Below are 57,671 nucleotides of genomic sequence, written 5' to 3'. Positions count from 1 at the left end.
AAACGTCGTGCTCGGTCTGGATATCAAAAATCCACATGCCCGAGCCCTCGAGGCGCTGAATGAGGTGGGGCTGGCCCATCGGATCAATGCTTATCCGGCGACCCTATCAGGTGGTGAAGCTCAGCGGGTTGCACTGGCCCGGGGGCTGGTGCGCGAGCCCAGGTTGCTGTTGCTCGATGAACCGTTCGCCGCGCTGGATGCGCTGACCCGGATCCGCATGCATCAACTGATCATTGAGCTATGGCGCAAACACACCCCGGCGGTGTTATTGGTGACCCACGATGTGGACGAAGCCATCCTGCTGGCGGACCGGGTTATCGTGCTGGAGCAGGGCAAGATCGCTGATGAAGTGCGTATTGATCTGCCACGCCAGCGCAGCACCGGGCAGACGGGGTTTCAGGCGATTCGCACGCGATTGCTGGGCTTGCTGGGCGTCGATAGCGCGGCGGTTCATGACGCGGTAGAAGCGCCCGCGGTGCAGGATAATCTGCGCCGGTTTGCGAATGTCCGGTGAGCCTTTCAATGCTGGATTTGTGAATGAAAACCCTTTGTATGTGGGCTATTTTTGACTGCAAACACAAATCCTGTGGGAGCGAATTCATTCGCGAAGGGGCCGGTAAATCCACAGCCTTTGTATCGTCTGAAATACCGCCTTCCCGAATGAATTCGGTCCCACAGGTTTTGCACAGGCTTGCAACAGGGTGGTGTTAGCTCAATCTCAAATCACATGCGCCTGCTGCAACTCTGTCAGCGATAGCGCTTTGAGGTTCGCCAACACGGCATCCCGCCGATCCCTCGGGTGAGCCAGTTCAACGGCCAGCTCCTGACGAATATTGCCCGGCCGGTTGCCCATCACCAGAACCCGATCACTCAGGTACAGCGCTTCATCCACGTCATGGGTCACCAGCAACAGGGCGATGGCGTGCCGTTGGGCGAGCTGCAGCAGCAAATCCTGCAGCTTCATCCGGGTAAAAGCGTCCACCGCGCTGAACGGCTCGTCCAGCAGCAGGACTTTGGGATGCGAGTACAGCCCGCGTGCAATGGCCACGCGTTGCGCCATGCCACCGGACAGCGCCTTGGGCAGTGCATCGGCAAACCCGGTCAATCCGACTTCTTCGATCAGCCGGGTGACCCAGGCCTTGTCGTAATGCTTGTCGTCGCTGAAACCGATGTTCTGCTCCACCGTCAGCCACGGCATCAGGCGCGGTTCCTGAAACACAAACGCCACTTCGTCGGCGGTGCGGTTCAACTCGCCCTGATAGTCTTTTTCCAGCCCGGCGACGATCCGTAAAAGTGTGCTCTTGCCGCAGCCACTGGGTCCCAGCAAGCTGATGACTTCACGGTCGTGTAGTTTTACATGCACGTTGTGCAGCACGGTGGTGCTGCCGAACGACTTGCGGTGCACGTTGATATCCAACAGGACTTCGCTCATCTCTATTCTCCTGTGCCCTGGCCACTGAACGTGTCGCGCCAGGCCAGAAAGCGCTTTTCCAGACCGGCCAAAATGCCGTCACTGATTTTGCCGAGCACCGCCAATACGATAATGGCTGCCAGCACGATGTCAGGCCGCGAGGTTTCCCGTCCGTCACTGAGCAGATAGCCCAGGCCTTTAGTGGCCGCGATCAGCTCTGCGGCGACGAGAAACATCCATGCCAGGCTCATGCCGCTGCGCAAGCCGGTGAACAGACCGGGCAGGGCGGCGGGTAACAGAATGCGGCGGGTCAGACGGCCACGGCTGAAGCCATACATCTGGCCGACTTCCACCAGTTTGCGGTCGATATTACGAATCGCCGCCACGCCGTTGAGGTACACCGGAAAGAACGCGCCGATTGCGATCAGGACAATTTTCGAGGTCTCGTCGATGCCCAGCCATAACAGCAGCAGCGGCACCCAGGCCAGGCTGGGGATCGAGCGCAGACCCGCGAACGTCGGTTCCAGATAGGCTTCGGCTTCACGGCTCAGGCCGACCCAGGCAGCGAAAATCAATGCCAGGCTGGTGCCGATTGCGAAGCCGATCAACACCCGCAACAGGCTGGCGCTGATGTGTTTCCACAATGGTCCGTCAGCGAGGTCGCCAAGGGTCAAAGCGATCTCGCTGGGCGCCGGCATCTGATAAGAGGGCAGCCAGCCGATGCGCACGATGATCTCCAGAAATACGATGATCAGTAGCGGCAGCACCAGGCCCTTGCTACGCCGCTTCCATGCAGCGCCGGATGACGGAGTGGGTAGCGCGAGCGGCGCTGGCAGGTCTTTGCTTTTGCTGTTCATGGGGGTTCTCTAGCTAAACATAACCATCTGAACTGGAATGCATTCCCCCTGTGGGAGCCGGGCTTGCCCGCGATAAGGCTGGACGCGATTCACTTTAGATCGCGTCCAGCCTTATCGCGGGCAAGCCCGGCTCCCACAAGGGGAATGAAGCAGCTCTGGGTTTTACTTACTCGCCGTCAAGGTCTTGCTGAAAGCAGGATCGATCAGTTGATCAATAACCTGGTCAACATTGACGCCACGGCGAACCAGTTCCTCTGATACCAGAATCGGCGCTGCGCCCTTGGACGAAGCGACGTCCTTGCCACTCAATTGCGGAGTGCTCAGGTCGGTGCGGGTCAATTGCAGCTTGGCAACGTCCAGCGGCAGGCCGGACTCCTTGGCCAGTAACTCAGCCAGTTCATCCGGGTGCTTGACCGACCATTCGCGGGCTTTTTCGTAGGCACTCAGCACGGTTTCGATGGTCTGCGGATGTTCCTTGGCAAACTTCTCGGTGACGCTCAGCACGCCATAGCTGTTGAAGTCCTTGTTGCGGTACAGCAGGCGCGAACCGGCCTGGACTTCGCTGGCAGCCATGTGTGGATCAAGACCGGCCCATGCGTCCACATCACCTTTCTCCAGTGCGGTACGGCCATCCGGATGCTGCAAGTGCACCAGTTCCACGTCGTCTTTTTTCAGACCCGCCTGCTGCAGGGCGCGCAAGGTGAACAGGTACGGATCGGTGCCTTTGGTGGCGGCGATTTTCTTGCCTTTAAGATCGGCGATGGTCTTGTACGGCGAATCCTTGCGTACCAGCAATGCGGTCCATTCGGCGCGGCTGTAGACATAAACTGACTTGATCGGGCTGCCGTTGGCGCGGCTGAGCACGGCGGCCAGACTGGCCGAGGACGCGAAGTCGACGCCACCGCTGTTCAGGTATTCCAGCGAGCGGTTACTGCCCTGGCTCAACACCCAACCCACTTTGCTGTCAGGCAGGGCTTTTTCCAGCCAGCCGAAATGCTTGAGCACCAGGCTCACTGGCGAGTAATAGGCGTAATCCAGCTTCACTTCCGCCGGAGCGGTTTCTGCTGCGAAGGCTAAGGGATTCATGCCGAGAGCCAGCACACCGGCGCCGATCAACAGCTTCACGCGAGTAAAGGAAAACAGGGTTTTAGCGTTCATTTGGAACAGCTCCAGGCAAGGCGATGGCAGAGTTTTTTCTTATTCACAAAAATGGCAGTCAGCTGATCGGCTTCCTGCTTAAAAGGAATATTGCAGGCTCTGTGCCAAAGGGGCGGGAGTTGAAATACAGGGGCTGGGAAGGGACGCAGCACGGGTTTGCTGTCGGTGGAGGAACAGTCTGTTGGGCGACTGTTGCTGGGGCAACATTTTGCGGTGGTGAAGGACGATGGCCATTTTGGCTGTCATGCATTTTCTGCAGGGGCTGCTGTGTCCATGGCACTGCGCTGTTTTGCAGCAAACAGGGCCTGTAGGAGCGCGCTTGCCCGCGATAGCTTTACCACATTCGATACATTACTGGCCGTGGTGACGCTATCGCGGGCAAGCGCGCTCCTACAGATAAAAAGCATTCCAATCAGTGTGTTGGGTATTTAAGGCTTCCAGATCTCCACATCCTTGGCATCCACTGCTTTTGGCAGCAATCCTGCTGCAAAGAACGCGTCGGCGATTTTCTGTTGTTCGCCCAGTTGATCCGTTTTCACCGGGCGCACTTCATACGTGCGGTGGCTGTTGGCGATTTCTACCGTGGCCGGATCAAGGTTGCCCCACAGCGGGCCGAGCAGGGCAGCGGCTTCTTTCGGGTTGCCTTTGACCCAATGACCGGCTTTCTGCAATTGATCGAATACCAGCTTGAGCACCTCCGGATGGGCCTTTGCGTACGGCGTGCTGGTCAGGTAGTAGCGCTTGTAACTGGCCAGGCCGGTGCCGTCCGCCAGGGTGCGGGTGGGCAACTGGCGCTGCACGCTTGTCAGGAAGGGTTCCCAGGTCACCCAGGCATCAACCTTGTTGTTTTCGAACGCGGCACGGCCATCTGCAGGCGTCAGGTAAGCAGGCTGGATGTCGGAGAACTTCAAGCCGCCTTTGGCTAGCGCAGCGATCAGCAAATAGTGAGTACCGGCAGCTTTGGTCACGGCGACTTTCTTGCCTTTCAGGTCGGCCAGTTCCTTGATGGGCGAATCCTTGGGCACCACGATCGCCTGGGCGGAGGGCGATGGCGTCTCTTCGGCGAAGTAGGTCAGTCGGGCCTGAGCTGCCTGAGCAAAGATCGGCACGGTATCGGCGACATCGGCGCTGATATCGACGTTGCCGATATTCAACGATTCCAGTAACGGCAAACCGCTGGGGAATTCATGCCAGCTGACATCGATGTTTGCATCGTTCAGGGCCTTTTCCAGCGTGCCCTGGGTTTTCAATACGGTGATCAGCGTTGAGGACTTCTGATAACCGATACGCACGGTTTCACGGGCTTGGGCAGGCAGCATCAGCGTCCATGCGGCAGCAATGGCCAGACCAGCGAGCAGCGGGCGACGCAGGCGAAAACTCAATGACGTTTTTGACATGGCACTCTCAAGACAGGCGTGTGCAGACGAAGAAGAGGGCGCAATGGCGCCCTCGATAGATTGTGTAAGCTGGTCAGGCGACTTTCTCCTGAGCCTCCCGCTCGCGCTTGGCGACCAGCTCGCGAGTCAGCGGAATGAGTTTCCTGCCGTAGTCGATGGCGTCGTCCAGTGGGTCGAAACCGCGAATCAGGAAGGTGGTGATGCCCAGGTCGTAGTAATCCAGCAATGCCTCTGCGACCTGCTCTGGCGTGCCGACCAGTGACGTCGAGTTGCCCTGCGCGCCCAGTAACCCGGCGATGCCTGTCCACAAGCGTTTGTCCAGGCGCGAACCTTGCGCCGCTGCCGCCAGCAGGCGACGCGAACCTTCGTTCGGCGGCTCGCGACGCACAAAACCGTTACCTTCTGCGATGGCTTTGGCGCGTTCCAGGATGCTGTCGGCGCGGGCCCAGGCTTTCTCTTCGGTTTCCGCCAGGATAGGGCGAAGGGACAGGCTGAATCGCACCGTCCGGCCATGTTTCGCCGCTTCGGCGCGCACTTCCTTCACGACTGCACGAACCTGCTCGTAAGTCTCGCCCCACAGCGCGTACACATCGGCGTGCTTGCCTGCGACGGCGATGGCCGCAGGCGAAGAGCCGCCGAAATACACCGGGATGTGTGGCTGTTGTGGGGATTTCACCAGCGAGTGAGCGCCTTCAAACTGGTAGTACTCGCCTTTGTGGTCGAACGGCTTTTCGCTGGTCCATTCCTGACGCACGATGCCCAGGTATTCATCGGTACGGGCATAGCGCTGGTCTTTCCCAATATGGCTGCCGTCGGCGCGCAACTCCTTGTCGTCGCCACCGGTGATGATGTGGATCGCCGTGCGCCCGCCGTTGAACACGTCGAGCGTTGCAAACTGACGCGCTGCGACGGTTGGCGAGATGAAGCCAGGGCGGTGAGCGATCAGGAATTTGAGTTTTGTCGTGACGCTGGAGGCGTGGGCTGCAACGAATGCGCTGTCCGGGCTGTTGGAGTGGTAAGCCACCAGCGCGCGATCAAAACCAGCGTCTTCATGAGCCTTGGCAACTTTCGCCACATACTCGGGCTGGATGGTCGGGCCGCTGCGCGGGTGGATTTCCGAGCCGGGTTGGGTGGCGATGTAGCCGATGAATTCGATGCTCATGAACAGCTCCTTCTTGTATTCATACCGTATAGGGTGGGAAAGCTCGAGTTGGGTTATCCCGAAAACTGAATCCGTACCTGCAACATATGGCTATAGAAGTGAGCTGTGAAATTCTATTTTGACCTAAGGTTATTATAAAAATATTGCATGTATTGAGTGCGTCATGATCCGCGTTCAGAGTTTTTCTAACGTTGATCAATTGCCGTAAATCCGCACGACTGCCTGCGCATCAGCAAATGCCGGCCGATTTCCGGAATCGAGCAGACCCCGAGCATTGCCATGTCCCGCGATACTTCATCATGGAGCAGCTTGATCGCATGCTCGACACCGGCTTGTCCGGCCACCGATCCTGCGAAGGCAAAGGGCCGACCGACAAAGACGAAACGCGCACCGAGCGCCAGCGCCTTGATCACATCGGTTCCGCGCCGCACGCCGCTGTCGAGCATTACCGGAATGCCCGGACAGGCTTCGACGATGTCCGGCAGGACTTGCAGGGGAGAAACGGCACCGTCTAACTGACGACCGCCGTGGTTGGAGACAATGATGCCGTCAACACCGCAATCACGGGCTTTAACGGCATCAGCCTGGTGCAGGATGCCCTTGATAACCAGTGTGCCTGTCCACTGCTTGCGGATCAGTTTGAAATGCTCCCAGTTCAAATGACCGCGCGGCGCGAAATCACGGGCCACATTTGACGAAATAATGGGCACGCCGCGATGGGCATAATTGTTTTCGAAATGCGGCATGCCATGTTTCAGCAGTGTCTTGAATAAGGTGCCGAATAACCATCGAGGGTGGCTGATGCCGTCCCAGGCGAGACGCAGACCCGGTCGCAGTGGCGTCGAGAAACCTGCGCGCAGATTATTCTCGCGATTGGCCGGAGCCGGAACGTCGACCGTGATCACCAGGGTTTTGAATCCGGCTTTTTCCACTCGCGCGATCAATGCCACGATGTTGGCTTCGTCGCCAGGCAGATAAGCCTGGAACCAGGCAAGTGGATTGGCTTTGACAACATCTTCCAGCGGGATCAGCGATGAGCCGCTCATGATCATCGGCAGGTTGGCGGCCGCCGCAGCCTGGGTCAGGATCACGTCGCCGCGGTAGGCGTACAGTGCGCTGATGCCCATGGGCGCAATGCCGAACGGCGCGGCATAGCGGTGGCCGAACAGTTCGGTCGTCAGCGTGCGTCGGGAGATATCCACCAGCGCACGCGGTACGAAACCATAGTCCTGAAACGCCGCCCGGTTCCATTTCAGCGAAACATTGTCTTCAACGGCACCTGCTACATAGCCGAAGATCGGTCGGGGCAAGTGTTTCTTTGCAGCAGCTTCGAAGTCATCCAGACGCAGCAGTTTTTTCAGTGCTTTTTGGGGGCGCGCAGTTGAAGTTGGCAGCATCGACATAGTGTTTAGTATCCGGATTACTTGAAAGAGGCGAAGTTTTCGTCCTGGCGGGCATCATGGGGTTATTGCCACTCCATGAGATGCATCGGGATGAATAGCCAAGGATTGCGAGCTCTCAAATTGAAATGCTTTCCCCGTGGGAGATTCTATGTTGGCCTGCAAGGATTGATCCCGGTGGGAGCGAATTCATTCGCGAATGCGTCATGTCAGGCGACAGAAGTGTTGAATCTGCCAGCCCTTTCCCGAATGAATTCGGTCCCACAGGTTTTGCATAAGCTTGAGATGCTATCAACCTGTTGGAGCGAGGCTTGCCCGCGAAGAACGATAAAGCGGTGTTGCCGTGAAACCGCGTCGCCTATATCGCGGGCAAGCCCGGCTCCCACAGGGATTAGCGATCCAGCTGAAACGATTATCTGTGGGAGATTCTGTGTTGGCCTGTAAGGGTTGATCCCGGTGGCGAGGCTTGCCCGCGATACAGGAGACGCAGGCAGAAGCCATACCGCGTTATCGTTTATCGTCGGGATGACCCCAGACCAAGATGGCTCCAACAAAAATCCCGGTTGCTGCGCGATGGCTGAGTGTCAGTAAAAAACCGGCACATCACCCAGGATCGTCGCCCGGTGCATGACCCGGCGCTGCGGCCGGTAGTCGTCCACCGCGTAATGCTGAGTGACGCGGTTGTCCCAGAAGGCCACGTCATCGGCCTGCCAGCGCCAGCGAATGGTGAACTCCGGGTGGGTCGCGTGGCTGAACAGAAAGGTCAGAATTGCCGCACTTTCTGTTTCACTCAGCTCGTTGATACGCGAGGTGAAACCATCGTTGACGAACAGCGACTTGCGACCACTGACTGGGTGCGTGCGAATTACCGGGTGCGAGATCGGCGGGTACTGACGGCGGGTCTGTTCCCAGCGGGCGATGTCTTCAGGTGTGGTGCCGAAGCGAGCCAGCGGAAACGAGCGGGTGAAATCATGCGTCGCGGTCAGGCCTTCGAGTAGCGTTTTCAGGGGCTGTGACAACGCTTCGTAGGCTGCTATGCCGCTGGCCCACAACGTATCACCACCGTATTCCGGCAGATGTTTTGCGCTGAGCACTGCACCCATTGCCGGTGTCGGCAGGAACGTCACATCGGTATGCCAGATGGCGTTGTCACGCACATCGGTGACGGCTGTGTCGAGGATCAGTACCTCGGGTTGTTCCGGCACGTTCGGGTAGATGGGATGGATATGCAGATCCCCGAAACGGGCAGCGAATCGCGCCTGTTGTCTGGGTATCAGTGGCTGATTGCGAAAGAACAGCACCTGATGTTTGAGCAACGCCTGCTCGATGGCATCGCGTTGTTCGTGGGTCAGCTCCTGACTCAGATCAATGCCGCTAATCTGTGCGCCGAGGGCAGGGCTTAGGGGGGATATCTGGATAGGCATGAAAGGTGTCCGGATTTCAGGGGCGAGTAACGGGTTTCAGCTGTAAACAGTTCCTGTGCAGACTGTGTGAAAACCCTCAGACAAAAACAAACTGCGCGCGCTCACGTGAAATCTTTAAAAGTTTGTGTGGGTCACAGACCTCAAACTCACGTAGGAGCGCGGTTTTTTGAGCGTTTTTTAGCCAGCTAATTGGCTCGTGAGGTTTTCACACAGCCTGTGTGGGACCGGATTCATCCGGGAAAGCGGCATTTCAGACGATACAAGTGTGTCGGATGTATCGGCCCCTTCCCGGATAAATCCGGTCCCACAGGGATTGCGTAAGCCTTTGCTGGAAAGTTTTATTCAATGACTCTGCCCATGCCACGGCACCAGCTTGCGCTGCAGGGCTCGCAAACCCATTTCCATGGCAAAGGCGATCAGGGCGATGACCAGGATTCCCAGTACCACCACATCGGTCACCAGAAATTGCGCCGCTGACTGAACCATGAACCCCAAGCCGCTGGTCGCGGCGATCAGTTCTGCAGCGACCAGGGTTGACCAGCCGACACCCAGCCCGATGCGCACGCCGGTAAGAATTTCCGGCAGGGCGCTGGGCAGGATCACGTGGCGAATCAGCTGCCAGCGAGTGGCACCCAACGATTGCGCAGCACGCAATTTCGTCGGGTCAACAGTGCGCACGCCGGTCGCGGTGGATATGGCGATGGGGGCGAAAATCGCCAGATAAATCAGCAGCACTTTGGAGAACTCACCGATGCCGCACCAGATCACGATCAGCGGCAAATACGCCAGCGGCGGGATGGGGCGATAGAACTCGATCAGCGGGTCGAAAATACCTCGCGCGATGCGGTTGTGCCCGATGGCGATACCCACCGGAATGGCCGTGAGTACGGCGACCAACAGCGCCAGGCCGATGCGCTGCAAACTCGCGGCCAGGTGCTGCCAGAGTGTGGAGTCCATGTAGCCGCTGGTCATCAGCAGCCAGGCTTTTTCCAGCACAGCCGAAGGCGGTGGCAGGAACAGCGGTTCGATCAACTGGGCGGCAGTCACCGCCCACCACGCGGCCAACAGCACTACTAGCGTCAGCACGCTGATTGCGCGGGTGCCGAGGCTCCAGCGCACCGGAGTGGCGCCTGGTTTATCGGTTGCAGTCGCGGTGTTCTGCAATTCATAGCTGCTCATGCGTGTTGCTCCCGAGAGACGCCGCGCTGGGAAAACACGCTGGCCAGGACATGCTCCCGGGTGTCGATAAACCGTGGGTCAGACTTGATCGAACGGGCCGACTCCCCGGCGGCATAACGTTGTCCGAAATCCAGTTGCAGACGTTCGGCGATATGCCCCGGATTCGGTGCCAACAGAATCAGGTCGGTAGCGAGAAAAACCGCTTCTTCAATGTCGTGGGTGATCAGGAACACCGGCTTGGCAGTACGCTGCCAGACTTGCAGCAGCAACTCCTGCATCTGTTCGCGAGTGAACGCATCCAGTGCGCCAAACGGCTCATCCATCAGCAGTACGCGGGGATCAGCCGCCAGCGCTCGGGCCAGACCAACACGCTGCTTCTGACCGCCGGACAGTTGCCAGATCTGGCGCTGATCGAAACCGGCGAGGTCCACCAGTGCGAGCATCTCTCTGGCCTTGGCTTCACGCTGGTCGCGGGGTACGCCGGCCAGTTGCAGGCCGAAGGCGACGTTGGTCAACACGTTCTGCCAAGGCAGTAATGCATCGTCCTGAAACACCACGCCGCGCTCGGCGCTGGGGCCGTTTACCGTGACCCCGTCGAGGCTGATGTTGCCAGCACTGGGCGGCACGAAACCGGCAATCAGATTCAGCAGGGAGGTTTTGCCACTCCCCGATGGACCCAACGCCACCAGCAATTGCTGCGGGCCGAGGCTGAGGGAAATATCCGCCAGCACCGGCTCGGTCGCGCCGGGGTACTGTGCGCTGATGCGCTCCAGTTTGAGCAACGCCATGGGGTGAACTCCGCTTACTGGGTGATGAATTGGTTGCTGACGTAAGGCGCGTAATCAGCCAGCACTGCATCGACCTTGCCTTGCTCCTTGAGGAACGCAGCGGTCTTGGTCACGGCGTCGATGGTTGGCGCGCCAAGCAGGGCGCTTTGATCCGCCGCCAGTGGGTAGACGTTGCCCTGCAGCAGACCGGGAATATCCGAAGTTTTCGCACCCGAGAGCTTCACCAGCTTGTCGACGTTGCTGGATTTTGCCAGCCAGGCGGCCGGGTCCTTGCGGTAATCGGCGTAGGCGTCGAGGGTGACTTTGGCGAAGGATTTGACGATTTCAGGGTGCTTGTCGGCGAAGTCCTTGCGCACGATCCAGGCGTCGAAGGTCGGTGCGCCGACCTTGGCCAGTTCACCGGAAGTGATCAGCACTTTGCCGGTCTCCTTGGCGACACCCAATGCGGGGTCCCAAACGTAGGTGGCGTCGATGTCACCGCGTTTCCAGGCGGCGGCAATAGCAGGTGGCGCGAGGTTAAGAATGGTGACTTTCGAAGGGTCGATATTCCAGTGCTTCAACGCAGCCAGCAGGCTGTAGTGACCCGTGGACACGAACGGCACGGCGATTTTCTTGCCGATCAGATCCTGAGGTGAATTGATCCCCGAACCGTTGCGTGCGACCAATGCTTCAGCGGCACCGATCTGCGTCGCGATCAAAAACGTTTCCACCGGCAGCTTGCGGGTCGCAGCTGCGGTGAAAGGGCTGGAGCCGAGGTAGCCGATCTGCACATCACCGGAGGCAATGGCAGTGATTACGTCGGCACCGTTTTCGAATTTACGCCAGGAAATCTTCGAGTCGGTGGCTTTTTCGTAGGCGTTATCCGCCTGGGCGACTTTGGCCGGGTCGACGGTGGTCTGATAGGCGACTGTGAAGTCTGCGGCTTGAGCCAGATACGAAGCGCCAGTCAGCGACAGCGCCACCAGGAGGCGAAGAGGGAAGTGCAGTTTCATCATGAAGCTCCGAATCAGGCTGGCCGGGGACTGGCTGAAGCAGGAGACTAAATGATCTAAGAAACTCTAAATAAATAACTTTTTTGCATTAGCTTATGAGCGATTTCGTTGAGGGATCGCCCATGGTTCTTCCCTTGAATCAGGGCGTTATTTCCAGACGGCTTCCTGGACATTGATCTTCTTTGGCAGCAGTTTGTTCTGGAAGAACAGATCCGCTGTCGCCTGTTGCGCGGCGATGATGTTGGCGTCCACCGGCAGGATCGGCGACGGCGGCCGGTTGTCCAGGTAGCGGGTGATCACCTGTTCCGGCAGCCCCATGGAGCTGGTCAAAATGTCGATGCTTTGTTGACGCTGGCTGCGAGTCAGGGCTTCGGCGGCGGTGAGTTCATCAAGCACTGCATGAACAAAGTCCGGGTGCTGTGTGGCGTAGTCGCGACGTGCGCTGTAGATCGGCCCGGACAAACCCAGCCCGGTACCGTCGGCCAGCAGACGGCTGTGGCCTTCGATCAGGGCCAGCGAGGCATAAGGGTCCCAGATCGCCCAGGCATCGACGCTGCCTTGTTCGAAGGCGGCACGGGCGTCGGCTGGGGTGAGGTAAATCGGCTGGATGTCCTTGAAGGTCAACCCGGCTTTGTTCAGCGCACGCAGCAATACGTTGTTGGAACTGGAGCCTTTCTGAAAGGCGACTTTCTTGCCTTTCAGGTCAGCGACGTTTTGCAGTGGGCTGTCCTTGCGCACCAGGATGGTTTCTGCGGCGGGCTTGGCGGGTTCGGCACCGACGTAGACCAGATCAGCACCAGCCGCCTGAGCAAACAGCGGCGGAATATCGCCGGTGGAACCTAAATCCAGTGCGCCGATGTTGAGCGCCTCAAGCATTTGAGGACCCGCCGGGAATTCTATCCATTGAATTTTGGTGTCGGCGAAGCGTTTTTCCAGCAGGCCTTTTTCCTTGGCGATCACCAGGGCGATGGAGCCTTTCTGGTAGCCAACTCGCAGGGTCTGTGGGTCTGCCGCCAGGGCAGAGTGGGTCGATGCAAGGCCAAGGAGGCCTGCGAAGAGTAGTGCGATGGATTTCATTTTTGCTCACTTATCTCTGACTGCAAATAAATCGTCAGGCTAATGAAGATCCCTTGTGGGAGCGGTGCTTGCCCGCGATTAACGATAACGCGGTATGTCTTCAATCCGCGTCTCATGTATCGCGGGCAAGCACCGCTCCCACAGGAGAATGCATTTCACAGTGGAATTGAATTTTCCAGGGGTAATGCAATCCATAAGGCATTTACAGCGTTTGGGATTTCACTCCGCCAACGACGGTTTCTCCCAGAGGTTGATGCCGCCTTCCTGAGCGAAGCGGTCGATTTCGGTTAGTTCTTCCTGACTGAACTTGAGGTTCTTCAGTGCTTCGACGTTCTCGACGATTTGCTCCGGACGGCTCGCACCAATCAGGGCCGAGGTCACGCGCGGGTCGCGCAGGGTCCACGCCAGGGCCATTTGCGCAAGGCTCTGGCCGCGACGTTTGGCGATCTCGTTCAAGGCGCGAACGTGAGCGATGTTGGCTTCGGACAAGTGCGACGCCTGCAACGAACCGCCCCCCGGACGGTTGACCCGGGCATCCTGCGGCACACCGTTGAGGTACTTGTCGGTCAGCAAACCCTGGGCCAGTGCGGTAAAGACGATCACTCCGGCGCCCAGCTCATCGGTGGTGTCCAGCAAGTCCTTTTCTACCCAGCGATTGAGCAGGTTGTAGGCCGGCTGGTGAATCAACAACGGCACTTTCCACTCTTTCAGCAGCGCGGCGATTTCACGGGTTTTACTGCCGGAGTATGAGGAAATGCCGATGTACAGCGCCTTACCCTGTTGCACGGCAGTGGCCAGGGCGCTGGCGGTTTCTTCCAGTGGCGTGTCCGGGTCGAAGCGATGCGAGTAAAAGATATCCACGTAATCCAGGCCCATGCGCTGCAGGCTCTGATCGAGGCTGGCCAGCACGTATTTACGCGAGCCACCACCTTGCCCGTAAGGGCCGGGCCACATGTCCCAACCGGCTTTGGTGGAGATGATCAGCTCATCGCGATACTGCTTGAAGTCCTCCTGGAACAGCTTGCCGAAATTAGTCTCGGCGCTGCCATAGGGTGGGCCATAGTTGTTGGCCAGATCGAAGTGATTGATGCCCAGATCGAACGCCGTGCGCAGCATGGCGCGTTGGGTGTCGAGCGGCGTGCTGTCGCCAAAGTTGTGCCAAAGGCCCAGCGAAAGTGCAGGCAGGACCAGCCCACTGCGGCCGGTGCGGCGATAGGGAATTTTTTCGTAGCGATTTTCGGCAGCGGTATAAGTCATTGTGGGTCTCTTTGGGTAGTCGAAGACGGGGTCGCTTGCGCTGGCCAGTGATAGAACTCCAGGCCCAGAGCGCTGCGATTCTTGAAGCCTTTCCAGTAACTGTGATCAGGTTTTTCGCGTCCGGTTTCGTCTTTCGACCATTTGCCGTCGGCGGCCCGTGGCACCAGAGTCAGCCACGGCTGGCGATCGACGCTTTTGAGCTGCTGATCGAGAAAGGCCAGGACAAAGTGCTGGTTGATGTTGTTGATGCGACTGCTGTCCCACACCGGCTCAGCATAGGCGGAAAAGTCGTCGGGGTGACTGCTCGCGGCTGCAGGCGGGGGATTGGGCGCAATGTTATGCCGTGCGTTTTCGTAAACCAGCAGGTAGCGGTCCGCGTTTTTCGCGCCTTCTGCCAGGCGTCTGACCCCGTCAGCGTAACCGGCGACATCGTCCTGATCGCCTGCGATGAACAGGCTGGGCACGCGCAGGCCCGCCAGCCCTTTTTCGTCCATCAGGCCTTGCTGGCCACCCCATGGCGCGAAGGCGATCAGCGCTTTGATGCGGGTGTCTCTTTTAGCCTCGAAATCCGGACTGCCCGCTTGTCTGGCCTGCAAAGCCGTGCCGGGGACAAAGCGTAAAGCCGCAGCACCGGTACCGACGCCCGCTGCATTCAGCACGCCGTAGCCGCCCATGGAATAGCCGAGCAGCGCGGTGTGGCTGACGTCTATTTTTCCGGCGAAAGGGTTACCGCTGCCCGATGTCGCCCAGTCCGTGATCTGGTCCAGTACAAACAGAATATCCAGAGGGCGGTTGAGCAGGGTGCTGGCGAAACCGGCCCTGTCGGCGCGGGTGGATTCCGTGTGATCAATAGCGACGACGACATAGCCGTGGGAGGCGAGGAACTCGGTCAGGTAACTCATCTGCAGGCGTGAGCCCGGATAACCGTGGGACACGATCACCAGCGGAAACGCTTTGTCCTTGAGCGGCTGCGCATCGCGGGCAGCGCGGCCTTCGAACGTGAACGGAGTATTGGGCCGGGCCGGGTTGTTGGCGCCTGCGCCCAGCACATCGGTGTACGTGCTCAGCTCGGCCTGGCCTTTTTTCAGTTGCGCGGGATACCAGACTTCCAGACGCAGCGGCCGGTCGTAACGCGGATTGCTGTCCGTGCTGGTCGCCGCGAGGATATTGAGTTGATCGCGGTGAACCACATCAACAGTGCGTACGCCCACTTGATAAGCGCCGCGTGCGGCCAGTTCAGGTGCGTCCGGGCGCGGGTCGCCATTGAGCGCGAATGCGCTGCACGAAAGGCTCCATACCAGCAGCAGGCTGGCGACTCTCAAGGGATTGCAGTTCACTCAGAATCCTCCGGAAAAACGATGACGTGGCCGTTGCAGGCCGAGGTTCTCCCGCAACGTGCTGCCGCTGTACTCGGTGCGGAACAGCCCACGACGTTGTAGTTCAGGCACCACGTAACGAGCAACGTCTTCAAGACCGCCGGGCAGGTGCGGCACCAACACATTGAAGCCGTCGGCAGCGCGTTCTTCGAACCAGGCTTGCAGTTGGTCAGCGATTTGCGTCGGGGTGCCGATCAGGCTGTAGTGACCACGTCCTCCGGCAATGCGCCGGCCCAGTTGAGCAAGGGTCAGGTTTTCATCCCTGGACAGCTGGGTCAGCAGCTTCTGGCGGCTTTGCTGCCCGCTGTCGGTCAACGGTAGCGGCGGCAGCGGTTCGTCGAGGGCGTAAGCGGACAGGTCGAAGTTGCCCAGCATGCGGCCGAGCAATGCGACACCGACTTTCGGCTCCACCAGTTCCTGAAATGCTTCGAATTTTTCCCTGGCAAGGGCTTCACTGTCGCCCACTACAACAAGCACGCCGGGCATGATTTTCAGGCTGTCAGGATCACGGTCGAAGCGTGCCATGCGGCCTTTGATATCGGCATAGAACGCTTGGGCATTGGCCAGCGAGGTTTGAGCAGTGAACACCACTTCGGCGGTTTCAGCCGCCAGTTCACGACCCACTTCGGAAGAGCCCGCCTGCACGATCACCGGTTGGCCCTGAGGTGAGCGGGCGACGTTCAGCGGGCCTTTGACCCGGAAGTGTTCGCCCTGATGATCCAGCACATGCAGCTTGGCCGGGTCGTAATACTCGCCGCTGGCCTTGTCACGCACGAAGGCGTCGTCTTCCCAACTGTCCCATAGGCCGGTCACCACATGATGAAACTCGCGCGCGCGGCTGTAGCGTTCAGCGTGACCGATGTGTTCGTCCCGGCCGAAATTCTGTGCCTCGGCGGCAGCGTCTGAGGTCACCAGATTCCAGCCCGCACGGCCACCAGACAGATGATCCAGCGACGCGAACTTACGCGCCACGTGATACGGCTCGTTGTAACTGGTGGTGGCGGTGCAGATCAGGCCGATGTGTTCGGTGACTGCGCTCAACGCTGACATCAATGTCAGCGGTTCAAAATGATCGGAGCGCGCCATGTGACTGGCGCTGGCGCCTGTTGCGGCAGCCACGCTGTCAGCGACGAACAGCGCGTCGAATTTCGCTGCTTCGGCCACCTGGGCCAAATGTTTGTAATGCTTGAAATCCAGCCCGGCGTTGGCCGGTACATCCGGATGACGCCAGGCCGCCACATGGTGCCCGGTGGCCATGAGAAAGGCGCCGAGTTTGAGTTGGCGTGGAGTGTTGCTCATGTGAGTTCCTTGTTGAATCAAGTGCGATGTCGGCAGCGAGAAGAATCCTTGTAGGAGCTGCCGAAGGCTGCGAAAGCTTTTGTCCTGACACACCGTCATCGCAGCCTTCGGCAGCTCCTACAGGGCCCCTTTTTGCTGTGCTACAGGGTTACTTTCTGCGCATCAAAAATCCTTACGCAACTGCACCCCGAAATACCGCTCGTCATCACGCGGTACCGCGCGGGTGATGTAGTTGCCGGTAGCGGCCAGGCCGGGAGAGTAGGACTTGTCTGCCAGGTTCTTGGCCAGTAGCGCCACGCGCCAACCCTTGTTGTAGTCGGCCAGTGCGACGCTGGCGTTCCAGATGCCGTAGGCACCTTGCACAGTGTCCGGGTTTTGAGTGATGTCGTACTGCACTTCGCTCTGCCAGCTGTAATCCGTGCCCAGTTCAACATCCAGGCCATTGTCCAGCGGGATGCTGTAGTCAGCCCGCACGTAGCTTTTCCAGTCCGGAGAGAAGGGCAGGGTTTTGCCGTCAACGTTGCACGATGCCGCCGCGCCCGCCGGGCATGAGAAGGTATCAATACGGGCCCTGGTGTAAGCCACTGCGCCGGAAAGCTTGAGGTTTTGCGTGGCTTGCAAGGCGAAGTCAGCTTCCACGCCCTCGGTGGAAACACTGCCCGCGTTGATCAGTCGCGTGACTACGCTGCCGGCCACGGTATCGAGGAAGTTCGCCTGATAGTTGTCGTAGTCGCTGTGGAATACCGCCAGGTTGGTGACCAGACGATTGTTCCAGCTGGTGGCCTTGACGCCCAGTTCCCAGGTATTGGAAGTCTCTGGTTTGAGCGCGTCAGTATCACGCGGCTGCATATTGAAGAACACGTTATAGGCCGGGCCTTTATACCCGCGCGAGTAGGTCAGGTAGGTCATGACGTTGTCGGTCAGGTCGTATTGCAGACCCAGACGCCCTGACCAGCCATCTTCATCCACCGAACCGGAACTGCTGGTGCCGGGGTTGATGCCTGCCACTGCGGTAGGCGAGGTCGAAACCCGGCGATGATCGTATTTCAGTTCGTCGTGGGTCCAGCGCAAACCCGCGATCCCGCGGAAGGCCGGGGTGAAGTTCAGCGTGCTTTCGCCAAACACCGAATAGCTGTCGCTGGTCGTCCCATAATCGGCGACACCCACGGCGCTGGCGGTTGGCGTGACCAGCGTGCGGCGATAGGTCTCTTCATCCTTGCCATGCATGTAATACAGGCCACCGACGTACTCCAGAAACTGACCTTTTGGCGAGGCCAGACGCAGTTCCTGCGAGTACTGATTGAAGTCCAGGTCGCCCTTGTCTTCAGTACCGGGGAATGCCGCCGTGATCTTCGACAAGCGATCGCCGTCCTGCCATTGAGTGTTGTTCCAGCCGCGCCAGGCGGTGATCGACGTCAGGGTGTAGTCACCCAGATTCCAGTCCAGCTGGGCCGACAATCCCTTGTTGATGTCTTCGACGTGGCTGCGGTAATCGCTGACGATGTCACGGTTATGGTCGCTGGCGCGTACCGGCGCCAGAGCACCGGCAAACGCCGGGTTCAGCGTGGAACTGACCACCCCGTTCGGCGCGTCATCATTGGACTGCATGTAGTCGGCGATCACGGTCAGTTTGACGTCATCGTTGGGCGTGAATTCCAGCTTGCCGCGCGCGCCCTTGCGGTTGTAACCGTTGACCTCCTGACCGTTGGCCTTGTTGTCGACGTTGCCGTCATAGCTGCCGAACAGGGTCGTGATCGAAGCTTTGAGGGTATCCGGGATGAGGCTGCCGCCGATGCCGAAACGGGTACGGCTTTCGTTGCCGCTGTAGTACGACTGATCGATGTAACCGTGGGTTTCTTCAGTGGGTGACTTGCTGATCACGTTAAGCACGCCCGCCGACGCGTTCTTGCCGAACAGCGTGCCTTGCGGGCCGCGCAACACTTCGATGCGATCCAGATCGAGCAAATCCAGCGTCGCCTGACCAGGCCTGGCGTAAACCACGCCGTCGACCACCGTCGCAACCGTCGGCTCGACGCCGGGTGAGGTGGAAATGGTGCCCACACCACGAACGAACAACGAGGTGTCCTTGTTCGATGCGCCGGTGCGGAAGTTCAGGCTGGGGATCTGCTGGACGATGCTGGATACGCCGTTACGGTTATCGCGCTCCAGCTGTTCGCCTTCAACCACAGAGACCGCCACCGGTACTTTCTGCAGCGATTCTTCGCGGCGGGTGGCCGTTACCGTCACCGCTTGCAGGGTTGCGGTCTGGCCGTCGGTATTGGTCGTGTTGCTGTCGGCGGCGAGGCCTTGTAGTGAAGTCAGTGCCAGTGCTGCTGCGATCGCCTGCGCCAGGCGCGCCGGTTTGATGATGTCCCCAGAGGTGTGTTGCATGTTCGATGCTCGCTTGAAAGATGCCCTGACTGCCGCGACTCTTCGGTCGCTGCTCCTGATGTAGGCGTTGGCTGTGTTCCGGCGGCATTCGCTCAAGCGAGTAGCTGACAAGATCATTCCGTTAGCGCTAACATCGTCAGTATCAGTAAAGATTGGATAGATCGTCCAATAATCAAAAATTACTTTTATATTCCTTTTTGTTAGAAGAGCATCAGCCTTGAGCGATCAGAAAAGTCCGCCCCGCAAACGCCGCGGGGCAGGGCGCATCACGCTGGATACGGTGGCTAAACACGTCGGTGTTTCGACGATGACGGTCTCGCGTTATTTCAATCAGCCGGATCAGGTCTCGGACGAGCACCGCGAGCGTATTGCGGCCGCAGTGGCGGAGCTGGGTTATGTACCCAATCTGGTGGCGGGCGGTCTGGCGTCGGCCCGCGGGCGAATCGTCGGAATGGTGGTGCCGAACATCTCCGGGCCGATCTTCGCCAGCACCATTCAGGGCTTCAGCGACACGCTCACGCGGCACGGATATCAGTTGCTGCTGGCGTCGAGTTACTTCTCGGTCGAGCAGGAGGAAAACGCCGTTCGCGCCTTTCTCGGCTGGTCACCTGCAGCACTGGTAGTGACCAGCCATTTTCACAGCGTGGGCACCGAGAAAATGTTGGCTGACACGGACATTCCACTGGTGGAAACCTGGGATTACCAGCCGGATCGTGCGCCGATCCAGATTGGTTTTTCCCACTACGAAGTGGGTGTCACCGCTGCGCGTTACCTGCACGGCAAGGGTTACCGAAGGATTGCTTTCGTGCAGAACAGCGCGGCGGGTGACTTCAGTGCCATCGAGCGCCGCGACGGCTGCGCGGCGACGCTGATCGAGCTGGGGATGACGCCGATCCTGTTTGCACCGGATCCGGATCGCGCCCCCTTCGAAGCAGGTAAACAGGCGATGCAGGCGTTGATGAGCGCGGCTGAAAAACCCGATGCGATTGTCTTCGCCAATGACAACCTGGCGGCGGGCGGCCTCCTGGCGGGGCAACGCGCAGGGCTGCGTATTCCGCAGGATTGTGCAGTGCTGGGGTTTGGTGATTACGCCTTTGCCGAGATGCTGCTGCCCAGTTTGAGCACGATCAAACCTCCTGCGCTGGAGATCGGTGTGCTGGCCGCCACACGGCTGTTGCAGAGTCTTGGAGTGGTCGAGCTGGAGGGTGAGTTACAGCGCTTGAATCTGCTCAAGTGTGAAGTGATTGAGCGGGAGAGTACGTGATTCCGAGCTGGGATATTTTTCCTGTGGGAGTCGCCCCGGTGTCCCTGACACCACGCTGTCGCGCAGCAAACACGGACCCTGTAGGAGTGACCGGGGTGGCGATCCACATTGCCCGCGATTCGGTCTGTCAGTCGATGAATATATTGCCTGTGCTGACGCGATCGCGGGCAAGCGCGCTCCTACAGATGAAAAAGTACTCCAAATCAAATAGTTGTAGTTAGTTTGATAGGAGCAGAGCTTGCTCGCGATAAGACTGGACTCGGTTCACTTTGAATCCCGTCCAGACTTATCGCGGGCAAGCCCGGCTCCCACAGGTCAGCGTTCGCAAATTGAAATCGGGTGTTATGCAATTAACGAATAACCATCTGAGAAAATATTCTTTTAAGAAATATATCGTCTCGTGGATTATTTAACTCAAGCGTCGTCGCAGAGCCATCCGCTCTGCCTTGGGCTTTTCATTTGAAGGTTTTGCAGGAGCAGACAATGGGCAATGTCCAAAGCGCCAGCGCACTTGATGTGCTGTGGCGTCCGGCACCGGGCGGCGAACTGCTCGATCTGGGGCGCGTTTATCGCGGTCCCTTGGCGCTGTCGCGTCTGCACAGCACGCCGAAACGGATTTTGAGCCGTCGTGAGGCCGTGTTGCTGGGAGTATTCGCCTTGGTGTTGCACGGCGCGGTCATTTACTGGGTCAACCAGAATCCGCCAGCGCCGCTGCCGGTAGCGCCACCCGAAGTTCCACCTATGACCATCGAGTTTTCTCAACCTGCGCCGCCGGTTGTCGAGACTCCACCACCGCCGCCCGAGCCCATCGTGCAACCGGTGGTTCAGGAACCGCCACCGCCAGTGGAAGACGAACTCGCGGTCAAACCGCCACCGCCCAAGCCTGTTCCAAAGCCTAAGCCAGTGGTCAAACCTGTGCCCAAGCCGGTCGCCAAACCCGTGGAACAACCGCCAGCACCACCGGCACCGCCGCAACCGGTTGCAGCCCCTGCGCCGCCCGCGCCACCTGCACCAAAACCGGTAACGCCTGCATCTGCCAACGCCGGTTACCTGAAAAACCCGGCCCCGGAATACCCGGCACTGGCCATGCGTCGCGGCTGGGAAGGGACGGTGTTGCTGCGCGTGCAGGTACTGGCCAGCGGCAAACCGGGTGAGATTCAACTGCAGAAAAGCAGCGGACGCGATCAGCTCGACGACGCGGCCCTGGCAGCAGTGAAACGTTGGAGTTTCGTACCGGCCAAGCAGGGCGACGTCGCCCAGGACGGTTGGGTCAGCGTGCCCATCGATTTCAAGATTCGCTGATTATTCCAGTCAGGATTCGGTCACTACCCGATCGGAGTCCAGACATCAGATTGACCTCGCGAGCTACCTGAACAAAAGGCGCATCGCTACACCACACATGCCTTGTTCAGAGAGAGCCGTGCCATGAACCTACTTGCTTCCCCTTTCGAATCCGTCGAGCACGCCGTCATCTGGCTGCTGGTCCTGTTTTCCGTTGCCACCTGGGGACTGGCCCTGCTCAAGGGCGTTCAGTTCACCCGCCTGAAGAATCAGGACCGCAAATTCCACAAGCAATTCTGGGCTGCATCGAGCCTTGACTCCGCCGCGCAACTGGCTCAGGAACAACCGGGTGCCGCCGCTCGTGTGGCGTTGGCCGGTTATGCCGCGATTCAGGTGCCGGATGGCGCGCAAGCCACTGACCTGAGTCAGGCGATCAATCATCAGGACCGCCTGGAACGCGCCCTGCGTCAGCAGATCGTTCGCGAGCGCCGCTCGCTGGAAACCGGTCTGGCGGTGGTTGCCAGTATCGGCAGCACCTCGCCCTTTATCGGTCTGTTCGGCACGGTCTGGGGCATCATGTCCGCCTTGAAAGGCATCAGTGCGGCGGGGTCGGCGAGCCTCGAAACGGTTGCCGGTCCGATTGGCGCAGCACTGGTCGCCACCGGCGTCGGTATTGCAGTCGCGGTACCGGCTGTGCTGGTTTACAACTACTTTCTGCGTCGCCTGAAACTGACCGCTGCTGATCTGGATGACTTCGCTCACGACTTCTACAGCCTGGCCCAGAAGAACTCGTTCCGCGTCCTGCTGCACCCTGTTTTGCACAAGCACGCTGCACCGACAGTTGGCCAGAAAGTGCAGGAGGCCTCCTGAGATGGCTTTCTCCACACAAGACAGCGATGAAGTCCTGAGCGAGATCAACGTCACGCCGCTGGTGGACGTGATGCTGGTGCTGCTGGTGGTGTTCATCGTCACTGCGCCACTGCTGACCAACTCGATCCCGATCAATTTGCCGAAGACCGAATCGGTCGCCCCGGTAGAGCAGAAAGATCCGCTGGTGGTGAGCATCGACGGGCAGGGCAAGCTGTTCATCAACAAGGATGAAATCCAGCCGGATCTGCTGGAAACCAACCTAAAGGCCGCCAGGGAAAAAGCCCCGGACGTACGCGTGCAATTGCAGGCTGACGATGGCGTGAACTACGGGGAAGTGGCGCGCGCCATGGCGTCTATCGAGCGGGCAGGGATTACCAAATTGTCGGTGATCACTGCCAAGTGATGAGCTGAAAGCGACTCAAAAACTTCGTTGTTTTTACAGGCTGTTCCTTTGGCATGAGGGCAGCCTGTTTTTTTATGGGGATTACGTCTATCCCTGTGGGAGCCGAGCTTGCTCGCGATAAGGCTGGATACGGTTCACTTTAGATCGCGCCCAGACCTATCGCGGGCAAGCCCAGCTCCCACAGTTATGTGAACACTTGTCCATAGTGTTTCACCCCTTTGGCCAACCACCGCCCAGTGCGCGGTACAGTCTGATCCGGTCAATCGCAGCCGCCGTCGCGCTGTCCACAAGAGCACTCTGGGTATCCAGCAATGCCCGTTGCACATTGAGCACGTTGATGAAATCTGCTGCCCCTTGTGTGTAGCGGTCACGGGCGGTGCTCAGGGCGATGTTGTTCTGGCTGACGGCTTCCTGCAGGGCGCTGTGCTTGTGCTTCTCTGCGGCATAGTCGGTCATGGCGTTATCGACTTCATGCCAGGCGCCGAGCACGACACGCTGGTAATTCAACGCTGCTTCCTGTTCCTGGCGTTTACGCAGTTCCAGAGTGCCGGTCAGGCGGCCGCCCTGAAAGATCGGCAGGTATAGGCTAGGGCCATAGGTCCATTGGCGGGAGCTCCACGCACCCACATCCGAGCCGTCCCGCGCTTGCGTACCGAAGCTCGCACCCAGGCTGATCCGTGGATAAAAGTCAGCTTGTGCAACGCCGATTGCTGCGGTGGCTCTGTGCAGGGCGGCTTCGCTTTGCTGGATATCCGGGCGTCTTTGGGCGAGTTCCGAGGGCAGACCCAGCGGCACGTCCGGTGCCGGATGAGGAATGCTTTTCGGTTCGAGCAGTTCAGCGCTCAACGCACGAGGCGGTTCGGCGAGCAGATAACTCAGGGCGTTGATCAGGCGATCCTGTTCGGCACCCAGGGTTGGAATCACCGCTTCGATGGTCGCCACTTGCGCCGCAGCGTTGGAGGTGTCGAGGTTGGTGGTCACGCCATTGTCGAAACGGGCCTGAGTCAACGCCCGGCTCTGTCTGGCGATCTCCAGGTTCTGCCGGGCTACACCGAGCTTGGCCTGCACGCCGCGCAGACGAATGTAATCGGTGGCGGTCTCGGCGGCGATGCTCAACAGCACGCCGTCGCGCTGGGCCTGGGTCAGCTCGATTTCCGCATCGGCGGCTTCGACGTTGCGTCGTACATGCCCCCACAGGTCGAGCTCCCAACTGGCGTCCAGCGTGGCGCTCCACAGTTCAAACGGGGCCTGGCCTTGTTCGCCGGAAGGATCATTAAGGCCTTCGGCGCTGTTGCGCGCACGACGGTAACTGCCATTGCCGGCAACACCGGGTAATTGCTGGTTGCCGGTCACCTGACGCATCACCCGGCTTTGCTCCAGGCGATTACTGGCGGCGCGCACGTCGAGATTGGCCTTTGCAGCGCGCTCCACCAGCGCGGTCAATTGCGGGTCGCCCAGTTGCTGCCACCACTGGCTGTCAGCAGGGCTGCCCGGTGCCGTACCGGGGCGGACGTTGGTCTGCCAGGTCTGCGGCAGTTGCGCTTGCGGGCGTTGAAAGTCCGGGCCGACCGAGCAGGCACCGAGGCTGACCATGGCGGCGAACAGCAGGCAACGTTTCATCTCAATGCTCCTGCGCGGTGTCGATACGCGCCACGACCGACATGCCGATCCGCAGCTTCTGCAGATCCGGCTGATCGGCATCGAACCTGATTTTCACCGGCAGGCGCTGAGTGACTTTGGTGAAATTGCCCGTCGCGTTATCCGGCGCAATCGGCGAGAACGAGACACCGGTCGCCGGGGCAATACTGTCGATGTAACCGCTGAAGGTGTGATCGGGGAAGCTGTCCACGCTCAGCTCGACTTTCTGTTGCGGCTGCATGTGAGCCAGTTGGGTTTCGCGGAAGTTGGCGACCACGAAGGCGTCCTGCAACGGCACAACGGCCATCAAGGCTTGCCCCTGAGAAACATAAGCGCCGACCCGGACCGAGCGCTGGCCGACCATGCCGTCTTGCGGTGCGGTAATGCGGGTATAGGACAGATTCAGATCCGCCTGTTGCAAGGCCGCTCGGTCCTTCTCCAGCGCCGCCTTGGCGACTTCCAGTTGCGCCTTGAGCACATCCAGGCTTTTGGATGCCGCGACGCGCGAGGCTTCATCACGGTCTCTCGCGGCCTGCCATCCCAGCAGTTCCGCATCGGCTTTCTGGCGTTCCTGCTGAGTACCGGCTCCGGCGTTGGACAGGTTCAGGTAACGCCTGGCGTTTTCCTGAGCGAATTTGAGTGATGCAGCGGTGGCGCGGGTGGTCGCGGCGGCTTGATCGATGACCGCAGCCTGACGCTGGATACTGGCCTTGAGGTTCTGAATCTGTGCCGATGCTGCTTCAACGTTGGCCTTGGCCGACAGTTGCGCGACCCGGTAATCGGCGTTGTCGATTTCAGCCAGCAAGTCTCCAGCCTTGACCCACTGGTTGTCGTCAACGGCGATTTTGCTGATCTGCCCGGAAAGGCGCGGCGAAACCAGTACCGAGTCGGCGCGGATATAAGCGTCGTCGGTCTGTTGCACGGTGCCGCCGCTGATCAGGCGATAACCGATGTAAGCGAGACAAACGACGACGGCGACGCAGGCCAGGGAGAGGGCGGTTCTGTGCTGTTTCATGACGGTACCGGAGGTTGCGGTGGATAGGCGCGCTTGGGCAGGGTCAGCAGAATGACCAGCAAAACGCCGATGACGGCCAGCAATGCGAGGAAGGCATCACTGAAACTCAATACGTAGGCTTGTTCCTTGACCTGACGGGCCAGCGCAGCAGTGCTCTGAACGCTATGCAAGGGCTCAAGACCCTGCAGCCTTGTGCCCACGCCGTCGAGCAGAACGCTGGAGTGGAAGTGCTCGCGATGGGTAACGAAGTTTTCCAGCGCAGCCCCGGCAATCACTGAAAACAGCCCGCGCAACGTGTTGACCATGGATGATGCGAACGGACCTTCAAGAGGCTGGATCACGCCGGTTGCATTCATCAACAATGGCACTACCACCAACGGCTGGCCGAAGGTATGCAGTAATTGCAGCAGGTAGAAATCGTCGCGAATCCATTCGCTGGTGATCTGTGAACCGCCAAGGCAGGCGATGGTCAGCAAGCCGAGGCCGGAGGCAATTACATAGCGCGAGTCGACCCAGTTGCGGTTGATTACCAGCGCCACGAGCGGGGCAATCAGCAGTTGCGGCAAGGCGATAATCAACGCCGTGGGCATGGTTTGCAGCGGGCGGTAACCTTGAATCTGAGTCAGATAAGACGCCGGAATTGCGCTGCCTGCCAGCCCGACAAAGAGAAACAGACACAACGTGATCAAGCCGTAACTGAAGTTGCGGCGCTTGAGCAATTGCAGCTTTAACAGCGGCAGCGGATGAAACCATTCATTGATCAGAAACGCGGGCAGACACACTGCAGCGCCCAGTAACAGGAAGCTGATCAGTGATGAGTTGAGCCAGTCCAGACGCTCGCCTTGGGTGAGGGCGATGACCAGCATGGTGATGCCGCTGACCCCCAGCAACGCTCCGCGCCAGTCAGCCTGTTTGAAGCGTTCCAGACGCAATGGGTCCTGGGGCAATCCATAAGCAATCAACGCCGCGCCGATCAGCCCTGAAGGGATGATCTGCCAGAACACCATTCGCCAATCGACGCCTTCGGTCCACAGTGCAGCCAGCGGCATCGCCAGGTTGGGGCCGAAGGTAGCCGTCAGCGCGTAGGCGGACAAACCGTACAACTTGATATGCCAAGGCAGAAAACGTAATGCGGCCGTCATCAACAACGGCGGCAGCGCACCGCCTGCGATGCCTTGCAATATGCGTAGGGTGACCAGGCTTTCCAGGTTGGGCGCGAAGGGAATGATGGCGCCGAAAAAAGTAAACGCGAAGGTCGCGACAATGGCGAAGCGGCGCAGGGAAAAGGTCACTGCAAACCAGGGGGCAAGCAACATGGCCGAGACTTCGGCAGCAGCGTAGACGGAGCTAATCCAGGTGCCGTCATCGTGTCCCAGACCGTACACGCCTAAAATGTCGGCCAGCGTGATATCGGTGACGCGATCATTGATCCCGGAGGTCAGAGCCGCAATCAGCACGCCGATCAGACCCAGGGCCAGACGGAGTGTAAAGGGAGCCGGAGAGGGCGGTGGGGAAGGCGCTGACACGTAAAAAATCCTGCTGAGGGTGTTTCAGTTATTAACTGCAAGGCGGTACACTGTATCAATCAGTGGTACTTATGACAAGGTGTGTCCATGACGACGACGGATTCAGATCGCGGTGGTGTACAGGTTATTTCCCGTGCAGCGGCGATCCTGCGCAGCCTCGAAGGAGAGCCTGCTGGCTTGAGCCTTGGGGAAATCGCCAAACGCTGTGAATTGCCTCGCTCCACGGTGCAGCGACTGGTCGATGCGCTGGCGCTTGAAGAGCTGCTGGAAGTCCACGGACGAGGCGGAATCTGTCTGGGCCCGGCGCTGATGCGTCTGGCTTCTCACAGTCATGTGGACATCGTGCAGAAGGCGCGGCCTTATCTTGAAAAGCTTGGGGCGGAAACCGGCGAGACCATTGTGCTGGCCAGTGCTGCGGGGGCTGAGCTATTGATTTTGCACACCGTGGTGTCGAGTCATTCCTTGAGGGTTTCTTCCGGGCCCGGGGGCATTCTGAACATCTATGGCATTGGCGGTGGTAAGGCCTTGCTGGCCAGGATGGACAACGAGTCAGTGGTCAAATTGATCGGCCGCAAGATCAAGGCGCTGACGGCCAACACCCTGACCTTGCCGCTGCTGCTTGAGCAACTGGATGACATCCGACAGACCGGGATCGCGTTCGGTAATGAAGAGCACACCCAGGGTGTGTCTTCGGTGGCCGTGAGTCTGCAAACCCCGCAAGGCTCCTATTCAATTGACGTGGCGGGCCCGGCCTGGAGAATTGTCCAGGCCAGGGAAAGCATCGAGAAAGCGCTGCTCAAGTGCCGGGAAGAGTTGATGAGTGGGTTGCGGGGTGTCGAATAAGAGCGTCTGCCAAAGACTTGAGCAGGACCCTGTAGGAGCTGCCGAAGGCTGCGAAAGCGATCATCCTGAAACACCGCCATCGCAGCCTTCGGCAGCTCCTACAGTCAGGTTTAATCTCAGCTACCCTGCAACGGCTTCGCATCCTGGAAGAAGTAGTCCTTCCACGACGCAGGCTTGTTCTTGATCGCGCCGACGCGGTGCAGGAATTCGGCCAGTGGGTAGGTGTTCTTCGGTGTGATGGTGAACTCGAAGTCCTTGTTGTCGATGATTTTCAGCAGCTCATCCCGATTGATCTTCGCCTTGGTGACACGAATGTAAGTGTCTGCCGCAGCGCCTTTGTCCTTGCGGATAAAGTCTTCAGCTTCGCTCAGTGCTTCAATGAACGCTTTATAGGTCTTCGGATTCTCGTTGCGGAATTTCTCGGTGGCGAACAGCAGTGTCGGCGAGTTCGGACCCAGCAGGTCATAGGTGTTGAGCACCACATGCACGCCTTTGGCTGCTACTTCCTGCTCCTGGAACGGCGGGTTGGAGAAGTGCCCGGTCAGCTCGGTGCCGCCTGCGATGATGCTTGCCGCTGCGTCAGGGTGCGGCAGGCTGACAGTGTATTTATCCAGCCGGGCATATTCCGCATCGCCCCAGAGCTTGGCCGACGCATATTGCAGATAACGCGACTGAACCGAAACGCTCACCGCAGGGACCGCGATGCGATCCTTCTCGGTGAAGTCCGCAATGGTTTTTACCTTGGGATTGTTGCTGACCAGGTAGTAGGGGAAGTTACCCAACGAAGCGACGGCCTTGACGTTCTGCTTGCCGTGGGTCCGGTCCCAGATGGTCAGCAATGGCCCGACACCCGCACCGGCAATATCAACAGCGCCCGTCAGCAGTGCGTCATTGACGGCGGCGCCACCCGACAATTGCGTCCAGTCGACCTTGATGTCCACGCCATCCGCCTTGCCGTGCTTCTCGATCAGGTTCTGATCACGCACAACGTTGAGTAGCAGGTAAACGATGCCGAATTGTTCGGCGATGCGCAGTTGCCCTTCAGCCTGCGCGGCGGTTGGCATGGCGAAGCTGCCGGTCAGAAGCGTCGCCGCCAGGCCCAGCGAGGTGGCCAGACGGGAAAGTCGAGGGCGACGTGTCGAGGTGTTTGTCATGCCGTGCTCCAGCGTTGAACAAAGAAAGATGTAAACGATGGGCAGACGATATAGGTATAAGAAAAAATATTTAAATAACATTAGTGAATAACGTTATGGCTGTTAACTGACTGGCTCCTGCACACCCGTGAGCATTCTGGAGCAGATCCTGCATAACCTCACCACGGCTAATTGTACTGGTTGTTGATATAACATAACATTAATGCGCTTTTTCAAGATTGTGCGCAGTCGTTCGTTTGAACTGATAGCAGCCGCTTTCGCACCAATCCCTCACCATGAGTTTTTCAATGACGACCCTCCCTCTGAAGCCTCAGGCTTCCACTCGATTGCAATCGATTGACGCGTTGCGCGGCCTGATCATTCTGTTCATGTTGCTCGACCATGTTCGCGAAACCTTCCTGCTGCACCTCCAGGTTTCAGACCCGATGGACGTGACCACCACGCCGCCTGAATTGTTTTTCAGCCGCACGCTGGCGCATCTGTGTGCGCCGCTGTTCATCTTCTTGACCGGTCTGTCGGCTTATCTCTACGGCGAACGCCACGGGGCGAGTGAGGTGTCTGGCTTTCTGTTCAAGCGCGGGCTGTTCCTGATTGCTCTGGAAGTCACGCTGGTGAACTTCGCCTGGACCTTCCAGTTCCCGCCGACCACGGTTTACCTGCAAGTGATTTGGGCCATTGGTTTGAGCATGGTGGCCTTGGCGATCCTGGTAAAACTGCCAAGACCTGCGCTGGCGGTAATCGGCGTGGTAATCATTGCCGGGCATAACCTGCTGGATACGCTGCACTTCACTCAGGAGTCGGCGATGTATGTGCCGTGGGCGATCCTGCATGATCGCGGTTGGCTTGTGCCTTGGGATGGTTTGCGTCTGCGCACGTCATATCCGTTGCTGCCGTGGATCGGTGTGATTGCCCTGGGTTACGCGGCGGGTCCGTGGTTCGCATCCGGTGCTGATGCGCGCAAGCGTCAAAATAGTCTGGTATTAGCAGGATTGGGTCTGCTGGCGCTGTTCTTCCTGTTGCGTCTGGTGAACGGTTACGGCGAGAAGCCCTGGTCGATCGGTGAGACCACCGTGCAGACAGTGATGAGCTTTTTCAATATCACCAAGTACCCGCCATCGCTGTTGTTCCTCAGCCTGACGCTGGGCATCGGTATGTTGTTGCTGGTCTGGTTCGAGAAGGCAGCAGGGCGGGCGTGGTTCAAGCCGTTGCTGGTGTTCGGTGCTGCGCCGATGTTCTTCTACCTGCTGCACCTGTATGTGCTGAAGATTCTGTACCTGATAGCCGTGGCGATATGGGGTACCAACAAAGGCAATTACTTTGGCTTCGATTCGGTGGGCGCGGTGTGGTTGTGTTCGGTGTTGCTGGCGGTAGGTTTGTTCCCCGCCGTCAAAGCATTTGCCAGCTTCAAGGCGCGGCGTAAGGACATTGCCTGGTTGAAGTATTTCTAATATCTGAACTTGTAGGCGCGGTGTCTCGAGGCAAACGCTAGACCTGTAGGAGCGCACGAGCACCGCGAGGCCGCGATAGCGATCTGTCTGAAACACCGCTATCGCGGCCTCGCGGTGCTCGTGCGCTCCTACAGAAAAGCATTACAAATCAGTTGTTATCACTCGTGATGCGGCTCACCGACAAACGTCAGCGAAGTAAACAACCCTTGCTCATCAATGTCCGGATTGCCGCTGACTTTCACTACGGTCTCGGCGGCAATGATGTTCAGGCCTTCGTTGCGCACCACGACACTGGCCCGGCCTTGGGCGTCAGTGGTTGCGCTGACTTCATCCGGCTGGCTGCGGTAGTCGCCGATCAGTTTGATCCCTGCCAACGGTTTGCCATCCAGCAGCACTTGCACGGGTAACGCTTTGCCGGGGCCGACGTTCAGCGGGTCGGCCAGCGGCACGATGACCAGTTTCAAGCCTTTCAGTGTTGGCAGTTTCACGCCCGGTTCGTAGATCGCCAGGCTGTACTTGAAGGTCTGCAACGCTGTAACCGCACCGGGGACTTTGGTGCGGCCTTCGTTGGTCCATTTCTTGTCCGCAGTCTGTGACCACATGCCGTTGTTCAGTGCGACGGACATCACCGCGGGCTTGCTCAAAGGTTGTAGCCGCGCATGGTCGGCAAGGCGTTCGACGGTCACCGGGATCATCTTGCCATTCATGTCATAGGCCCAGGCGCCGCTGACTTTTTCCGCTTTGAACTTGCTGTCCTCGGCACCATGGCCGTAAACCACTTCGATGTTGCCGCGCCGCTCTTCGGTCCATAGCCCATGGGCATTGGACTGTTGCATGGAGAAAGCGCCGAGCAGGCTCAGGGCCATAATTGTTTTTGGAAAATGCATGGTAAGTCCTTGTTAATCAGAGGCTGAGGGTAAGGCTGACGGTGAAGTTGCGTGGTTCGCCGGGGGCGACCCAATAATTGCTGTAGGAACGCTCGAAGTATTTCTCGTCGAAGAGGTTGTTCAGGTTCAGGCCAACGGTGACGTTTTCATTGGCCTTGTAATGCGCCAGCAGGTCGACGGTGTGGTACGCGGGCAGCTCGAAGCTTTTGCCTGCCTCGCCGGACCGGTCGCCGACATACGTGAACGCTGCACCCAGATCCGAGCCTTTAAGCAGGCCGTTCTGAAACTCGTAAACCCCGAGCAGACTGCCGCTGCGTTTGGCCACGCCGAGGATGCGGCTACCCGTGGGAATGGTCGTGTCGCCTTTGGTGACCTCTGCGTCGATGTAGGCAAACGCGCCAATCACTCGCACCGCATCGGTCACTTGCCCGGTGAATTGCAGGTCGACACCCTGGCTGCGCGCCTTGCCAATGGCGCGACTGAAGTCGGTGCCCGGTTCGGGCGTCAGTACGTTTTCCTTTTCGATATGGAAAGCGGCGACGGTGGCGCTCAGACGATCATCGAACAGTTCGGTCTTGATGCCGGCTTCATAGCCAACGCCTTCCTCGGGATCGAAGCTCTTTCGAGCAGCGTCAGTACCGTTATTGGGCTTAAACGAAGTGGAAGCGTTGGCGAACAGGCCGACTTGCGGCGTGAGCTGGTAGAACAGGCCGGTGCGGTAGGTCTGCGCGTTGTGCTGCTGCTTGTTGGTGAGGTTGACGGTGTAGTCGTCGATGCTCTGTTCGAAATGCTCGAAGCGCGCGCCGATCATGCCGCGCAGCTTGTCGGTGAAAACGATCTGGTCCTGCAGGTTCAGCGCCTGGCTTTCGATGTGCTCGAAGAAGTCCGTACCGGAACGTATGCCGCTGGGCTTGGGCTGGCCGTAAACCGGTTGGTAGATATCGATGGCATACGGGCTGCCCGCGGTATTGGTCACGCGCTCGTTCTTGCGGTAGTTCTCGTACTCGGTGCCGATCAACAGTTGGTGCTCCCAACTGCCAATGTCCACCAGACCGCGCAGTTCAAGCTGGGTAATGCTGTCGTGCCAGTTCATGTCCCGCTCGCGGTAGCGGCGATTGACCGTACGGCCGTCAGCATTCAGTGCGCGGCTTTCCGAGGCGTAACCGGACAGCTCACCTTCCTTGTAATGACTGGCCAGACGCAACGACCAGAAGTCATTCAAGTGATGCTCCAGCGCCGCCTGGATCATGTTGTTGTCGTTATCGATGTCGCCGTCGTTTGGCTCACCGAGGAAGGTTCGCCGGGACATGCCGCTCCACTTGTTGTTGGGGGCGACGATGCCGCGGTCAAAGGTCGAGCTATGACGGACAAACTCGGTCTCCACCGACAGAGACGTGTCCGGACTCAGTTGCCAACTGATCGTCGGGGCAACGAAGACCCGCTTGCTGTCGACGTGATCGCGAAAGCTGTTGTTGTCTTCTACCGCGAGGTTCACTCGGGAAAGCACGCTCTTGTCGTCATTCAGCGGGGCGTTGACGTCCAGTGCGGTGCGGTAGCGGTCCCAACTGCCTGCGCTGGTCTGCAGGGTGGTGAAGGCATCGGCCTGAGGTTTTTTAGTGACGATATTTACCGTACCGCCGGGGTCGCCTCGGCCATACAGGCTGGCGGCAGGGCCTTTGAGCACTTCGATGCGCTCGACGTTGGCGGCATCCGGTGTACTCGGATAGCCACGGTTGGCGCTGAAACCGTCCTTGTAGAACTCGGACGTAGTGAAGCCGCGGATGCTGTATTCGTAGAGGGTCAGGCCGCCGAAGTTATTCTGCTTCGATACACCCCCGGCGTAGTCCAGCGCTCGCTCCACGTTATGACTGCCCAGGTCTTTGAGCACGCTGGCGGGGATCACGCTGATGGATTGCGGAATGTCTTTGATCGCCGTATCGGTCTTTGTGGCAGTGGCGGAGCGGGTGGCGCGGTAGCCGCTGACCGGGCCCGTCGCTGACTCATAATTGGCGTCAGCGTTGACCGTGATCGTGTCGAGTTCATAGGTTTGCGGTGTTTGTTCTGCGTAGCTGGCGTCGGCCAAAAGACCAAAAGCGAGGCCTGCGAATGAGGCCATTTTGCGAGGGGGCATTTCTGACATTCCTTATAGATTCGTTACAGTATAACGTCTCTATCAGGAATTATTTCTATTTGTGTTGAAGGCTGGATGTTTCTGAATGTTGCGGCGGGTCGAAGTGCTTATCTCGACCCGCCGCTACCCATCAAGTCCGGAAACGCTTGACCAGACTGTCCAGTTCGCTGGACAGGGCGGCCAGACTGCGGGAGTCGGCACGGGCTGACTCGGCAAGTTCGGCCACCAGCTGCGCATCGCCATGGATCTGGCTGATGTGCCGGTTGATGTCTTCCGCTACATGGTGCTGCTCTTCAGCAGCGGTCGCGATCTGGGTATTCATGTCACGGATTACATCCACCGACTCACGGATCTGCCCGAAGCTGCTGCGTGCCTGGCCGATTTTCTCGACCGATTGCTGCGACACGGCGAGGCTGGCGTTCATCTGTTGCGTCACCGACGACGTGCGACGGGCGAGGGTGCCGAGCAGGTTATCGATCTCGGCGGTGGAATCAGCCGTCCGCTTGGCCAGAGCCCGGACCTCGTCGGCCACCACCGCAAACCCGCGACCTTGCTCACCGGCACGGGCTGCTTCGATGGCTGCGTTGAGGGCCAGCAGGTTGGTCTGTTCAGCAATGGAGCGAATGGTGTCGAGAATCGACTGAATGGCGTTGCTGTCTTTTTCCAACTGCACCATCGCGGTGGCTGATTGGGACAGTTCAGAACTCAACTGATCAACGCTGCTCACCGCATCGTCGATCTGGCGCTGGCCTTCGCGGGCCTGACGCTGGCCGTTGTCTGCCGAGTCCGCGGCCTGACTGCACGAGCGGGCGACTTCGTTGGCCGTGGCGACCATTTCATGGAAAGCAGTCGACACCATGTCCACCGCTTCACGCTGACGTCCTGCGGCGTCGGCCATGTTGTTCGACACCTGGGTCGAGCTGGTGGAGGTATCGAGAATCTTGTTCGCGGCCAGACCGATGTGCTGGATCAGGCTGCGGATCGCGGCGAGGAACTTGTTGAACCAGTTAGCCAGTTGCGCCGTTTCATCATTGCCACGCACATCCAGGTTGTGGGTCAGGTCGCCTTCGCCCTGAGCAATGCCTTCCAGACCGCTGGCCACACTGCGAATCGGGCGCACGATGAGCGAGGCGAAGCTGGCGCCAAGGATTGCGAAAATAATCGCCAGTACTGCAGCAATTACGGCTATCAGCCAGGTCAGGCGTGTGGCCGATCCCATCACTTCGTCCTGCTTGATCAGACCGATGAAGTTCCAGCCCAATTGTTCGGATGGGTACACGTTGGCCATGTAGCGCTCGCCATCAAGTTCGACTTCGACCAGTCCCTTGGTGGTTTTGGCCAGTTCGGCGTAACCATCGCCAAGGTCGGAAATTTTCTTGAAGTTGTGCTCGGGTTTACGTGGATCCACCAGAATGTTGCCGCTTTTTTCCAGCAGCATCAGGTAACCGCTTTCGCCCAGTTTGATCTGCTTGACGATGCTCGTCAGCTGCTTGAGTGTTACGTCGATGCCCACCACGCCGCCGGGGTTGCCCAGTGAGTTACTGATGGTACGCCCGGTATTGACCATCACCGCGTCGTCAGCCGCCCAATAATAAGCGTCGCTGCGCACGACCTTGCCCGGAGTGGCCAGGGCCGCCTTGTACCAAGGTCGGACTCGCGGGTCGTAATCACCGAATTTCTGGCCTTCAGGCCAAGGTACATAACTGCCGTTGGCGAGGCCGTAGGAAATGTAGGAGTAAGCGGGGTGGCTTACGCCCATGCGGTCGAACAGGGCAATGATGCTCTTGTCCGTTTCGGATTCGGGAGCATTTTGCTGATCAGAGGTCATGAAACTCTTTAGGCCATTGCCTGCACCGGTCAGCAGAGGATTGGCAGCAAGGTATTCAACGTTTTGGCTGATCCCGTCGAAAAACAGCTGCATCGCATTGGCGACCTGCCGTATTTCACGGCCACTGCTGTCGGAGAATCCATCGGTCGCATCGCTGCGCAGGTTGATGATGACGATGCTGGCAACGACGATGATCGGCAGGGACGCGATGACCGCGAATGCCCACGTCAGTTTCTGTTTGATATTCATCCATGCTCCGATTGCAGTTCTGGCTAACACCCTGAGCAGTCTCAGGAGGGTTTGGGCAGGCACGCATATGTGTTGCTAATTAGTATTATGGTATGCCGCTATCGGCAGTATTTCGGAGTTCTTGAGCAAGACGTGCGGGGGAAATCAGTTGGCGCTGAATCAGAGAGTTTGCGGTGCAAAACCCAAGTCGCGACTGATGCCGGCACTGCATTCAAAAAGCAGTTGCTGGAAGCGGTCCGTGGCACCTTCGGGGTCCATGACCGCATCCGGTCCGGAGAGATTGATTGCTGCCGTTACATGGCCGTTGTGATCCCGGACAGACGTGGCAATCGCGGTGGAGTAGTCGGACCGATGCAGTACCCAGCCGCGGTCCCGGTCCTCGGCGATCAGGCGTTGCAATTCAGGCAGGGTTCGCGGGGCAGGAGTGGGATAGTCGTCCAGCCGCACGTGTTGATACAGCTGCGCCAGCTCTGTTTCGTTCAGCGCAGTCAATAGCATCCTGCCCATGGCGGTGCAGTGACAGGCGATACGTGTGCCGATGGGGATGTTGACCGAAAGCCGCTGGGCTGCAAACGCGCGGAACAGATACAGGCTGTCGGTCTGTTCGCGAATGCTCAGGTGGCAGGACAGCGAGGTGCGGTCGCGCAGCAGGTTCAGGTGTGGCATGGCCACTTCCACGATGTCGCGACTGGCCAGGTAACTGAAGCCGTCACTGATGACTCTGGCTCCCAGCTCGTACTGCGTGTTGAGCTTGTTCAGGTAGCCCATGCTGGTGAGGGTAAACAGAATCCGATACACCGCCGACGTGCTGACGCCCAGGCGCTCGGCGATTTCCTGAATGCTCAGGCTGCGGGTCCGGGCGTTGAACATCCCCAGCACACTCAACCCCCGAGCCAGGGCCGGGACGCTGTAATCGGTGTCTTTTTCAGGAGTATCGAGCATGAGTAATTCCGCAGGTGCTGTTCGGGGAAGTAGGCGTTGAACCGATCCTGTAGGCGGTTTCATGTGGGAGCCGCGCCGGTGTCACTGACACCGCGCTGTCGCGCAGCAAACAGATATCAATGTGGGAGCGAGGCTTGCCCGCGATAAGGGCGCCGCGGTTTATCAGATAGACCGCGGTGCTTGTATCGCGGGCAAGCCTCGCTCCCACAGGTTCTGGTGTGATCCCGCGATTTTGGCTTTTTCATCCTTCGCCACATCAACACCAGCGATCACTTGAGAATCAACACCCCGTCAAACTCGCCCATGGCATCCAGCACGGCGCCCTTGAAGTACTCCAGTGAAGCGCGGTCGCAGAGGAGCTGGAACGCGGGCAACTCCTGCGAGCCCAGGTTGATAACGATCACATTGATCCGCGCCGCTGAGGTTTGCGCTACTGCGCCCTCCGGGAACGCCTGCGGGCGCAAATCCACGCCGCAGAGTTTGGCCATGACTTCGCTGACGTGTAGGCCACTGAGTTGTAGCCAGGCGTGGCTGTCTTGCCGGGGCAGCAGATAGTTGGCGTTATGATCCAGCTCCCAGCGGGCTTCTTCATCGGCGATGCGTTGGCCTTCATCCTCAAGGCTGCCCAGGATCAGGTATTCCGTCTGAGACAGCCGGGCAACATGACTGCCGTCGGCCTGGGTCACCGCACGGTTTGGCGCGTCCGGCAGATAGAAGCCCCGAGCGCTGAGGTACTCGGCGCTTTGCTGGCCGCGAAAACCGACTCTGGGTACATCAGTCAGGTCAAGCAGGGCGCATTGTTGGAGCGGGCCTGGCCCGATGTAACGTTCCGCTTGCAGGCTGGACATGACTCAAAGCTCCTGACGTTGGTTTTCGGGATCGAAGAATGGCAGTTTTACGACAGTGGCCTGGACCACCACGCCGCCTTCGACGCGAATTGGTATCTGTTGCCCCGGCTGGCTCTGATCGAAAGCCGCGTAGGCCAGACCAATGATCTTGCCCAGGCTCGACGAGTATTCGCAGGACGTGACGTTGCCACTGATGTCCGGACCTTTCAGCACCAGATGACCTTCCAGAGGCTGCGGGCTGTTTTTCGGCAGGGTGAAGCCCACCAGTTTGCGTTTCATCGGTTGTGCTTCGAGGATGTCCACCGAGCGTCGTCCGACAAAGAACGGTTTGGTGCGGCTGACCGCCCAACCCATGTCGATTTCGGCCGGGTGGGTCATGCCGTCGGTGTCCTGACTGATGATTACGTGACCTTTTTCCAGGCGCAGCAAACGCTGGGTTTCCACACCAAACGGGCGCATGTCGTGTTCTTTGCCCGCTTCGATCAGCGCGTCCCAGAGCGTGAGCGCATGACGTGCCGGAACGTGGATTTCATAACCGAGTTCGCCAACGAAACCGACCCTCAACAAGCGCGCCTTGATCCCGGCGACCGTGCCTTCGCGCACCCCCAGATAGGGAAAACTTTCTGCGGATAAATCCAGATCGTTGCAGACCTTTTCCAGCACCTTGCGCGAGTCCGGTCCGGCTACGTTGACCGCGGAAATTGCTGCCGTGACGTTGGCGATGTCGACGTTCAGGCGCCACTGGGCGTTCCACTTGAGCATCTGCTGATAGATGCGATCAACGCCGCTGGTAGTGGCGGTGACGTAGAAGTGGTTGTCGGCGAAACGTGCACACACTCCGTCATCGATCACCACGCCGAGCTCATTGGTCATCAGCGCGTAGCGTGAGCGACCCACCGGCTGTTTGATGAAGGCAAAGGTGTACATGCGGTTAAGCAGTTCGGCGGCATCCGGGCCGCGCACATCCAGACCGCCCAGCGTCGATACGTCGATGATGCCGACCTTGTTGCGCACGTGCAGGGCTTCCTGCTGCATGCAGGTTTCCCGCTCATGGGGTTTGCCGTAATAGGCCGGGCGCTGCCAGATGCCCGCGGGCATCATCTTGGCGCCTGCTTCGACGTGGCGCTTGTGCATCGGTGTCTGGCGATATGGATCGAACGCCCGCCCGGCTACATGGGCCAGCTTCTCGGCTTCGAACGGTGGACGAGCGGTGGTCACGCCGGTTTCGCTGACGCTGCGTTGTGTTGACGAAGCCACCAGCCGCGCCGTGGGCAACGCCGAATGGCGACCCTGCGATGGTCCCATGCCGACTGTTGAGTAGCGTTTGACCAATTGCACATCGCGATAACCGATGCGGGTGGCATTGATGATGTCGCGCACCTGCAGGTCCTCATCGAAATCGACGAAATCCTTGCCTTTGGGATGGGGGAAAATCGGCCACGGGAAGTTGACCTGCGCTTCGGCCTGCAAGGGTAGTGGTTTGACGCTCAATTCAAGACTCAGGGCGACGACGATGTTGGCCGCTGCATGAGTCGCATCAGCCAGCACGTTGTCCAGCGCATGGTAGCCGTGAGCCGAACCGGCCACGTTGAGGTTGTTCGGCAGGCCGCTCAGGGTGAACTCGGCCAGTTGATCGTCGTAGCTGAGTTTGCCGCCGGCCTGACACAGCAATTGATAAACCGGCATGTAACCACCGGACATGCACAGCAGATCGCAGTCCACGATCTGGCCGCTGCCCGCCACCTGACCCTGGCCGGTAATCTTGCGCAGATCAACGCCGCTGACGTGACGCATGCCTTTTTCATGCAGCGCCTCATACACCGTGCTGCCTTGGTGACAGCTGATGCCGCGTTGTTCCAGGGCCAGCAACAGCGCCCGGTCTGCCGGGTGAGCGCGCATGTCTACCAGCGCCGCCACGGTGACACCCTGTTCGTGCAAATCCAGCGCGGCGAGGTAGCCGTCGTCATTGCCGGTCAGGACCACCGCGCGTTTGCCGGGCTTGACCGCATACAGCTTCATCAGGCGTTGCGCGGCGCTGGTCAGCATGACGCCGGGCAGGTCGTTATTGCGGAAAATCACCGGCTGATCGAATGAGCCGCTGGCAATCAGGCACTGGCTGGCGCGCACCTTGTACATGCGTTTGCCTTGAATCACCGGCAAATAGTTGTCGGTGAACCAGGCGTTGCAGGTGGCCTTTTTCAGGACGCGAATATTGGCGTGGTGCTCGACAGCTTCCACCAGTTCGCGGCGCAGTTGTTCGCTACGCTGGCCGTCGATGTCGAAACGGGCGTAGGTGAGCGAACCACCGAGAATGGGCTGTTGCTCAATCAGCAGTACTTTGGCACCAGCGTTGGCCGCCGTCAGTGCCGCCTGCAACCCGGCAGGACCGGCACCGATCACCGCCAGGTCAGTGAACAGATAGGCTTTGTCGTAATACTCGGGTTGAAACTTCAGGTCGAGCACGCCCAGCCCGGCTTTTTTACGAATGATCGGCTCCCAGACTTTCCACGCGCCCTTGGGCTTGTAGAACGAACGATAGTAAAAACCCACCGGCATGAATTTCGAGAATTTGCCGAGGTAGGCATCCTTATCGTTGTCCAGCGAACCGTTGAAGTTCTGTCCGCTGGCCTGCAAGCCTTCTTTCAGGGCGAAAGTATCCGCCAGCACGTTGGGCTCATGGGGCAGTTGAATCAGCGTGTTGGCGTCCTGGCCCGCCATGGTCAGCGGTCCGCGTGGTCGGTGGTACTTGAACGAACGCGACAACAGGAAGCGACCATTGGCGAGCAGGGCACTGGCCACGCTGTCGCCCTGATAGCCCTTATAGAGCCGGTCATCGAAACTGAAACTCAGGGGTTTGTTGCGGTCGATCAGCAGGCCCATCGGCGCGGCCAGTCGGGTCCCCCGGAATTCTTCAGGCGTGCTCATCGGGCGGTCTCCTTGGCGGGGGCAGCGGTAAATTCGACCCTTGAGGTGAACACCTCTTTGGGGTCAAAGGTGCGGATGATTTCATCGCTGCCGGTATGGCGCTCAACCAGAAACCAGTAGCTGGACGGCGTGTGCATCCACCATTCGCGGACTACGCCCAGCATGTCTTCGCTGTTGAACACGTAGTCGGCCCATTCGCTGTCGCTGCAGGTGGCTGGGTCCGGCATGTGCTTGAACTCGCCGCCGTAGGTGAATTCGGTGATGTTGCGCGGCCCGTTGAGCGGGCAATTCATGATCTTCATATTCCGCTCTCCTTAGTGGCTGGCCGCGGTCGCGCCCATTTCGTTGACTTGCTGGAAGGTCGAAAACCGCTCCAGGCCGAACGGCTTGATCAGGTCCGGGGTCTTGCCACCGCTGGCGACCAGCTCGGCCATGGTCTTGCCGCAGATGGGCGTCGCCTTGAAACCCCAGGTGCCCCAGCCTGCGTCCAGGTAATAATTCTTCACCGGTGAAAGCCCCATGATCGGGCTGTAATCGGGTGTCATGTCCGTGATCCCGGCCCACTGCCGCATCAACTTGGCATTGGCCAGAAACGGGAACATTTCCACCGCGTGGGCCAGCAGGCTTTCTTTCAGATCCAGGGTCGATCGGGTGTTGAACAGCGGGTACGGATCGGAGCCGCCGCCGAAGACCACTTCGCCACGGCTGGTCTGTTGCACATAGCAGTGCAAGGCAGAAGAACTTACCAGCGGGTCGAGGAACGGCTTGAACGGCTGGGTCACCATGGCTTGCAGCGGGAAAGTCTGAATCGGTGAGCGAATGCCGGCCTTTTTCATCAGTTGTGAACTCATCCCGGCCACCGCCTGCACGGCACAGCCGCACTTGATGGTGCCGCGATTGGTCTTCACCGCAGTGATGGTGCCGTTCTCGATGACCAGTTCCTGAACCTCAGTGAGCTGGTGAATTTCCACACCTCGCTTGGCCGCTTGTTTGGCGTAACCCCAGGCGACGGCATCGTGGCGTGCGGTCGCGCCGTCCATGTGCCAGAGACCGGCCAGCACCGGGATATGGCCTGGATCAAGGTTCAGGCTCGGCACCAGTTCGCGGATCTGCTGGCGGTCGATCATCTCTGTGCGGCCGCCAAAGTGCTTGTTCACCTCGGCGCGCTGCCGGAACGAACGCACCGTGGCATCGGTGTGCGCGAGGGTCAGCTGGCCGCGATGGGAGTACATGATGTTGAAGTCGAATTCGTTGGACAGCCCCTCGAACATCCGCACCGATTCGGCATAGAACTTCACGCCTTCGCTGGTCAGGTAGTTGGAGCGAATCACTGCTGTGTTGCGTGCTGTATTGCCGCCGCCGAGATAGCCTTTTTCCAGCACGGCGATATTGGTGATGCCGTGGTAGCGCGACAAGTAATAGGCCGTGGCCAACCCGTGTCCGCCGCCACCAATAATCACCACGTCGTAAGAAGATTTGAGCTCTTTGGGAGCGGGCAAGTCGACCTCGACCGGGTACTCTGAGCTCAGCCCGTATTTCAGCAGGTTGAAAGGCATGCGGCCTCCGATTGGCTACGTTGCGCGAGGGCCTGCTGGCGTGCAGCGGTGACCGTGTTTTTCATCAGGAAAGCGATGGTCATCGGCCCGACACCGCCGGGTACCGGTGTGATGGCTGAAACCTGGGGCAGGGCGCTGTCGAAATCCACATCGCCGACGAGTCGGCTGCGACCGTCTTCGTCGATACGGTTGATGCCGACGTCAATTACTACTGCGCCAGGCTTGAGCCAGTTGGCGTCGATCATGCGGGGCTTGCCGACGGCGGCGATTACGATGTCGGCCAGGCGGCACAGCGCCTTGGCGTCGATGCTGCGTGAATGCACGATGGTGACCGAGCAATGGGCCTGCAAAAGCAGGGCGGCCATGGGTTTGCCAACGATATTGGAACGGCCGATCACCACCGCGTGCTTGCCGCTCAGATCGCCACAGGCTTCACGCAGTAAATGCAGGCAGCCGCTGGGTGTGCAGGGTGTCAGTACGTCGCGACCCTGACTGAGCCCTCCGACGTTTTCACTGTGAAAGCCGTCCACATCCTTGCGCGGATCAATCGCCTGCAATGCGCGGGCCTCCTGAATGTGGGCGGGCAACGGTAGCTGTAGCAGGATGCCGTGCACGGCCTGATCAGCATTCAATTCCGCGATCAGGTCGAGCAATTGAATTTGAGTAATGTCGGCGTCCAGGCGGTATTCCAGCGAGCGGATTCCAGCCTCTTCAGCGCGCAGGATCTTGTTGCGCACATAGACCTGACTCGCCGGGTCCGCACCCACCAGAATCACCGCCAGTGCCGGTTCGATGGCGTCTTTTTTCAGGGCGCTGACGTCCAGTTTGACCTGGGCAAGGACCCGCGCCGCGCTGGCTTTGCCGTCAATGATTTTGCTCGCGTTCATCGGAACACCACCGTTCTGTCCTGATTGAGGAATACCCGGTGCTCCAGGTGATATTTGACGGCCTTGGACAGCGCTACGGTTTCGGTATCGCGGCCCATCGCGACCAGATCAGCGGGCAGATAGGCGTGGTCGACGCGCTGTACTTCCTGCTCGATGATCGGCCCTTCGTCCAGATCACTGGTGACGTAATGCGCCGTAGCCCCGATCAGTTTCACGCCGCGCTCGTAGGCCTGGTGATAGGGTTTGGCGCCCTTGAAGCCGGGCAGAAACGAGTGGTGAATGTTGATCGCCCGGCCGGAAAGCTGCTTGCACAGGTCGTCGGAGAGGATTTGCATGTAGCGCGCCAGTACCACCAGATCGGTGCGGGTGTCGTCGACCACCTTCAACAATTCGGCCTCCTGACTGGCTTTGCTGTCCTTGGTCACCGGTAGGTATATAAAGCGAATACCTTCGCGTTCGGCCATCGGTCGCAAGTCCAGATGGTTGGACACTATGGCGGTAATGGTCATGTCCATCTCGCCCTTGTGATAGCGGTACAGCAGATCCGTCAGGCAGTGGTCGAACTTGCTCACCATCAACAACACCCGCATCGGCTGGCGGGTGTCATGCAGTTCCCACTGCATATCGAATGCCTTGGCCACCTCGTCGAAGTTGGCTTTGAGCTGGGTTATATCGCCGAGGTGCCCGTCGTTGAAACGGAACACTGCACGCATGAAAAATCGACCGCTGAATTCGTCGTCGAACTGCGCCATTTCACCGATGTAGCAGCTGTTGTCCGCCAGATAGGAAGCCACGGCAGCCACAATGCCGGACGTCGCCGGACAGCTGATCTTGAGAATGAAATGGTTCTTTTCGTGTTGCATGGCTTGTCCTCGGAGAAGTGGCGGCAGCTCAGCGCAGGGCGAAAATTCATCAGTAAAAAGGTTTTTTCTGTGCGAATAAAAATTCCCATCAGGAATTAAATATTCATGAGGCGGTTTTATAGGCGAAAGAAAATCCTGCGTCCAGAATTTTCTGGAAACTTTTTTTACTGTAGGGAAATTTTAGGTATTGAGGGATTTAATGGGTTAACAGCGCTGAAGCGCGCATTTGTTGGGTTGGAATGCAATTTCCATGTGGGAGATTCTATGTTCACCTGCAATCCCGGCCGGTCCTAAGGAATAGCGCGGTCTATGTGGGAGCTGAGCTTGCTCGCGATAAGGCTGGACTGGATTCAGGATAGATCGCGGTGCCCTTATCGCGAGCAAGCTCAGCTCCCACGGATTTGTGTACGGCTTCAGGTTCATGATGAGCCCGTGGGACCGACCGGGGTGGCGCTCCACTTCATTCGGGAAGGCGTCATTCCTGACGGCACAGATACTTGAATGTACCGGCCCCTTCGCGAATGAATTCGCTCCCACGGATTTGTGTTTGCAGGCCAACATAGAATCTCCCACATAGATAGAGATGCTGGATTTAGAAGCGAGCCGCTCTTACTCCCCCTGCGCGCCGTAATTCATGATCGACAACAAGCGGATCGGCACTTTGACCAGTTCTTCCGGGCCATGGGGGATGTCGCCGTCGAAGGTCAGGCTGTCACCGGCTTCCATGCGGTACAGCTGGTTGCCATGGCGATACACCAGTTCGCCCTCCAGCAGATGCAGAAACTCGGTTCCGGGGTGGGAGAAGGTCGGGAACTCCTCGCTGGCGTCGTCCATGCTCACCATGTACGCCTCGAAACTCTTCTTCGGGCCTCGGGTGTGGTTGAGCAGGTGGTAGGTGTGGCCTTTCTCAGTACCGCGCCGCACCACTTCAAGTCCTTCATCGGCCTTGACCAACAGCGCGCTGCTGCCTTTCTGATCGTACTGGGCGAACAGCTTGGACATAGGCATGCCCAGCACATCACACAGCCGACTCAGGTTATCCAGACTGGTGGAGACCTGTGCGTTTTCGATCTTGCTCAGCATGCCCTGACTGATGCCCGCGATACGCGCAACGTCGGCCAGCTTCAGCTCCTGCGCCTGGCGCTGGCGTTTGATCTGAATGCCCAGGTACTGCTCAAGCTTCAACTTCGGTTCAGGTTCGTTCGGCATGTTCATCAGGTGTGCACGTTTTCCGTTCGTGAAATTTAATTTCGCACTGAGAATGTGCGTTTTTTCCCGCTCTTAATTTTTCGGCGGCTGATTATTCCTCGTGGGAAAACGAGTTTCCCATATATACAGCAGAATTTCGCCCCTCGATTCCTTTCTCCCGTTGGTATACCAAGTTGGCAAGTAGCTTGCATTCCTGTTGGGAAAGTAACTTTCCCTTTCGGAATATTCAGTGTTCCGATGGAAAGTGAAACCGTCATCCCTACTACAACGCTTGCCTATCGCGAGGAGTGATCACTCATGTTGCCACCAGAAACACAGCGCTTGATCGAGGAGCACGGGATCAAATACGTGCTGGCGCAATTCGTCGATATTCATGGCGCGGCGAAAACCAAATCGGTGCCGGTTTGTGGTCTTGAGGCCGTAGCCGAGGCGGGTGCCGGGTTCGCAGGCTTCGCTATCTGCGGCATGGGTATGGAGCCGCACGGGCCGGACTTCATGGCCAAAGGCGATTTATCGACACTGATTCCCGTGCCGTGGCAACCCGGTTATGGCCGGGTGGTGTGCATCGGGCATGTTGATGGTCAGCCACATCCTTACGACAGCCGCTATGTGTTGCAGCAACAAGTGCAGCGTTTGAAAGACAAGGGCTGGACCCTCAATACCGGTTTAGAGCCTGAATTCAACCTGATGCGTCGCGATGAAAGCGGCAAGCTGCAACTGGTCGATGCCAGCGATAACCTCGACAAACCCTGCTACGACTACAAAGGCCTGTCCCGTTCCCGGGCCTTCCTTGAGCGTCTGACCGAAGCCTTGCAGCCGGTGGGCTTCGAGATCTATCAGATCGACCACGAAGACGCCAACGGCCAGTTCGAGATCAACTACACCTACAGCGATGCCATGGAGTCGGCGGACCGCTTCACGTTCTTCCGCATGGCGGCCGGTGAGATCGCCAATGACATGGGCATGATCTGCTCCTTCATGCCCAAGCCGGACCCGAAGCGCGCCGGTAACGGCATGCACTTTCACCTGTCGATCAGCAGCGCCGAAAGCAAAAACCTGTTCTTCGATGCCAGCGATAAACACGGTATGGGCCTGTCGAAAATGGCCTACCACTTCGCCGCAGGTCTGCTTGCCCATGGCCCGGCGCTGTGTGCCTTTGCTGCGCCAACAGTCAATTCCTATAAACGCCTGGTAGTGGGCAACTCACTGTCCGGCGCGACCTGGGCGCCAGCCTTTATTGCCTTTGGTGCCAACAACCGCTCGGCCATGGTCCGCGTGCCTTACGGCCGCCTCGAGTTCCGTCTGCCGGACGCCGGGTGCAACCCCTATCTGGTCAGCGCCGCGATCATCGCTGCGGGCCTGGACGGTATCGACCGCCAGCTGGAACCCGAGCAGATCTGCAACGAAAACCTGTACAGCCTGAGCCTTGAAGAAATCGCCGCGCGCGGCATCAAGACGCTGCCGCAGTCCCTCAAGGAAGCCTGCGATGCCCTGGAAGCGGACCCGTTGTTCGCTGAAGTGATGGGTCAGGAAATCGTTGGCGAATTCATCAAGCTCAAGCGCATGGAGTGGGTGGAGTACAGCCGCCATGTGAGTGATTGGGAGATCAAGCGCTACACCGAGTTTTTCTGATTTAGCTGGGCGGCAGCTGCGAGTTTCAAACTGCAAGCGGCAAGGAAAAGCAGTCTGCGGCAACGACACAAAACTATTTATCTACCCGGTCAGCTTGCAGCTTAAAGCTTGCAGCTTACCGCTCCCGAACAAGGTGAGGCTATGTGCGGAATCGTTGGCTTGTATTTGAAAAATCCGGCGCTGGAGTCCCAGCTCGGCAAGTTGTTTGAACCGATGCTCGAAGCCATGACGGATCGCGGCCCGGACAGCGCAGGGTTTGCGATTTATGGCGATGAAGTGGGGGACGGCTGGATCAAACTGACCTTGCAGGCGACCACTGAAGACTACGACTTTCAGGCACTGGTTGCCGCGCTGGAAGGTCGTCTGGCGACGTCGCTGGACTGGTTTCAGAACGCCAGCGCCATCGTGCTCAAGGTCAAGGCCGAAGAAGCGGTGGTGCGTGCCGCCGTGGCTGAACTGGCACCCAGCGTGCGGATCATGAGTGCCGGCAAGAGCATCGAGATTCTCAAGGGTATGGGCCTGCCAAAGGAGATTTCCGAACGCTTCGGTCTGGCTAACATGAAGGGCAGCCACATCATTGGCCACACCCGCATGGCCACGGAAAGTGCGGTGACCATGGAAGGCAGTCATCCGTTTTCGACAGGCGCGGACCTGTGCCTGGTGCACAACGGCTCGCTGTCCAACCATTTCCGCCTGCGTCAGGAACTGCGCCGCGAAGGCATCAATTTCGACACCGAAAACGACACTGAAGTGGCCGCCGGTTACCTCGCCTGGCGTCTGCAACAGGGCGATTCGCTGAAGACCGCCCTGGACAGTTCGCTGGACGCACTGGACGGCTTTTTCACTTTCGCCATCGGCACCCGTAATGGCTTCGCGGTGATCCGTGATCCGATTGCCTGCAAGCCAGCCATTCTCGCGGAAACCGATGATTACGTGGCCATGGCCTCGGAGTATCAGGCGCTGTCGAGCCTGCCTGGTATCGAAAACGCCAAGGTCTGGGAACCCGTCCCGGCCACCATGTACATCTGGGAACGCGAGTCGGCTTAAGGAGCGCACACATGAAAACCATCGATCTTTCCACCTCCACCGTCCGCGAGCTGAATCAGGCGCTGCACGATCAAGTCAATAACGTGCAGGACCGCGAGTGGGTAGTGACTCACGCCAACGGCGCACACAACCTGGCGGTCGGCGTCAACGAAGCGGTGTCCATCGATATTCAGGGCCATGCCGGTTACTACTGCGCAGGCATGAACCAGAAGGCCTCGATCACCGTGCACGGCAATGTCGGCGTGGGTTGTGCCGAGAACATGATGTCCGGTTACGTGCGGGTCAAAGGCAGCGCGTCCCAGGCTGCAGGCGCCACGGCTCACGGCGGCTTGCTGGTCATTGAAGGTGATGCCGGAGCGCGCTGCGGCATTTCCATGAAAGGCATCGACATCGTGGTCGGTGGCAGCATCGGCCACATGAGCTGCTTCATGGGCCAGGCCGGGCGACTGGTGGTGTGCGGTGACGCGGGCGATGCGCTGGGCGATTCGCTGTACGAAACCCACATCTACGTCAAAGGCACCGTGGAATCCCTGGGCTCGGACTGCATCGAGAAAGAGATGCGCGCCGAGCATCTGGAAGAACTGCAAGGGTTGCTCAATCGCGCCGGTTTCGAGCACAAGGCCGCTGATTTCAAGCGCTATGGCTCGGCCCGTCAGTTGTACAACTTCAAAGTCGATAACGCGTCTGCGTACTGATTCAGGAGCCACACCATGAGCGACTCTATTAACCCGAAAGCAGCGACTCCCGTACTGCGCGAATCAGCGACCTTCGACCGGCTGACCATTCAGGAAATCCAGCGCGCCGCCGAAACCGGCATCTATGACATTCGCGGCGGCGGCACCAAGCGCAAGCTGCCGCACTTTGATGACTTGCTGTTGCTGGGCGCTAGCGTGTCCCGCTATCCGCTGGAAGGCTATCGCGAGAAGTGCGGCACCGACGTGATCCTCGGCAACCGTTTTGCCAAGAAACCGCTGCACCTGAAAATCCCGGTGACCATTGCTGGCATGAGCTTCGGCGCATTGTCGGCCAACGCCAAGGAAGCCTTGGGTCGCGGGGCCTCCATTGCCGGGACCAGCACCACCACCGGTGACGGCGGTATGACCCCGGAAGAGCGTGGTCAGTCTCAGCATCTGGTTTATCAGTACCTGCCATCGCGTTACGGCATGAACCCTGATGACCTTCGCAAAGCGGATGCCATCGAAATCGTGCTGGGGCAGGGCGCCAAACCTGGCGGTGGCGGCATGCTGCTGGGCATGAAAGTCACCGAGCGCGTGGCCGGCATGCGCACCTTGCCGATTGGCGTCGACCAGCGTTCGGCCTGTCGCCACCCGGACTGGACCGGCCCGGATGACCTGGCGATCAAGATTGCCGAGATTCGCGAAATCACCGATTGGGAAAAACCGATCTACGTGAAGATTGGCGCAAGTCGCCCGTATTACGACGTCAAGCTGGCGGTCAAGGCCGGTGCCGACGTGATCGTGCTCGACGGCATGCAAGGCGGTACGGCGGCAACGCAGGAGGTGTTCATCGAGCACGTCGGCCTGCCGATTCTTTGCTCCATCCCGCAAGCTGTTCAGGCGCTGCAAGAGATGGGCATGCACCGCAAGGTTCAGTTGATCGTTTCCGGCGGCATTCGCAATGGTGCCGACGTCGCCAAGGCCATGGCGCTTGGTGCTGATGCTGTCGCCATCGGCACTGCGGCGTTGATCGCGCTGGGCGATAACCATCCACGTCTGGACGAGGAGCTGAAAAAAATCGGTTCGGCGGCGGGCTTCTATGACGATTGGCAGAACGGTCGCGACCCTGCGGGTATCACCACGCAGGATCCTGAGTTGTCCAAGCGTCTGGACCCTGTGGAAGGTGGCCGTCGTCTGGCCAACTACTTGCGGGTGCTGGTCCTGGAAGCACAGACCATGGCCCGGGCCTGCGGCAAATCGCACCTGCACAACCTTGATCCTGAGGATCTGGTGGCATTGACGGTTGAATCAGCGGCGATGGCGCGGGTGCCGCTGGCAGGGACTTCGTGGATTCCAGGGGCGGTTACGGGATATTGAGAGGTATGCGGTAGACGGCGCGGTGTCCTTGGGCACCGCGTTGTCGCGTGGCGAACTCGGTTTCCTGTGAGAGCGGTGCTTGGTCTGGGCGGCATTGCGACGATAAGAACACCGCGGTTTTACTGCAGGCCGCGTCGCTCTTTCGCGGCATAGGTATCTACACAACTTTCATGCAGCAATTCTTGTGTACATATCCGTTACCGGAGCCACGGCTGATATTGGTTGCGCTTTTACAGCGCCTCACTTTTGAAAGCGCAAAAGTAAGCAAAACGCTCTTGCCCACCACTTGGCACCTCGCTGTCGCTCGGTGTACCCGCCCGCAGATCCTGAACCGTGGGCCGCCGCAACGGGCCATCCATGGCCCAATGCGGCTAACCCGGCGTCCTGCCGGGTTGCCCACGGTTCAGAATCTGCGTTCGGCCAGCGTGGTTTAACGGGGCGCCTCAGATCAACATCAAAAGCGCGGCGGCCTGACAGCCGACCTGTTTTCTTGGGTTTGCCGACATTCTGTAGGAGCTGCCGAAGGCTGCGAAGCGGTGTGTCAGACAATGCCCGTGGTGGCTGTGCGGACGTATCGCGAACAAGTTCGCTCCTACCGGTCCGAGGCGATCCTGCCGTTTTCGCTCTGATTTTGATCTGCTCTGCTTTTGATTTTGATTTTGATCTTAAGCGCCCCGTTAAACCACGCCGGCCGGAATTCGACATTGCTGCGTGGGGTAAACCGGCAGGGATGCCGGTTTAGCCGCCTCAGGCCATGGATGGCCGGTGGCGGCGGCCCCCCGCAGCAATGTCGGATTACGGGCATGCCGAGCGACAGCGAGGCACCCAGTGGTGGGGCAAGAGCGTTTTGGTTACTTTTGCGCTCCATCAAAAGTGACGCGCTGTAAAAGCGCAACCAATAGATGCCGTTACCTCATCAACGGATATGTACACATAACCCGAGCGCGACCAAGCCAAGCTGTAACTACTTCCCCCGAATCAACTCCCGCAACATAAACCGATTCGGATGACACGCCTCAGCCACACTGCGGGGCAGTGGCAGCGGCTCATTATCAAGCCAGGCAGCAAGCAACTCGGCGCACAGTGGCGCGGTAATCAGACCGCGTGAGCCATGACCGCTATTGATGTACAAACCATCCAGCCAAGGGCAGGGCGTTTCGGGAATCTGTCGGGCATCCTTGCCAAGGGCAGCATAGGCCTGGACGAACGCGTCCTTGTCCGCCAACGGCCCGATGATCGGCAGATAATCCGGGCTGGTGCAGCGAAACGCCGCCCGACCCTGCAACTGTTGCGTCGGCAAATGAGCGACATCGAGACGTTCACTCAGGTCCGCCGAGATTTCCTGCAAAAGCTGCAGGTTGCCCAGATGATCGGCGGTGCTGGGACTCAAATCCTCATTAGTGAAATCAAAACTGGCCCCCAGCGTATGTTCACCCAGCCTTTCCGGAGCAACGTAGCCCTCGGCGCACACCACCGTGTTCAGCGCTTTACTGGCCTCGGTCTGCGCCAGGCGCGTGATCTGTCCGCGAATACGCTTGAGCGGTAGAGCCGCACTCAAGGGGAATTGCTTTATATCGGCGGCACCTGCAAGGACCACGACCTCGGCCTGATCAAGCAACACGTCGCCATCCCAGGCTTGCCACTGGCCGGACTCACGACGCAGCTCGACAACGTTGTGATGCAGTTGCACGCGAACATTTGGATGACCGACATGCGCATGACACAACGCAGGTGGATGCACCCAGCCCCCTTCCGGAAAGAACAGGCCGCCGTGCTCTAGCTGCACACCGCTGCGGGCTTCGGCGGCCGGCTTGTCCAGAAGATGCAGCAGCTCTTCAGGAAATGCGGTCGCCAGTTGTGCCTGACGTTGGGCTTCCTTGTCGTTGAAGGCCAGTTGCAGAACGCCGCAAGCATCCCAGTCGACGCCCCTTTGCAGGCGTTCGAGAATACGGCGGGTATAACCAAAACCACTGAGTATCAGTTGCGATAACGCTGTGCCGTGGGCGGACAGTTTCAGATAAAGAACACCCTGCGGGTTACCCGACGCTTCCTGCGCGAGGTCGTTGTGACGCTCTATCAACGTCACTTGCCAGCCTCTTGCCGCAAGGCTTGCAGCGGTGGTGCAACCTGCCATTCCGCCGCCAATGACCATGGCCTTGCGTTCGCCATTGAGTGGCGCGGGGCGAGCGAACCAGGGTTTTATCGCTGGCGCTGGCGTGGCATCTTCCGGCCAGCCAAGGAAGGTGCCGCGCAACACTTCCCACTTGTGTCCAATGCCCGGCACGCGCTTCATTTTGAAGCCCGCAGCGTTCAGGGCGCGACGGACCCAGCCGGTACTGGTGAAGGTGCTGATGGTCGAATCCGGTGCGGCCAGTCTGGCCAGCTGGGCGAACAGCTCGGGCGTCCACATCTCCGGATTTTTTGCCGGGGCGAAGCCATCCAGAAACCATGCATCAATCTGCCCATCCAGTTGCGGCAACATGTCCAGTACATCGCCGATCAGCAGGGTCAGCGTGACCCGCCCGCCGTCGAACACCAGACGCTGAAAACCCTCATGCACCGCCACATATTGCTCCAGCAGCGGGCCTGAAAAAGGCGACAGTTCCGGCCAGAGGTTCAACGCTCTATGCAGGTCCGACTGGCTGAGGGGGAATTTCTCGACGCTGACAAAATGCAGTCTCGCAGACGCAGGTGCGCACTCGGCGAACAACTGCCAGGCGCAGAGAAAATTCAGTCCGGTACCAAAACCCGTCTCGCCAATCACCAACCGATCGTCTTGCTGCAATGCGCTAAAACGATCGCGCAGGTCGTTTTGCACCAGAAATACGTGTCGGGTTTCTTCCAGGCCTGCTCCCGTCGCAAAGTAGACGTCGGAAAACTCCCGGGAATGGGGGTTGCCCTGTTCGTCCCAGTCGATCTGGGCATGGCGGGTGATGGTCACAGTCTGGCTCGGTTTGTGTGCGGGGGCGTGCATCTTAGCGTAGCAAGCACCGGACCTGTAGGCGCTGGGCTATATAGCGCTACATGAAGAAAAAAACTCAAGCCGGTATTAACTATCTACCCCCTGAGGCACGACCAAACCTGATCACGTGCAGACTCTTCTATAGGAGTCATGCAATGAGCAAATCTGCAATCCAGCCTCACCATCACCACATCAAAAACACCCTTCCATCCTGGTACGTCTATGCAACCGCGGAGTCGCGTCAGCGATTGCATCGCGACATGCTGCGCAGCCATCACCTGCGCAGCCAGGTGCAGAAGGTTCTGGGCAGCATGCAAGACCTTATGGCGTTCGCCAGGCCGTTGTTATCGAGGGCGCTGACACAGGCATTCGGGCCTGGGCTGGATGTCGACCGTGACCATTTTCGCCACGTCCGCTTCGCCGATACCTGGGTGCCACTGCCCAGTGAGTTGGTGGAGCGCAGCTTTACCGTGCAGTCTTTACTGGAGGCTGCGCTGCAGAATTTTCACCAGGAGGAAGTTGATGAGGTCACCGCCGACTCGGTGATTTATCACGGCAAGCCTGATCTTGCGAACTTCGCGTCGGGCAGCAGTTACCCTCACGCCTTGAGGGTGTCGCCCGCGAAGTTCATGGCGTTATGTCGCACCCTCGATATTGGTGGCCAATATCAGAATCATCTCAAGACTGTATTGGAGCCGGCTTCAAACTCGCTGGCGACGGGGGCGTTAAGCACCACACAGATCAAGGATGTGCTGTGTCATCAGGCGCGCAATGCTTTTTACGTCCAGGCGCACCTTGCCTACATGCAAGGGAGCGAGGTGCTGTCCGGCGACGCTTATCGCTCGGTGCTTGCAGCCAGCGGGCACTGGGCGGATCAGGGACAGACGCAGGCCGTGGATATCCAGCATCTGACACTGCTCGGTTTTGCTGTGCGCGACGTTCTGGTTTTCCAGGCTCGCAGCCTCAGCGGCTGTGTGGTGTATGTGCCGGGCGACCCGACTGCACCCCTCAAGGAATACGAGTCACTGGATCAGTTCGCGAAAGAGCTGCGTGCAAAGCTGAGAAAAGCTGGATACCAACGCTATTTCGCCGGTTTTATCGCGCAACGCCGCAGGGCCGAATTTCTCACCACGCTTGGCGCGTGTCTGACACCGATGCGCGACCGTCGTGTGCCCGGGGATACGGGGCTTATACCCAGAATGTGGAGGGTGCCTGAGGTCGATGAGCATGCCGACCTGAAGCTGATCGCCGAGCCCCTTCCTTATCCACTGCTGGAGTATTTGTATTTTCAGCGAATGTTGCGCATCAAGGACGATGCCAGGGCATTGGCTGTGCCCACCGGCGATGAGGATGAAGCCTCACGCCGCGCACGGCTGGCTCACTGCCTGGCAATCGGCATGAACGTGGCCAGTCTGGCGGCTTTATTTGTGCCGGTTCTGGGCGAGGTCATGATGGTGGTGGCGGGTGCGCAATTACTGGTCGACACCTTTGAGGGCGTTGAAGCATGGATGGTTGGCGATATGGACCAGGCGCTTGAACATCTGGCCAGTGTTGCGGAAAACCTGGCGATGCTCGCGGTCTTTGCCGCCGCAGGTAAAGCAGCGTCTTCAGGTGAACTGCCAGCGATCAAGGACTCCTCGTTTGTAGGCAAAATGATACCGGTCAGGCTGGAAAATGGTCAGGCGCGACTGTGGTCAGCCGACCTCGAGCCCTTCGCTGTCGATGTCATCCTGCCGCAAGGTATCAAGCCCAGTGCCGAGGGTGTCTTCGAGCATCAGGGGGTTAAATACATAGGGCTGCAAGGGCGGTTCTACCGGGTAGAGCTGGACACTGCGCTGAATAAATGGCGAATCAGAGCGCCTCGCGGTAAGCGTTTTTCTCCAAAACTGGAGCACAACGGCGCAGGCGCCTGGCGGCATGAAGGTGAAAACCCGTTGCTGTGGGATTTGAAAACCTCGTTCCGGCGTCTGGGCTATTCGGTGGCGGATTTGTCCGCGCAAGCCACTGAAGATGTTTTGAGCGTAACGGGCACTGATCAGGCGTTGCTCACCACGTTGCATCTTGAGGGACAGCCACCGCCCGGAGCGTTGACGGACGTCATTGAACGTTTCGCGCTGAACGAGCGTGTGATGCAGATGAATGTCGAGCACCCGGAGTTGCTGTTCGAGCGCCTCAATCAGATGCGCGAAGCCAGCAATGACCCCATGGTGCAGCTCATCAAAAGGGATTTTCCGGGCATGACCAGCGCAGCCGCTGGCGAGTTGCTGCTTGAAGCCAGCGCCGAGCAGTTGGCGGCCCTGCGTACGACGCAATCTATCCCTGTCGAGATGACGGGGAGGGCACGCGGTTACCTGCAGCAAACCCGGATCAACCAGGCCCTTGAAGGCTTCTTTCTGCAATCGCGCTCGGGCAGCCCTGACACGCTGAAACTGTCCTTGCAGGGTTTGCAACAACTGCCGGGATGGCCCGAAGACCTGCGGATTGAAATCAGGGACGGTGCGTTCGGCGGGCCTTTGCTGGACGGCATAGGCGAGCGTTCGACTACCCGGCGAAGGATTTTGATCAAGCAAGGCAATCGCTTCCTGCCTTGTGATGTCGCAGGTAAAGAACTCGCACCTCAAGCTGAATTCTTCGCGTCTGTCATCAAGGCTTTGCCCGCCGAAGTAACGCGTGCCATCGGCATCACTGATGCCGTTACGCTGCGTAGACGCATTGTCAGCGACGCCGCCGGACAACGCAGGCGGGTTGCGAAGACTCTTGGCCTTAAGGAAATTACCCCCGGTTTTCGTGGCCCGACACGTCTGGCGGATCGGCGTCTGGGTTATGAGTTGAGCGGGCGGGGCGCGGCGCTGCCCGATTTGCCAGTTGAGTCTGTTGAGTTGATAACGGCGATGAGCATCCTGTATCCGGAAGCGCCCGATCTGGCAACCCATGTGCAAAATCTGATGTTGCGGGGCTGGGACATCCCGCAATTGGTGGAAATGACCCGGGCCAGATTGCAGTCTTGGGAAATGTTGCGCAGTGCGCTGGAAGGTTGGGTAAACCCAAGTGGTCCCGGCCCTTCAATCAGCAACGAGCGATTGGCTGTTCGCCGGGTCGTCGCTGATGCGTTAGGTCGTACCTGGCGATTCAGTGACCTGATATCGCCTATGCACTCCAGGAACCTCTTGCTGGAGAACCTCGACTTTGCCGGGTTTTCCGATCTGCCCGACCTGCCTGCCCACTATGCACAGGTTCACCATCTGACGCTGAATAACATCACGGGTGCAGCCGAGGATATCAACCGCTTCCTGGGACGTTTTCCTGCGGTGAACCGGCTTGAAATACTCGGCCGTGGCTTGACTGAAATACCCGAAGGCGTGGCCGGAATGGGGGATCTGGTTCATCTGTCCCTCGAAGGCATGGGGCTGACGATCGATCAGCAATCCATGAATCTGTTCATGAGGATGCGAGCCCTGGACGACCTGGATCTGACCGGTAACGTAATTGGGGAAATCATCGACGTCGGTCGCCTGCATGTGTCGACACTCTGGCTCAACGAAACGGGATTGACCCAGTGGCCTTCATGGATCGACAGCCTTCCCCTGCATACGCTGGATATCAGTGACAACCAGATCGTGCACCTGCCTGACTACATCCTCGATAACAGCATGGGGCAGCCGTCGCAGATGACGATCCATGCTTATGGCAACCCTATCGATCATGAGGAACTGCGCAGGTTCTGGGTCAATGATCACGGCTTCGACATGACTTATCGCCTTGAATACGACTTCCCGGAGGAGATTCGTGATCTGGTGGTGGATACCACCTCCAGTGATGACGAAGCCTCGTCGGATGACGATGTCGATTGGCATACACACAATGCCGGTCATACGCCCCTGGCGCCGCCGGTACCAGTGGCGGATATCTGGCTGGTCGAAGGACGCACTGAACTTAATTCAAGACTCAACATTGCCTGGCAAACGGTGGAAGAGGCGGCGGATGCGCCCCACCTGCTGTTGTTGCTGCAGCGCCTTCAAGAGGCTCCGGATTTTCAGCGCTTTCACGAAGAACTGGCCAATGACGTGATGAGGGTGCTCGAGGCCGCAGGGGAGGACCCTGCGCTGCGCGCTGAGCTGGAAGTCATGGCCAATGATCGGCTGTTCGGCGCTGATCAGACCTGTGAGGACGGCGCGAGGCTTATTTTCAGCGATATTCAGGTTGCAGTTTATTCCCGGAGGGAGTTGCAAGGCGTGTCCGGGGCGCGGCATACCGAAGTGCTGTTTCGGGTTATGCGTGGCCTGTTTCGCCTTAACGAGGTGCAGGCCATTGCTGATCTGGAAATCGCCAGCAGGGAAAGTCGCGGCATTCATGTTGATCATGCCGAAGTCCGTATGGCGTATCGAATCGGTCTGGCTGGCGATTTGAACTTGCCAGGGCAGCCATTGAGCATGGCCTGGGCCCGACTGGCTTCGGTGGATCGTCAGGCGATTCTCGCGGCACGGCGCCTGGTGCTGGAGCGCGAAATGGGTGACGGGTTTGTGAACTACGCGCTGGCTGATCGTCGCTGGACCGAGCGCTTGCGCGCCGAGCATCAAACCGATCTGGTGCGGGTGACTGCGTCCATCAGAGAGCAAATGGATGCCCTTGAAGAACAACCACCTATTGATATCGCCGAGGATCTGCGTCGGCGCAGTGAGGTCAACGCACGACTGGTTGCTGCCCACGTGACGAACGATCTGGAAGCCTTGGCACGGGAAAATCTTGAGCTTGAACAACTGATAGCCAATCCGCCGATTGATAACGATGAATACGACCGACAGGGCCGAGCCCTGATTGCGAGTCTGGAGGCTGCCGAAAGAGCCTTGCTGGAACAGCTGACCCATAACATGCGCCAGCAATGGTTCTGATTCATTGATCCACCTCCGGCAACTTTGCCGTGGATGGATTAGTCTCAGGCTTGTCAGCTATTACAGATATCGTTGCTGTGGGAGTCGCCCCGGTGTCCCTGACACCACGCTGTCGCGCAGCAAACACGGACCCTGTAGGAGTGAGCTTGCTC

Annotated in this window: 42 protein-coding genes and 2 pseudogenes (1 of these 44 running past the window's edge); 12 read left to right on the top strand and 32 right to left on the bottom strand. The window is 58.8% G+C overall.

The annotated features are described in order from the left end of the window. Positions 1 to 514, top strand: the 3' portion of a protein-coding gene (locus RX972_RS16270; protein WP_316876901.1) for an ABC transporter ATP-binding protein. The gene continues 302 nt to the left of window position 1, outside the view; 514 of the gene's 816 nt are visible here — the last part of the coding sequence; the start codon falls outside the window, past its left edge; it ends in the stop codon at positions 512 to 514. 204 nt (positions 515 to 718) lie between these two features. Here RX972_RS16270 and RX972_RS16265 read toward each other — a convergent pair whose 3' ends face one another. The 15 genes from RX972_RS16265 to RX972_RS16195 all read right to left on the bottom strand — a co-directional run bounded on the left by RX972_RS16265 (position 719) and on the right by RX972_RS16195 (position 19,168). Continuing rightward, a complete protein-coding gene (locus RX972_RS16265) occupies positions 719 to 1,432 on the bottom strand; it encodes an ABC transporter ATP-binding protein (protein ID WP_122708853.1) in 714 nt (237 codons plus the stop codon). 2 nt (positions 1,433 to 1,434) lie between these two features. Further along, a complete protein-coding gene (locus RX972_RS16260; protein ID WP_122808491.1) occupies positions 1,435 to 2,268 on the bottom strand; it encodes an ABC transporter permease in 834 nt (277 codons plus the stop codon). 162 nt (positions 2,269 to 2,430) lie between these two features. Beyond that, positions 2,431 to 3,354, bottom strand: coding sequence for an aliphatic sulfonate ABC transporter substrate-binding protein (locus RX972_RS16255; RefSeq protein WP_231667651.1), 924 nt, complete (start codon positions 3,352 to 3,354; stop codon positions 2,431 to 2,433). A gap of 500 nt (positions 3,355 to 3,854) precedes the next feature. After that, positions 3,855 to 4,823, bottom strand: a complete 969-nt coding sequence (locus RX972_RS16250) for an aliphatic sulfonate ABC transporter substrate-binding protein (RefSeq protein WP_316876896.1) — start codon at positions 4,821 to 4,823, stop codon at positions 3,855 to 3,857. 73 nt (positions 4,824 to 4,896) lie between these two features. Beyond that, the gene (locus RX972_RS16245; RefSeq protein WP_027900639.1) at positions 4,897 to 5,985 is read right to left on the bottom strand and encodes an LLM class flavin-dependent oxidoreductase; all 1,089 of its coding nucleotides are present in this window, start codon (positions 5,983 to 5,985) and stop codon (positions 4,897 to 4,899) included. A gap of 185 nt (positions 5,986 to 6,170) precedes the next feature. Further along, positions 6,171 to 7,388, bottom strand: a complete 1,218-nt coding sequence (locus RX972_RS16240; protein ID WP_316876893.1) for an alpha-hydroxy acid oxidase — start codon at positions 7,386 to 7,388, stop codon at positions 6,171 to 6,173. Between the two features lie 581 nt (positions 7,389 to 7,969). Continuing rightward, positions 7,970 to 8,809 (bottom strand): taurine dioxygenase, encoded by an 840-nt coding sequence (gene tauD / locus RX972_RS16235; RefSeq protein WP_316876891.1) that lies wholly within the window; start codon positions 8,807 to 8,809, stop codon positions 7,970 to 7,972. A gap of 342 nt (positions 8,810 to 9,151) precedes the next feature. Then, positions 9,152 to 9,988: a taurine ABC transporter permease TauC gene (gene tauC / locus RX972_RS16230; protein WP_122708848.1), complete on the bottom strand. Its 837-nt coding sequence runs from the start codon at positions 9,986 to 9,988 to the stop codon at positions 9,152 to 9,154. Continuing rightward, complete coding sequence (gene tauB / locus RX972_RS16225; protein ID WP_027900642.1) at positions 9,985 to 10,776, bottom strand: taurine ABC transporter ATP-binding subunit; 792 nt, start codon at positions 10,774 to 10,776, stop codon at positions 9,985 to 9,987. The genes tauC and tauB overlap by 4 nt, the downstream gene beginning before the upstream one ends. Positions 10,777 to 10,790: 14 nt before the next feature. After that, the gene (gene tauA / locus RX972_RS16220) at positions 10,791 to 11,768 is read right to left on the bottom strand and encodes a taurine ABC transporter substrate-binding protein (protein ID WP_027900643.1); all 978 of its coding nucleotides are present in this window, start codon (positions 11,766 to 11,768) and stop codon (positions 10,791 to 10,793) included. A 147-nt stretch (positions 11,769 to 11,915) separates the two neighbouring features. Then, positions 11,916 to 12,845, bottom strand: coding sequence for a sulfonate ABC transporter substrate-binding protein (locus RX972_RS16215; RefSeq protein ID WP_316876886.1), 930 nt, complete (start codon positions 12,843 to 12,845; stop codon positions 11,916 to 11,918). A gap of 219 nt (positions 12,846 to 13,064) precedes the next feature. After that, entirely contained in the window at positions 13,065 to 14,102 is a 1,038-nt protein-coding gene (gene mgrA, locus RX972_RS16210) for an L-glyceraldehyde 3-phosphate reductase (RefSeq protein WP_231676705.1), read from the bottom strand. Further along, on the bottom strand, positions 14,099 to 15,439 hold the full coding sequence (locus tag RX972_RS16205) for a dienelactone hydrolase (RefSeq protein ID WP_316876883.1): 1,341 nt from the start codon (positions 15,437 to 15,439) through the stop codon (positions 14,099 to 14,101). Before RX972_RS16205 ends, mgrA begins: the two co-directional genes overlap by 4 nt. Continuing rightward, positions 15,440 to 16,777 (bottom strand): LLM class flavin-dependent oxidoreductase, encoded by a 1,338-nt coding sequence (locus RX972_RS16200; RefSeq protein ID WP_316876881.1) that lies wholly within the window; start codon positions 16,775 to 16,777, stop codon positions 15,440 to 15,442. Positions 16,778 to 16,939: 162 nt separating this feature from the next. Next, the gene (locus tag RX972_RS16195; protein ID WP_316876879.1) at positions 16,940 to 19,168 is read right to left on the bottom strand and encodes a TonB-dependent receptor; all 2,229 of its coding nucleotides are present in this window, start codon (positions 19,166 to 19,168) and stop codon (positions 16,940 to 16,942) included. A 217-nt stretch (positions 19,169 to 19,385) separates the two neighbouring features. Here RX972_RS16195 and RX972_RS16190 point away from each other — a divergent pair, with 217 nt between their 5' ends. The 4 genes from RX972_RS16190 to RX972_RS16175 all read left to right on the top strand — a co-directional run bounded on the left by RX972_RS16190 (position 19,386) and on the right by RX972_RS16175 (position 22,986). Beyond that, positions 19,386 to 20,432 (top strand): LacI family DNA-binding transcriptional regulator, encoded by a 1,047-nt coding sequence (locus RX972_RS16190; RefSeq protein ID WP_316876877.1) that lies wholly within the window; start codon positions 19,386 to 19,388, stop codon positions 20,430 to 20,432. A gap of 483 nt (positions 20,433 to 20,915) precedes the next feature. Then, a complete protein-coding gene (locus RX972_RS16185) occupies positions 20,916 to 21,734 on the top strand; it encodes an energy transducer TonB (protein WP_255883831.1) in 819 nt (272 codons plus the stop codon). A gap of 123 nt (positions 21,735 to 21,857) precedes the next feature. Further along, positions 21,858 to 22,583 carry a MotA/TolQ/ExbB proton channel family protein gene (locus RX972_RS16180; RefSeq protein WP_316876872.1) on the top strand — a complete coding sequence of 242 codons (726 nt, stop codon included), beginning with the start codon at positions 21,858 to 21,860 and terminating at the stop codon, positions 22,581 to 22,583. Between the two features lies 1 nt (position 22,584). Continuing rightward, positions 22,585 to 22,986 (top strand): ExbD/TolR family protein, encoded by a 402-nt coding sequence (locus tag RX972_RS16175; RefSeq protein WP_027902823.1) that lies wholly within the window; start codon positions 22,585 to 22,587, stop codon positions 22,984 to 22,986. Between the two features lie 210 nt (positions 22,987 to 23,196). Here RX972_RS16175 and RX972_RS16170 read toward each other — a convergent pair whose 3' ends face one another. The 3 genes from RX972_RS16170 to RX972_RS16160 are packed head-to-tail and all read right to left on the bottom strand — an operon-like array spanning position 23,197 to position 27,165. Continuing rightward, positions 23,197 to 24,606, bottom strand: a complete 1,410-nt coding sequence (locus RX972_RS16170) for an efflux transporter outer membrane subunit (RefSeq protein ID WP_316876867.1) — start codon at positions 24,604 to 24,606, stop codon at positions 23,197 to 23,199. Between the two features lies 1 nt (position 24,607). Continuing rightward, positions 24,608 to 25,639, bottom strand: coding sequence for an HlyD family secretion protein (locus RX972_RS16165; RefSeq protein WP_316876865.1), 1,032 nt, complete (start codon positions 25,637 to 25,639; stop codon positions 24,608 to 24,610). Beyond that, positions 25,636 to 27,165 carry an MFS transporter gene (locus RX972_RS16160; protein ID WP_316876864.1) on the bottom strand — a complete coding sequence of 510 codons (1,530 nt, stop codon included), beginning with the start codon at positions 27,163 to 27,165 and terminating at the stop codon, positions 25,636 to 25,638. Before RX972_RS16160 ends, RX972_RS16165 begins: the two co-directional genes overlap by 4 nt. An 87-nt stretch (positions 27,166 to 27,252) precedes the next feature. On the opposite strand from RX972_RS16160, the gene RX972_RS16155 reads away from it, so the two are divergent. After that, a complete protein-coding gene (locus tag RX972_RS16155; RefSeq protein ID WP_316876862.1) occupies positions 27,253 to 28,008 on the top strand; it encodes an IclR family transcriptional regulator in 756 nt (251 codons plus the stop codon). 116 nt (positions 28,009 to 28,124) lie between these two features. On the opposite strand, the gene RX972_RS16150 is transcribed toward RX972_RS16155, so the two are convergent. Then, the gene (locus tag RX972_RS16150; protein ID WP_316876860.1) at positions 28,125 to 29,162 is read right to left on the bottom strand and encodes an ABC transporter substrate-binding protein; all 1,038 of its coding nucleotides are present in this window, start codon (positions 29,160 to 29,162) and stop codon (positions 28,125 to 28,127) included. 287 nt (positions 29,163 to 29,449) lie between these two features. On the opposite strand from RX972_RS16150, the gene RX972_RS16145 reads away from it, so the two are divergent. Beyond that, complete coding sequence (locus RX972_RS16145) at positions 29,450 to 30,610, top strand: DUF1624 domain-containing protein (RefSeq protein WP_122395418.1); 1,161 nt, start codon at positions 29,450 to 29,452, stop codon at positions 30,608 to 30,610. A gap of 158 nt (positions 30,611 to 30,768) precedes the next feature. On the opposite strand, the gene RX972_RS16140 is transcribed toward RX972_RS16145, so the two are convergent. From RX972_RS16140 to RX972_RS16090, 12 genes and pseudogenes are all read right to left on the bottom strand, one after another. Continuing rightward, on the bottom strand, positions 30,769 to 31,497 hold the full coding sequence (locus tag RX972_RS16140; protein WP_316876857.1) for a DUF4198 domain-containing protein: 729 nt from the start codon (positions 31,495 to 31,497) through the stop codon (positions 30,769 to 30,771). Positions 31,498 to 31,513: 16 nt separating this feature from the next. Continuing rightward, positions 31,514 to 33,628: a TonB-dependent siderophore receptor gene (locus RX972_RS16135; protein ID WP_316876855.1), complete on the bottom strand. Its 2,115-nt coding sequence runs from the start codon at positions 33,626 to 33,628 to the stop codon at positions 31,514 to 31,516. Between the two features lie 130 nt (positions 33,629 to 33,758). Continuing rightward, a pseudogene (locus RX972_RS29545) lies at positions 33,759 to 34,358 on the bottom strand (methyl-accepting chemotaxis protein); the annotation flags it as partial. Between the two features lie 258 nt (positions 34,359 to 34,616). Further along, positions 34,617 to 35,549: pseudogene (locus RX972_RS29540) on the bottom strand (cache domain-containing protein); the annotation flags it as partial. A gap of 315 nt (positions 35,550 to 35,864) precedes the next feature. After that, positions 35,865 to 36,647 (bottom strand): IclR family transcriptional regulator, encoded by a 783-nt coding sequence (locus tag RX972_RS16125; protein WP_122708834.1) that lies wholly within the window; start codon positions 36,645 to 36,647, stop codon positions 35,865 to 35,867. A gap of 269 nt (positions 36,648 to 36,916) precedes the next feature. Further along, entirely contained in the window at positions 36,917 to 37,495 is a 579-nt protein-coding gene (locus RX972_RS16120; RefSeq protein WP_099271047.1) for a sarcosine oxidase subunit gamma, read from the bottom strand. Positions 37,496 to 37,498: 3 nt separating this feature from the next. Further along, entirely contained in the window at positions 37,499 to 40,420 is a 2,922-nt protein-coding gene (locus tag RX972_RS16115) for a 2Fe-2S iron-sulfur cluster-binding protein (RefSeq protein ID WP_316876850.1), read from the bottom strand. Next, the gene (locus RX972_RS16110) at positions 40,417 to 40,722 is read right to left on the bottom strand and encodes a sarcosine oxidase subunit delta (RefSeq protein ID WP_099271046.1); all 306 of its coding nucleotides are present in this window, start codon (positions 40,720 to 40,722) and stop codon (positions 40,417 to 40,419) included. The genes RX972_RS16115 and RX972_RS16110 overlap by 4 nt, the downstream gene beginning before the upstream one ends. Before the next feature lie 12 nt (positions 40,723 to 40,734). Further along, positions 40,735 to 41,976, bottom strand: coding sequence for an FAD-dependent oxidoreductase (locus RX972_RS16105; protein ID WP_099271045.1), 1,242 nt, complete (start codon positions 41,974 to 41,976; stop codon positions 40,735 to 40,737). Next, the gene (gene folD / locus RX972_RS16100) at positions 41,958 to 42,863 is read right to left on the bottom strand and encodes a bifunctional methylenetetrahydrofolate dehydrogenase/methenyltetrahydrofolate cyclohydrolase FolD (RefSeq protein WP_099271044.1); all 906 of its coding nucleotides are present in this window, start codon (positions 42,861 to 42,863) and stop codon (positions 41,958 to 41,960) included. The genes RX972_RS16105 and folD overlap by 19 nt, the downstream gene beginning before the upstream one ends. Beyond that, entirely contained in the window at positions 42,860 to 43,726 is an 867-nt protein-coding gene (gene purU / locus RX972_RS16095) for a formyltetrahydrofolate deformylase (RefSeq protein ID WP_099271043.1), read from the bottom strand. Before purU ends, folD begins: the two co-directional genes overlap by 4 nt. A gap of 609 nt (positions 43,727 to 44,335) precedes the next feature. Continuing rightward, positions 44,336 to 44,941, bottom strand: a complete 606-nt coding sequence (locus RX972_RS16090) for a helix-turn-helix domain-containing protein (RefSeq protein ID WP_027901065.1) — start codon at positions 44,939 to 44,941, stop codon at positions 44,336 to 44,338. A gap of 291 nt (positions 44,942 to 45,232) precedes the next feature. Between RX972_RS16090 and glnT the strand changes: the two genes are divergently transcribed. The 4 genes from glnT (at position 45,233) to RX972_RS16070 (ending at position 49,668) form a co-directional block, all read left to right on the top strand. Next, the gene (glnT, locus tag RX972_RS16085; RefSeq protein WP_231676743.1) at positions 45,233 to 46,567 is read left to right on the top strand and encodes a type III glutamate--ammonia ligase; all 1,335 of its coding nucleotides are present in this window, start codon (positions 45,233 to 45,235) and stop codon (positions 46,565 to 46,567) included. 141 nt (positions 46,568 to 46,708) lie between these two features. Then, complete coding sequence (locus RX972_RS16080; RefSeq protein WP_231667627.1) at positions 46,709 to 47,614, top strand: class II glutamine amidotransferase; 906 nt, start codon at positions 46,709 to 46,711, stop codon at positions 47,612 to 47,614. 11 nt (positions 47,615 to 47,625) lie between these two features. Beyond that, positions 47,626 to 48,309 carry a protein glxC gene (locus tag RX972_RS16075; protein WP_095097189.1) on the top strand — a complete coding sequence of 228 codons (684 nt, stop codon included), beginning with the start codon at positions 47,626 to 47,628 and terminating at the stop codon, positions 48,307 to 48,309. Positions 48,310 to 48,324: 15 nt separating this feature from the next. Then, complete coding sequence (locus RX972_RS16070; protein WP_027901061.1) at positions 48,325 to 49,668, top strand: FMN-binding glutamate synthase family protein; 1,344 nt, start codon at positions 48,325 to 48,327, stop codon at positions 49,666 to 49,668. Positions 49,669 to 50,632: 964 nt separating this feature from the next. Here the strand turns inward: RX972_RS16070 and mnmC are convergent. Continuing rightward, positions 50,633 to 52,609: a bifunctional tRNA (5-methylaminomethyl-2-thiouridine)(34)-methyltransferase MnmD/FAD-dependent 5-carboxymethylaminomethyl-2-thiouridine(34) oxidoreductase MnmC gene (gene mnmC / locus RX972_RS16065; RefSeq protein WP_316876839.1), complete on the bottom strand. Its 1,977-nt coding sequence runs from the start codon at positions 52,607 to 52,609 to the stop codon at positions 50,633 to 50,635. 176 nt (positions 52,610 to 52,785) lie between these two features. On the opposite strand from mnmC, the gene RX972_RS16060 reads away from it, so the two are divergent. Next, complete coding sequence (locus RX972_RS16060; protein WP_316876837.1) at positions 52,786 to 57,519, top strand: dermonecrotic toxin domain-containing protein; 4,734 nt, start codon at positions 52,786 to 52,788, stop codon at positions 57,517 to 57,519. Positions 57,520 to 57,671 lie beyond the last annotated feature (152 nt).

Source organism: Pseudomonas syringae group sp. J309-1 (assembly GCF_032582135.1).
GTDB lineage: Bacteria > Pseudomonadota > Gammaproteobacteria > Pseudomonadales > Pseudomonadaceae > Aquipseudomonas > Aquipseudomonas quasicaspiana.
The sequence above is the reverse complement of the archived record's forward strand: the minus strand, read 5'-3'. Positions and strand labels throughout refer to the sequence as shown.

What these genes read in the sequence shown, in the direction of transcription:
- folD (WP_099271044.1), bottom strand. Translation starts at nt 42,863, where the DNA reads ATGAACGCGAGCAAAATCATTGACGGCAAAGCCAGCGCGGCGCGGGTC.
- RX972_RS16125 (WP_122708834.1), bottom strand. Translation starts at nt 36,647, where the DNA reads ATGCTCGATACTCCTGAAAAAGACACCGATTACAGCGTCCCGGCCCTG.
- RX972_RS16075 (WP_095097189.1), top strand. Translation starts at nt 47,626, where the DNA reads ATGAAAACCATCGATCTTTCCACCTCCACCGTCCGCGAGCTGAATCAG.
- glnT (WP_231676743.1), top strand. Translation starts at nt 45,233, where the DNA reads ATGTTGCCACCAGAAACACAGCGCTTGATCGAGGAGCACGGGATCAAA.
- RX972_RS16170 (WP_316876867.1), bottom strand. Translation starts at nt 24,606, where the DNA reads ATGAAACGTTGCCTGCTGTTCGCCGCCATGGTCAGCCTCGGTGCCTGC.
- RX972_RS16215 (WP_316876886.1), bottom strand. Translation starts at nt 12,845, where the DNA reads ATGAAATCCATCGCACTACTCTTCGCAGGCCTCCTTGGCCTTGCATCG.
- RX972_RS16145 (WP_122395418.1), top strand. Translation starts at nt 29,450, where the DNA reads ATGACGACCCTCCCTCTGAAGCCTCAGGCTTCCACTCGATTGCAATCG.
- RX972_RS16180 (WP_316876872.1), top strand. Translation starts at nt 21,858, where the DNA reads ATGAACCTACTTGCTTCCCCTTTCGAATCCGTCGAGCACGCCGTCATC.
- purU (WP_099271043.1), bottom strand. Translation starts at nt 43,726, where the DNA reads ATGCAACACGAAAAGAACCATTTCATTCTCAAGATCAGCTGTCCGGCG.
- RX972_RS16155 (WP_316876862.1), top strand. Translation starts at nt 27,253, where the DNA reads ATGACGACGACGGATTCAGATCGCGGTGGTGTACAGGTTATTTCCCGT.
- RX972_RS16080 (WP_231667627.1), top strand. Translation starts at nt 46,709, where the DNA reads ATGTGCGGAATCGTTGGCTTGTATTTGAAAAATCCGGCGCTGGAGTCC.
- RX972_RS16175 (WP_027902823.1), top strand. Translation starts at nt 22,585, where the DNA reads ATGGCTTTCTCCACACAAGACAGCGATGAAGTCCTGAGCGAGATCAAC.
- RX972_RS16115 (WP_316876850.1), bottom strand. Translation starts at nt 40,420, where the DNA reads ATGAGCACGCCTGAAGAATTCCGGGGGACCCGACTGGCCGCGCCGATG.
- RX972_RS16240 (WP_316876893.1), bottom strand. Translation starts at nt 7,388, where the DNA reads ATGTCGATGCTGCCAACTTCAACTGCGCGCCCCCAAAAAGCACTGAAA.
- RX972_RS16250 (WP_316876896.1), bottom strand. Translation starts at nt 4,823, where the DNA reads ATGTCAAAAACGTCATTGAGTTTTCGCCTGCGTCGCCCGCTGCTCGCT.
- RX972_RS16165 (WP_316876865.1), bottom strand. Translation starts at nt 25,639, where the DNA reads ATGAAACAGCACAGAACCGCCCTCTCCCTGGCCTGCGTCGCCGTCGTC.
- RX972_RS16120 (WP_099271047.1), bottom strand. Translation starts at nt 37,495, where the DNA reads ATGTCCAGCCTGCAAGCGGAACGTTACATCGGGCCAGGCCCGCTCCAA.
- RX972_RS16140 (WP_316876857.1), bottom strand. Translation starts at nt 31,497, where the DNA reads ATGCATTTTCCAAAAACAATTATGGCCCTGAGCCTGCTCGGCGCTTTC.
- RX972_RS16265 (WP_122708853.1), bottom strand. Translation starts at nt 1,432, where the DNA reads ATGAGCGAAGTCCTGTTGGATATCAACGTGCACCGCAAGTCGTTCGGC.
- RX972_RS16135 (WP_316876855.1), bottom strand. Translation starts at nt 33,628, where the DNA reads ATGCCCCCTCGCAAAATGGCCTCATTCGCAGGCCTCGCTTTTGGTCTT.
- RX972_RS16060 (WP_316876837.1), top strand. Translation starts at nt 52,786, where the DNA reads ATGAGCAAATCTGCAATCCAGCCTCACCATCACCACATCAAAAACACC.
- RX972_RS16090 (WP_027901065.1), bottom strand. Translation starts at nt 44,941, where the DNA reads ATGAACATGCCGAACGAACCTGAACCGAAGTTGAAGCTTGAGCAGTAC.
- RX972_RS16245 (WP_027900639.1), bottom strand. Translation starts at nt 5,985, where the DNA reads ATGAGCATCGAATTCATCGGCTACATCGCCACCCAACCCGGCTCGGAA.
- RX972_RS16255 (WP_231667651.1), bottom strand. Translation starts at nt 3,354, where the DNA reads ATGAATCCCTTAGCCTTCGCAGCAGAAACCGCTCCGGCGGAAGTGAAG.
- tauD (WP_316876891.1), bottom strand. Translation starts at nt 8,809, where the DNA reads ATGCCTATCCAGATATCCCCCCTAAGCCCTGCCCTCGGCGCACAGATT.
- RX972_RS16070 (WP_027901061.1), top strand. Translation starts at nt 48,325, where the DNA reads ATGAGCGACTCTATTAACCCGAAAGCAGCGACTCCCGTACTGCGCGAA.
- RX972_RS16150 (WP_316876860.1), bottom strand. Translation starts at nt 29,162, where the DNA reads ATGACAAACACCTCGACACGTCGCCCTCGACTTTCCCGTCTGGCCACC.
- tauC (WP_122708848.1), bottom strand. Translation starts at nt 9,988, where the DNA reads ATGAGCAGCTATGAATTGCAGAACACCGCGACTGCAACCGATAAACCA.
- RX972_RS16105 (WP_099271045.1), bottom strand. Translation starts at nt 41,976, where the DNA reads ATGCCTTTCAACCTGCTGAAATACGGGCTGAGCTCAGAGTACCCGGTC.
- mgrA (WP_231676705.1), bottom strand. Translation starts at nt 14,102, where the DNA reads ATGACTTATACCGCTGCCGAAAATCGCTACGAAAAAATTCCCTATCGC.
- tauB (WP_027900642.1), bottom strand. Translation starts at nt 10,776, where the DNA reads ATGGCGTTGCTCAAACTGGAGCGCATCAGCGCACAGTACCCCGGCGCG.
- RX972_RS16260 (WP_122808491.1), bottom strand. Translation starts at nt 2,268, where the DNA reads ATGAACAGCAAAAGCAAAGACCTGCCAGCGCCGCTCGCGCTACCCACT.
- RX972_RS16195 (WP_316876879.1), bottom strand. Translation starts at nt 19,168, where the DNA reads ATGCAACACACCTCTGGGGACATCATCAAACCGGCGCGCCTGGCGCAG.
- RX972_RS16110 (WP_099271046.1), bottom strand. Translation starts at nt 40,722, where the DNA reads ATGAAGATCATGAATTGCCCGCTCAACGGGCCGCGCAACATCACCGAA.
- tauA (WP_027900643.1), bottom strand. Translation starts at nt 11,768, where the DNA reads ATGAAACTGCACTTCCCTCTTCGCCTCCTGGTGGCGCTGTCGCTGACT.
- RX972_RS16200 (WP_316876881.1), bottom strand. Translation starts at nt 16,777, where the DNA reads ATGAGCAACACTCCACGCCAACTCAAACTCGGCGCCTTTCTCATGGCC.
- RX972_RS16185 (WP_255883831.1), top strand. Translation starts at nt 20,916, where the DNA reads ATGGGCAATGTCCAAAGCGCCAGCGCACTTGATGTGCTGTGGCGTCCG.